This is a genomic window from Streptomyces sp. NP-1717, from assembly GCF_022695985.1.
In the GTDB taxonomy this organism is placed as follows: Bacteria; Actinomycetota; Actinomycetes; order Streptomycetales; family Streptomycetaceae; genus Streptomyces.
Genome location: NZ_JAAPBF010000015.1, coordinates 1 through 57,671 on the forward strand (window position 1 = coordinate 1; position 57,671 = coordinate 57,671).

The following is a 57,671-nucleotide window of genomic DNA, read 5'->3' on the forward strand; positions in this document are numbered from 1 at the left end:
CCACACCGTCGCCCCCGCCCCCCGTCCAGGCCCGGGCCCACGAGCCGTCCGCCGACGCCGCGCCGCCCGTGACCGACCCGTACCAGCAGCCGTCGCCGTACCAGCAGGAGTACCAGCGGCAGGAGACCTACCGGCGAGCTGAGACAAACCAGCGGTCCGACACGTACCTACAGTCGGCCCCCTACGCACAGACCGACGCCGCCCCAGGGCCCGGCCCCTACCAACAAGCCGATCCGTACCGGCGGTCGGACGACACGTTCCAGCAGCCTCCCGCCGACGGCGGGGGAACCCCGAGTGCCGGTGAACCCTGGTACCCACCCGCAGGAGACCGACAGTGAACGCCCCTCTCCCCGATGTCCCCGAAGTCCGTGTCGTCGGCCTTCCCCAGCTGACACAGGGATTCGACCTCGTCGAGCGGCTCGACCTCTCCATGCACCTGAAGGTGCACGGCCCGCTGGAGCCGCTGACCGGAGAACTGCTCGCACAGCTCGCCGAGAACATCACCCTGCGCGGACGCGGGGGCGCCGGCTTCCCCTTCGGCAAGAAGCTCCGCGCCGTCGCCAAGTCGTCGATCCGGCGCGGGGTGCGGCCCGTCGTCGTGATCAACGGCAGTGAGGGCGAACCCGCCTGCCGCAAGGACACGGTGCTGCTCAACCGCGCGCCCCATCTCATCCTCGACGGCGCCCTGCTGGCGGCCGAGGCGCTGGGCGCGCGCACCCTGGTCGTCGCCGTCACCCGCAACTCCACCGAGATATCGATGCGGGCGGCGCTCGCCGAACGCGGCCTGTCCGACCGGCGCGGGCAGCAACTGCGGGCGCGGGTGATCCGTACGCCCGAACGCATGGTCTCCGGCGAGGCCTCGTCCGTCATCCGCGCGGCGAACGGCGGGCCGTCCCTGCCGCCCGGCCGCCGCGTGCGCGCCGCCGAGTCGGGCGTCGGGGGCGCCCCGACCCTGCTGTCCAACGCCGAGACGTACGCGCAACTGGCCATCGGCGCCCGGATCGGCGCGCGCCGCTACGGGCACACGGGGCTCGACGCGGAGCCCGGCACCGTCATGCTCACCATCTCGGGCGCCGTCGCCCGCCCCATGGTCGTGGAGGTGCCCACGGGGGTGCCGCTGCGGTACGTGCTCCAGCTCGCCGGGGCGCCGCCGCTCCCCCAGGGCGTGCTGACCGGTGGCTACCACGGCAACTGGATCGACTCCGTGGCCGCGCACGACGCGGTCGTCTCGCGCGAGTCCCTCGCGGCGGTGGGCGGCTCGCTCGGCGCGGGCGCGATCCTGCCGATCGGCCCGGAGACCTGCCCGCTGGGTGAGGCGCTGCGCGTGGCCAACTGGCTCGCCGCCGAGACGTCCGGTCAGTGCGGGCCCTGCCGGCTCGGTCTGCCGGCCGCCGCGGGCGGTCTGAGCGACGTACTGAACGGGGGCGGCCCCGCGGCCCTGGAGGCCCTGCGCGAGGTCACCCAGGCGGTCCGGGGGCGGGGAGCGTGCAAGCACCCCGACGGGTCCGCGCGGTTCTTCATGTCCACGCTCTCCGCCTTCACCGACGACCTCGCCGCGCATGTGCTGGACGGCGGCTGCGGTCGCGACACCACGGGTGTGCTGCCGCTGCCGGGCCCCGGCTACCAGACGGCGGAGGAGTCGATCCCGAGCGGCGAGAAGCTGGCCGTGGACTGGACGCTCTGCCAGGGCCACGGGCTCTGCGCGGACATCGTGCCCGAGCTGATCAGGCTCGGCCCCGACGGCTACCCCGCGCTCGCCGACGCCTCCGTACCGATGCATCTGCGGGGCCGTGCCCAGCGTGCCGTACGGCGCTGCCCGGCGCTGGCGCTCCGTATCGAGCAGCCGGCGCCGCAGCGCCCCGCACGGCAGGGAGGTCCGGCGGCCCTGCCGCCGGGCGGTGGCAGGAAGGCCCTCGGCATGGGGCGCTGACGCCTCCTCCGCGGGAAGGCCGGTCCGCGCCTCCCGGACACAGGTGTCAGCGCGGCCGGTAGACCGAGACGAGGAAGGAGACGGTCACCGGGAGCGGTGTGCCGAGCGACGCGACGCTCCGGTGCACTTCCTCTGCACCGAGGTGGTGGGCGCTCGGTCCCATCAGGATCAGATGGCGTACGTCGTCGTCGGTCATGGTGACCTCGCGCTCCACGACGTCCGTGCGCTCCTGCCGGAAGTGGCCGGACAGCGTGCGGTGCAGCCGGTCCTCCTTCGCGGCGTCGACGGACAACATGCCGAGGCTCGCGGGCAGTTCCGCGAGGTGGCGCGCGGTCGGGGTGACGACGACGAGGGCACCGTCCGGCCGCAGGACGCGCCGGAACTCCGGGCCGTTGCGGGGTGCGAAGACGTTGGTCACGACATCGGCGGCGCCGCTCACGACGGGCAGCGGCTTCCAGATGTCGCCGGTCGCCGCACCGGCCCGCGGATGGGCGCCGGCGGCCCGGCGCAGCGCGAACTTGGACGCGTCGAGGCCGAGTCCCACGGCGTCGGGCAGGGCGTCGAGGACGGCCGCCAGGTAGTAGCCGGTGCCCGCCCCGGCGTCCACGACGGTGCCGTCCGGCGGGCACAGCTCCGCGACGGTGTCGGCCAGCGCGCGGGCGAGCGGCTCGTAGTGGCCGGCGTCGAGGAACAGCGTCCGGGCGCTCACCATGGCCGCGTTGTCGGCGTTGGCCGTGTTCGTGTTGCCGGTCAGCAGGCTGAGGTAGCCCTGGCGGGCGACGTCGAAGGAGTGGCCCGCAGCGCAGCCGAGGGACTTGACGCCCCGGAGGGTCCCGACGGGTGCCGGGACGCCGTACGGGGTTGCGAGCGGTCCTTCGCACAGCGGGCACCTCAGCACATCGAGCAGCCGGTGCCAGAGGCCGGGCGCGGCGGGCGAGTTGGACACGGCGTTCCTCCGCGACGGGCTGTCAACGAGAAGAACCCGCCCGGACGTGGCGTCCGGACGGGAACTTCGAGATGTGGAGCTAAGGAGAATTGAACTCCTGACCTCCTGCATGCCATGCAGGCGCTCTACCAACTGAGCTATAGCCCCTTGCGATGTGCCGCACTCCGGGCATCCCCTCGGCGGCGGTGCCAACATTACACGGTCCCTCGGGCCCTCCGCCAAATCGTTTCCGGTATGCACCGATAGGACTGCTACTGTCACCCTTCGTGACCGTATCCACTCCCGTGCTCACGCGAGTGACCGCCGTCCGGCGGTCCGTCCTCGCAGGCGCCGGTGTCTGTCTCTTGTCCTTCGCGGGGTTCTGGATCGCGCAGCGTCTCGCCGCGGTCTCGATGATCGACCTGATGGTCTACCGGGCCGAGGGCCGTACGGTGCTCGACGGGCTCGACCTCTACGCGATGCGCGCGACCCGGGCGGGTCTCCCCACGACGTATCCGCCGTTCGCCGCGCTGCTGTTCACGCCGCTGACGCTGCTGCCGGTCCCGGAGATGCGCACGCTCGCGACGGTGGGCAATCTCCTGCTCCTCGTGGCGTTCGTCCACCTCTCACTGAGGCTGACGTTCCGGGACGCGGTCCGGCCCGGCGCCGCCCTGTGGGTGGCCGCGGTCGCCGTCTGGTGCGAGCCGGTGTGGACGACCCTGCGCTACGGGCAGATCAACCTGCTGATCGGCGTGGCCGTCCTGTGGGACCTCACCCGGCGCGGCGGCCACCGCTGGGCGGGCGTCGGCATCGGTCTCGCGGCGGCGATCAAACTGACGCCGGCGCTGTTCGCCGTCATGCTGCTGATCACCGGTCTGCTGCGGTTCCGCGAGGCCGGCTGGAACCCCTGGCTGCGGCAGGCGGCCGTGGCGGTGGGCGCGTTCCTCGCCGCGACAGCCGCTTCGGCGGTCGTCCTGCCGTCCGACTCCCTCCGCTTCTGGACCGAGATCGTCTTCCGGGCGGACCGGGTGGGGCGGGTGGAGGGCGCCGCGAACCAGTCGCTGCGCGGTGTGTTCGCGCGGGTTCTGCACACCGTCGATCCCTCGCACTGGTGGCTCCCCGTGGCCACGGTGGTCGCCGTGGCGGGGCTGGCCGTCGCGGTGACCGCGGCCCGTCGCGGGCGGACGGCGGAGGCCACCGTCGCCTGCGCGGCGACGGCACTGCTGATCAGCCCCATCTCCTGGTCGCACCACTGGGTGTGGTGCGTGCCGATGGTGCTGCTCCTGATGGCGCACGGCAGGACGGAGTGGGCGGTGGCGGTGGGGGTGGGCTTCTGGTCGTACGCGCTGTGGCGGGTACCGCACGGTGCGGTCGAACGGCTCGAACTGGCCCAGAACCGCTCGCAGATGGTGCTCACGGCGATCTATCCGACGATGGCGCTGGGGATGCTGGTGTATCTGGCGGTCGCCGACCGCAAGGAGCGGGCGCCCGCGGATTACGCGGTGGCGAAGGAGTAGAAGCGCTTGAGCGTGCAGTGCTCGTCCAGGAGGCGGCCGTAGATGGGCTCGCCCTCCAGCTCCCGGTAGGTCTCGATGGGGTCGCCTTTTATGATGAGCGCGCGGGCGCACTCCTCGCACCAGTACTGGAACGAGGCGTTGAGCGGGTCCATGTCCCGGACGATGGGCGTACCGCTGCCGCACCAGTCGCATTTTCTCCTGTGCGCACCCATCACTCAGCTCCAGCTGTGGCCGCAGGCCGTGCACACGTAGGAAACTCCGCCGTTGTCGCCGAGTACTTGGGCCACATGGAACGAACCGCACGACGGACAGCTCAGGCCGGTGGCCGACTCCGTCGCCGCGAGCAGATCACCGACCTCGTCGATGCTGCTGGCGGGCATCGCGCTCTCTCCTCCCCGTCCGGGCCGTCGTCCCCCTCCGGCGGTCCGATTCTGTCATGGCATCGCGAGGAGGGCAGCACGATCAGGCGGGCCGTTACCTTCCGGGGGAGGAGCGGGCGGCGGACGGCCGCGCCGCGGGAGCCGCGCCCGTAACGAGAAATCCCGCCCTCTTGAGGAGGACGGGATTCGCGGTGTGGGGATGTGTGGAGCTAAGGAGAATTGAACTCCTGACCTCCTGCATGCCATGCAGGCGCTCTACCAACTGAGCTATAGCCCCTCATGTTCTTCGCGCTCCGCGCTGTGAACAGGATGAACTTTAGCCTGCGATCTGCCGGAAAGTGAAATCCCCTCCGCCGAGGTCCGACGGCTCCCGGCCGCCGTCGCCCCGCCGCCGTTCGACGGCCGCCCGGACCTCGCTCAGTCGTCGTCGCCGAGCACCGGCTCGGGGAGCGTCCCCGCGTTGTGCTCCTGAAGACGCCAGCCCCGCGCGCCCTCGCCCAGGACGGACCAGCAGCAGTTGGAGAGCCCGCCGAGACCTTCCCAGTGGTGCGCTTCGAGACCGAGCAGCCGGCCGATCGTCGTGCGGATCGTGCCGCCGTGGCTGACCACGACGAGCGTGCCTCCGTCGGGAAGCTTGTCCGCGTGGCGGAGCACGACGGGCGCGGCCCGGTCGGCCACCTCGGTCTCCAGCTCGCCGCCTCCGCGCCGTACGGGCTCACCGCGCTTCCACGCCTGATACTGCTCGCCGAACCGCTCCACGATCTCTTCGTGGGTCAGACCCTGCCAGGCGCCCGCGTAGGTCTCGCGGAGCGCGGAGTCGTAGCTGACGGTGAGCCCGGTCAGCGAGGCCAGCTCGCCGGCCGTGGCCACGACCCGCTGAAGGTCCGAGGCGACGATCGCGTCCGGCCGCAGTGAGGCGAGCAGCCGGGCGGAGCGACGGGCCTGCGCGACGCCGTCCGCCGTCAGCTCGATGTCCGTGGTGCCCTGGAAGCGGCGCTCCAGGTTCCAGGACGTCTGGCCGTGCCTCCACAGGATGACGCGGCGGCCTCTGCCGCCCTTGCTGCCGTTCAGCTCAGCTCACCGTCCATGGAACCGTTCACCTCGGCGTGCTCCGCGCCCTTGCCACGGGTCTTGACGGCGTCCTCCGGCAGCGGCAGCTCCGGGCAGTCCTTCCAGAGGCGTTCGAGCGCGTAGAAGACCCGCTCCTCGCTGTGCTGGACGTGGACCACGATGTCGACGTAGTCCAGCAGGATCCAGCGGGCGTCACGGTCGCCCTCGCGGCGCACCGGCTTGGCGCCGAGTTCCTTGTTGAGACGCTCCTCGATCTCGTCCACGATCGACTTGACCTGACGGTCGTTGGGAGCGGAGGCGAGCAGGAACGCGTCGGTGATCGACAGCACGTCACTGACGTCGTACGCGATGATGTCGTGCGCGAGCCGGTCTGCTGCCGCCTGCGCGGCGGTATTGATGAGCTCGATGGCGCGGTCCGTGGCGGTCACAGGCGATGCTTTCGTCGGCGGTCTGGAGACCCCCAGGGTCTCACGGACCGCCGACAAGCAGGCGCAGCCTTTTGATCAGCCGCTTTCGTAGTCCCCACCGAGGGTGACCGAAACGTCGGCGTTGGGCGCGGCCTTGCCCTTCTTGACCACGCTCACCGGCAGTCCGAGGGTCTTGGCGACCTCTTCCGCCTGCGCCTTGTTCTTCGCGTCACCGTAGGTGACCTGCGACGACGCGGCGAGATCGGCCGTACCGGCGTCGACGAAGGTGTAGCCGCCGTTGATGATCGAGACCCGGGCGGCGTCCCTGTCCGCCTTGTCGCCCGTGGCGTTCTTCACACCGACCCGCAGGGCGGCGCCCTGCTCGGGAGCGCTGACGGTGCCGCCGAGGATGTCCTTGACGACGGTCTCGGTCGCCTCTTCACCGAGGCTGCCGTCCTCGGCGACCGGCAGGACCGTCGTCTTGTAGTCGCCGACCTTGGCGTGCGCCGCGAGGCTGGCCAGGGCCGCGCCCAGGTCCTGCTCGGTCATCGGCGGTTCGAGGATCTGCGCCAGGGTCTCGACGGTGATCGTCGCGCCCTTCGGGTCCTCCGAGATCTTCCGCAGGACGCCCTGCATGACCGCGCCGAAGCGCTCCAGCTGCTTCACCTCGGACTCACCGGTGCCGAGGTGGGTGGCGTACGCGACGGCGGCGGGCCCGTTGAGCGACTGTTCCTCGCCCTTGGTGACCAGCGGGTCCTCGCCCTTCTTGGCGGCGGGGACCTCGGCGTTCGTGGTGATGTCGATGTTGCCGACCAGCTCGACGAGGTTCTCCAGATACGGGGTGTCGAGCCGCCAGGTCCCGGAGATCTTGGTGCCGAGCAGGGTGTCGACGGACTCGCGGGTGCTCTGGGAGCCGCTGTCGGAGATGGACTTGGCGAGGGTGCCGGTGGTGCCGGTCTCCCCGTCGGCCACGGCGAGGGAGTTGGGCAGCAGGACGGTGGTGCCCTGCTTGGTCGTCGAGTTGTTGACGAGCAGCGCCGTGGAGGTGTCCTTGTTCTTGGTGTTGTGCAGATTCACCATGATCACGTCGCGCTTCTGCGGCCCGGTCGCGGTGTTCTCCTTCTTCTCGTCCGCCGGGAAGCCGGGCAGCTTGCCCGCGTACCAGAGGTAGCCGACGCCCCCGGCGACCACCAGCGCCATGACGACCACCAGGGCGACGACGCGGCTGCGGCCTCGGCGACGGGCCTCCTCGCGGCGCTCGGAACGGCTTTCGGTGAACTTGAGCCAGTCGATGACGTCTTCGGAGTCGGCGTCCGGCTCTTCTATGAAGGAGAACTGCTCGGTCTTGTACTCACCGTCGGGCGCGGACCGCCGCTGCCCGGGCACGGCACGCTCGGGAGCGGGGGCGGAGGGGGCCGGGGGTGCGGGCGCGGGCTCTTCGACCGGCGCGGACTGCTGTTGCTGCTGATGTTGTTGTTGCTGCTGCTGCTGCTGCGGGATGTTCCACTGCGTGGTGTCGACGGCCGCCTGCTGCTGGCCGGTGTCGTAGCCGTAACCCTGTTGCTGTTGCTGTTGGGCGTACGGGTCGTACGGAGCCTGCTGGCCGCCGTACGGGTCGTAGCCGTAACCCTGTTGCTGCGTGTACGGGTCGTACTGCTGTGCCTGGGGCTGCTGTTGGTGCTGTGGCTCCTGCTGCTGTTGCTGTTGTTGCTGCTGGTACACCGGTTGCCCGTACTCGTCGTAGCCCACGATCTGCGGCTGCTGGTAATACGGGTCGTACGGGTCGTACGGCTGCTGGTCGTTCACCGGTGCCCCTCTCCGCGGCTCATTCGCCGCGGTACAACTGGCGCTTGTCGATGTAGCGCACCACACCGTCCGGCACCAGATACCAGACCGGATCGCCCTGCGCGACCCTTCCCCGGCAGTCGGTCGACGAGATCGCGAGCGCGGGCACCTCCACCAACGAGACGCCGCCCTTGGGCAGTCCGTCGTCCGTCAGATCGTGTCCGGGCCGGGTGACACCGATGAAGTGGGCCAGCGCGAACAGCTCTTCGGCGTCCCGCCAGCTGAGGATCTGGGACAGCGCGTCCGCCCCGGTGATGAAGAAGAGATCCGCGTCGCCGTGCAGGGAGTGCAGATCCCGCAGCGTATCGGTGGTGTAGGTCTTGCCGCCACGGTCGATGTCGATACGGCTGACCGAGAACTGCGGGTTGGAGGCCGTCGCGATGACCGTCATCAGATAGCGGTCCTCCGCCGGAGAGACCGCCGTCTGGCTCTTCTGCCACGGCTGTCCCGTCGGTACGAACACCACCTCGTCGAGATCGAACAGCGCGGCCACCTCGCTGGCCGCCACCAGGTGTCCGTGGTGGATCGGATCGAACGTCCCGCCCATCACGCCGAGACGGCGTCTGGCGCCGCCTTTCGCGCCGGCGGCCGGCACTTCCTGCTCTCCCATGGCTGCGGAGCCTACCGGCACGGCGTTACGGCTCCGTCTCAGCGATCGCGGTTGAAGCGGGTGGTGATCCACAGCATGAGAAGCAGCGCGAACAGGGCGCCGCCGCCCGTGAGGTAGGCATTGAGGCTCTCGTGGCCGCCGCCGTGCTCGCCGCCCTCGGCGGCGACGGTGACCAGGTTGGCTGCGGTGCTGTAGAGGCTCATCTTCGGCAGGACCCATTCGAATCGGGGGCGGAGACTTCGCGCACATCGTATGCGGGCCGTTCGGGCACCCTCACGCCGACTCGGACGTTGTTGTCGACGACGGCGCACCGCGGCCCGGCCATAACCGTATCCGCAGCACATACGGTGGGGCCTGTCAGGGGGACGAGCCGACGACTCGTACGAACAGGGGATTTCCATGACCGAAGACAGCCACGAGGCAGCCAGTCACGAGAATGTGCCGAGCCGGCAGCGCAAGCGCTTCCCCGGTATCTCCTCCCGGGCGTACGAACATCCCGCGGACCGCTCGGCCCTGGTCGCGCTGCGCAAGCTGAGCGGTTTCGACACGGTCTTCAAGGCGATGAGCGCCCTGCTGCCGGAGCGCAGCCTGCGCCTTCTCTTCCTCTCCGACTCGGTGCGGGTCAGCGACGTGCAGTTCGCGCATCTGCACACGATGCTGCTGGACGCCTGTTACATCCTGGACCTGGAGAAGGTCCCCACGATGTACGTCGCGCAGAACCCGATGCCCAACGCGATGTGCATCGGTCTCGACGAGCCGATCATCGTGGTCAACACGGGTCTCGTCGAGCTGCTGGACGAGGAGGAGATGCGGGCGGTCGTCGGTCACGAGGTGGGCCACGCGCTGTCCGGGCACTCCGTCTACCGCACGATCCTGCTCTTCCTCACGAATCTCGCGCTCAAGGTCGCCTGGATCCCGCTCGGCAATGTCGCGATCATGGCGATCGTGTCGGCGCTGCGCGAGTGGTTCCGCAAGTCGGAGCTGTCGGCGGACCGGGCGGGCCTGCTGGTCGGCCAGGACCCCCAGGCGTCGATGCGCGGTCTGATGAAGATCGCGGGCGGCAACCATCTGCACGAGATGAACGTGGACGCGTTCCTGGAGCAGGCGGCGGAGTACGAGGCGGGGGGCGACCTGCGCGACTCCGTGCTCAAGATCCTCAACGTCCTGCCGCGTACGCACCCGTTCACCACCGTGCGCGCCGCCGAGCTGAAGAAGTGGGGCGAGAGCCGCGACTTCCAGCGGATCATGGACGGGCACTACCCGCGTCGTTCGGAGGACAAGGACACCTCGGTCAGCGACTCGATCCGGGACTCCGCCTCGCACTACGCGGACACGGTCCGCACCAGCAAGGACCCGCTGATGAAGCTGGTCGGCGACATCGCGGGCGGCGCGGGCGATCTGGGCGGCAAGCTCCGGGACAGGTTCACGGGCAACGGCGGTGGCGGCGGAAACACCGGCGGGGGCAACCGCGGGAGCAACGGCGCGGGCTCCGAGGGCAGCGGCGGCAGGCCGGCGGACGACGACGGCAAGTAGCCGCCGCGGGGCCACCGGCCGTACGTATCCGCCGGAGAGGGCCTGGGGCCGTGCCTGACACATGGCGCCGTCCGCCCGCAGGGCCGGGGCCGGCGGCGGCTGGTGCGGTGCAGCCCGAGGCGGAGGGCCGGCGTTGTGGATGGACCTGCCGCACTCGGCCGTCCCGACAGCGCGGCGAGGTGCCGTGCCAGGCGCCGCCGGCCAGGCGGGATGTGCCGGACACGGCCTAACCGCCGGGCTGCGCGCCGCTGTCCAGCACGCCGCACAGCCCGGCGGTGGGTGGTCCCGTCGCGTACGGATCGGTGCCGGCCGGGCCCGCGGGCTTCGCCCTGGCGCCCGCCAGCAGCGGTGTCAGGGTGCTCGACGCCTCCGTCGAGCACGCCTGTGGTCCCGCCTGGACGTGGCTGGTCAGCAGTTCGGCCCGGTGTCCGGGCAGATCGTCGCGGTCGAAGCGGAAGTGCAGTGTCCGGCGGACGGTGAACAGCGAGGCGTCCCGCTTCGCCTTCTCCCCTTCGCCCTCCCCCGCCGACCGCCCGGCGGGACGCAGCGCGTAGACGAAGGTGTGGTCCGACATCACGTCGATCGTGCCGGGCGTCGACTCCGCGAACCGGAGTGTGCCCCGGACGTGGACCGCCGAGTCGGCGAGCGCCACCTTCTCCGGGTCGAAGCGCACCAGCCAGCCCTCCGGCGCGTGTCTGCCGTCGTCGGCCGGATCGGCGAAGCTCGCGTCGAACTGGGCGAGCTGCTGGGGGTCGAGCAGCGACCGTACCGGGAGCCGCTCGGCACCGGTGAGGACGTCCGGGTCGACGGACGAGGCGACGAGGTAGTCCTTCGCGGTGGTCAGCGCGGTCATCACCTCGTTCTCCGTGAAGTGCGGTGTCCGGCGGGCCAGCGGCAGGGGGATGCCCGAGGCTCCGGTGGGGAATTTCGCCGCCGGGCTCTGCCGCAGCAGTCTCTCGGGGTCGTCGCCCGGCACCACGCCGGCCGGCGCGAGCGGAATGACCGTCATACGCAGCGGTTCCGCCGATCGGGTGACGGCCGGCCGGTACGGGGGCCGGACACCGACGTAGACGGCGGTGCCGAAGGCCACGGCGATCACCAGCACCAGCAGCAGGACCTGGAGCGATCCGCGCCGGGGGGTCAGCGAGCCAGCGGCGGGCTTCTCGGCGGGGTCCCGGCGGCGTACCGCGTGGGAGTGGTCGCCCATGCGCTCCTTGGCGGAGAACTCCTGGAGACGCGCAGCACGGACGAACGATTCGTCGAAGACGACGGACCGGTACTCGTCATCGCCACCGCCGGGTGTTCCCTCAGGCGTGCCCTCGGGTGGGTCTCCGCGCGCTGCCATACCTTCAGGTTAGGTCGGCGGGGCCGAACATAAACGCGGGCGGCGTCCTCAGGAGCGACCCCCGCCACGGAGCGTCACAGCGCTCGACGGCGGGGGCACGGGGCTCATGGAGTGCTGCGTGGCACGGCCGAGACCGCGGGGACCGAGTACTCCGTCGAGGACGCGGATCCGTCCGCGCCCCGCGAGGAGTCCAGGCCGGTCGTGGCGGGCGGTGGCACCCGGTCCTGGCGGTTGCCCGAGGCGCCGCGGTAGACGGCGGTGAACGCGAGGGCGACCATGCCGATGCCCATCACCACGGCGAGGATCCAGGCGACGGGCCGGTGCCAGCGGGCGCTGCCCCGGTAGGGGCGCAGAGCGCCGCCGTGGCGTCCGTACGGGCCGAAGTCGCCGTCCGGGTCGTCCGGGTCGTACGCGGCGCCGTAGGGCCGTTGGTCGCCGTACTCGCCCGCCGGGCCGAAACCGTCCTCGTAGCGGTCGTCGTCGGACCGGCCGCCGTAGGAGCGCGCGCGGGCCGCCTCGGCGTCGGCGCGCGCCTGTGCGGCGGCCAGCAGCCGCTCGACGGCGGTCGGTTCATGAATGGGAGCGGACCGGATGAAGTCCTCGTCGAACACCACGGAGGCGAAGTCCTCGTCCGCGCCTCCGCGGTCGTCGTCGGGCTCCCAGCCGTCCGGGAACGGCTTGCCCCCCACGTCGTCCGGCACCTTCTCAGAGTAGACCGGGGAGGCCGTTTTCGGCAGGGACAGCGGAGATTCCGCCGGATTCCGCCCTCGGCTACCGTGTGTGACCGTCGCCTGTCACGATGTACTTGGTCGACGTCAGTTCCGGCAGTCCCATCGGTCCGCGCGCGTGCAGTTTCTGCGTGGAGATACCGATCTCGGCGCCGAAGCCGAACTGCCCGCCGTCCGTGAACCGCGTCGACGCGTTGACCGCGACGGTCGTGGAGTCGACCAACTGGGTGAAGCGGCGGGCCGCCGCCTGCGAAGTGGTGACGATGGCCTCGGTGTGACCGGAGGACCAGAGCCGGATGTGGGCGACGGCCGCGTCGAGCGAGTCGACCACGGCGGCGGCGATGTCGTACGACAGGTACTCGGTCTCCCAGTCCTCGGCGGTGGCCGCCACGACGGTGGCCTTCGTGCCGCCGGCCGTCTCCGCCAACTCCAGCACCCGCTCGTCGGCGTGCACGGTGACCCCGGCCCCGGCGAGCGCGTCGAGCGCGCGCGGCAGGAAGGCGGCGGCGACGTCCTGGTGGACGAGGAGCGTCTCGGCGGCGTTGCAGACGCTGGGGCGCTGCGCCTTGGAGTTGAGGAGGATGTCGACGGCCATGTCGAGGTCGGTCTCGGCGTCCACGTAGACGTGGCAGTTGCCGGTGCCGGTCTCGATGACGGGGACGGTGGACTCCTCCACGACGGTGCGGATCAGCGAGGCGCCGCCGCGCGGGATCAGCACGTCGACCAGTCCGCGGGCGCGCATCAGTTCGCGTACGGAGTCGCGGTTCTCGCCCGGCACGAGCTGGACGGCGTCGGCCGGCAGCCCGGCCCCGCCGACGGCGTCGCGCAGCACGCGCACGAGCGCGGTGTTGGAGGAGTACGCGGAGGACGAGCCGCGCAGCAGTACGGCGTTGCCGGACTTCAGGCAGAGCGCCGCCGCGTCCACGGTGACGTTGGGGCGGGCCTCGTAGATGATCCCGACCACGCCCAGCGGGACGCGCACCTGGCGCAGGTCGATGCCGTTGGGGAGCGTCGATCCGCGGACGACCTCACCGACCGGATCGGGCAGCGCGGCCACGTCGCGTACGTCGGCGGCGATCGCCCGCACCCGCTCGGGTGTGAGGGTCAGCCGGTCGATGATCGCCTCGCTGGTGCCCGCTTCCCTGGCCCGCTCGACGTCCTCGCCGTTCGCCTTGATGATCTCCTGCGTACGGACTTCCAGGGCGTCGGCGATCGCCAGCAGCGCGTCGTCCTTGACCGAGCGCGGCAGTGGGGCGAGGTCCGCGGCTGCGGAGCGGGCGCGGTAGGCGGTCCTGGTGACCGGTGTCAGGTTGTCGTACGGCGAGAGGGAGGTCATGCCCGCAGGGTAATGCGCGCGCCGCGGGCACTTCCCCCGTATCCCGTACTCCGAGACGGCCGCGACCTCTCCGGTGCGGGCCGCGGCCCCTTCGGTCAGAACGGATGGACGCCCACCGGCGCGGCAGGCGGCGGGCCGTAGCCCTCCGCGATGCGCAGGTGGTAGGTCTCCCGGTCGATGACTTCGAGACCGACGATCTCCCAGGGAGGCAGCCTGGCGCTCGACCGGTGCTCGCCCCAGAGCCGCAGCGCGACCGCCGCCGCGTCGTGCAGATCCCTGGCCTCTTCCCAGTACCGGATCTCCGCGTGATCGTTCGCGTATCTGCTGGTGAGCAGGAAGGGATGGTCGTGGGCGAGCTGTTCTAGGCCCCGTCTGACCTCGGTGATCGGCGCCTCGGGACCGGAAACGCTGAGCGTGATGTGCCAGAGCTTCGACACCGCGCGGTCCTCCCCGCGCGCCTGTGCCCGCCGGGACGTGCCCGGATCCTGCACGTCGTCGAAGTCGTCGAAGTCCGGTCCCGCTTCGACGCTGGTCAGCGTCCGCTCTTCCCCCGCGGCCCTCCGGGCGTGCAAAGTGCCTCCTCCTGACCCGAGGGACCCCGCCCCCGGGCGCGTTCGTCTCACCGGCGGCCTCCTGTTGCTGCGTCGTCCTACTGCTACCCCGCCTCGTACCCCTGAGACAAAGTTGACCAGCCCGGGAGGGGGCATGGGGTGCTTTCGGTAAAGGTCCCTTCCAAAAAACCGGACTTTCAGCCGTTTCAGGGGAGGGTCATGGATGCAGGATGACCAGATCGTCCCTGTGTACGACCTCCCGCTCGTAGGCGGGCCCCAGATCCCGCGCCAGATCCCGGGTGGAGCGGCCGAGTAGCTGGGGAATCTCCTTGGCGTCGAAGTTGACCAGTCCACGGGCCACGGCACGGCCTGCCGTGTCGCGCAGTTCGACCGGGTCCCCCGCGCTGAACTCGCCCTCCACCGAGGCGATCCCGGCCGGCAGCAGTGAGGTGCGGCGCTCCACGACGGCCCGTACGGCGCCTTCGTCGAGGGTCAGCGCGCCCTGCGGCGTGGACGCGTGGGCGAGCCAGAGCAGCCGGTCGGCCGACCGGCGCCCGGTTCGGCCGAAGTACGTACCCGTGTCGCGGCCGGCGAGGGCGTCGCCCGCGCGGCCGGCCGAGGTCAGTACGACGGGGATGCCCGCGGCGGCGGCGATCCTGGCCGCCTCGACCTTGGTGACCATGCCGCCGGTGCCGAGTCCGGCCTTGCCCGCGCTTCCCATGGAGACGCCGATCAGATCGGCGGGACCGTCGACGCGTGCGATCCGGGAGGTGCCGGGTTTGGCGGGATCACCGTCGTACAGGCCGTCGACGTCCGAGAGCAGGACGAGGAGGTCGGCGCGGACGAGATGGGCGACGAGCGCGGCCAGCCGGTCGTTGTCGCCGAAGCGGATCTCCTCGGTGGCGACGGTGTCGTTCTCGTTGACGACCGGGACGGTGCCCATGGTGAGCAACTGGTCGAGCGTGCGGTAGGCGTTGCGGTAGTGGGAGCGGCGGCTGGTGTCGTCGGTGGTGAGCAGGACCTGGCCGACGCGCAGCCCGTAGCGCGAGAAGGACGAGGCGTAGCGGGCGACGAGCAGTCCCTGTCCGACGCTGGCCGCCGCCTGCTGGCGGGCGAGGTCGCGGGGGCGGCGGGCGAGGCCGAGCGGGGCGAGGCCGGCGGCGATGGCGCCGCTGGAGACGAGGACGATCTCCTTCTCGCCGCCGCCGCGGGCCTTGGCGAGTACGTCGACGAGGGCGTCGACGCGGTCCGCGTCGAGCCCGCCGGAGGCGGTGGTGAGCGAGGAGGAGCCGACCTTGACGACGATCCTGCGGGCTTGCGTTACGTACTGCCTTGCCACTGTCACGGGCCGAATCTATGCCAGCGGGCCTCGTCGGCGCGCGGTCGTTTCACGCGCTGGACAGCGCCCGGGCCGGTGTCCGGGGCCGCGACCTCGCACGGGCGGGGCGCCCCCGCGCGGGACTCCGCAGGCACCACGCGCACGGGCCCCCGCGGCCCCGGGGACGGGTGTGGCACCGCGCCGCGGTGCGCACCCGGGGCAATGCCCCGGCACGGCACGCTCGTACGCGTACGGCCCGGGCCGCCCCCCACACGGGGTCGTCCGGGCCGTGGGCGTGGTGTCCGTCAGCGCGCGACCGGGGCCTGCGCGCCGTTCGGCTCCGTGGCGTCGGCCGCGACCGACGCCGCCTCGGGGTCGGCGGCGGGCTCGCGCTCCGGCTCCGTGCCGGGCTGCTCCTGGGCGCTCAGCCGCTGCTGGACGCCGACGTTACGGGCCTCGGCCTTGGCGCCCAGGGCGGTGACGGCGGCGTTGAACTGCTGGATCGACGTCGGCTCGTCGGGCCCGAGCAGATACGTCTTCAGCTCGCGCCTGGCGGCGGCCAGCCGGTCGGCCGCCGGATCGGCGACCGCCTTCAGCAGCTCGTCCAGCTCCACCGCGCTGTTGGACAGGACGACGGCGGCCCGCACGGCGGTGTTCTGGCGCTTGAACTCCTCCACGCCGAGCTGGGCGGAGTCGGTCACGGCGTACGGCTTGCCGCTCGCGATGAAGTCCGACACCACGCTGGAGATGTCCGAAACCATGCCGTCGGACTGGTTGAAGCAGTCGTACAGCTTGGGCTCGGCGCCCGTGACGACCTTGTGCTCCCACCAGCCGAAGGTGCGCCAGTACGCGTCGTTCCATTCGGCCCGCAGCGCCTTCGCGCGGTCCAGGCGCTCCGGGTCGGCGAGCGAGACGCGCGACTCCTCCGACTCGTCGCCGCCGGAGCGGCCGGGGGCGGTGAGCGCGGCCAGTTGGCCCTCGATACGGGTCAACTCGGCGCGGGCGGCGGCCTGTCCGGCCTGCGCGTCGGCGGATTCCTTGGTCCAGCGCGGCTCGGCGGCGCGTGCCACGTTCGCGGCGTTCACCATCGCGGTGATCCGGTCGTGGACCGCCTTGGCCTTCTTGTCACGGATGCCGGTGAAGGGGTGGGGCTTGTAGATGACCCGGACGGGCTTCTCGGCCTTCAGCAGCCGCTTGACGATGTTCTCGCCGGCCAGCAGCAGCGAGGTGTTGCCGGGGTTGTCGTCCCAGCCCTCCCAGGTGGGGGCGTACAGGATCGTCGGTACGGGCTGTCCGGGCGTGCCCGAGCCGGTTTTGATCGGCGCGAGCTGCGGGCGGCCCACCTCGACGATGTCCTCGTCACGGACGCCGACGTCGGCTAGCGCGTACCGGTCGCGGCCGGCCCGCCCGGCGGTCCACACCTCGTCGTACACCTTGCTGAACGGGTTGACGCTGGCGATCTTGTCGCTGTCGCCGTGGCCGATGAAAACGTGCTTCATGGTCGGCACGCGCAGCAGGTGGATGTTCTTGCCGACGTTGGCGGCGTAGAGCGCGACCCGGACGGACGACAGGTCGAGGTTCATCAGGTGCGTGCCGCCGGGGACGCAGAGCACCGGCAGCCAGGTCGGGGCGAGTTGGGTCATGATGGCCCGCTCGCGCAGCACGACCAGCGGCCGGCCCTCGGACTGCTCCAGGGTCTCCAGCCACATGTTGACCTGGTAGGCGGACTCCTTGGAGCCGGAGAAGTACAGGACCACCGAAGGCTGGTACTCCCGCAGCCAGTTGTCGACTGCGCCGAGGACGGCGGGGGCCGTGGGCACGCGGCGGCTGCGGCGCAGGTACGGCACGAGCAGCAGGATGTAGACCAGGCCGAGGACGAGGGTGATGCCGAGTCCCGCGTAGCCGTAGGCGTCCGTGCCGGTCTCGGCGGCGGCGAGCAGTCCGGCGATCGCGAACACGTCGAGGTGGAGCATCTTCTCGGCGGAGCGGTTCACCAGATAGTTGGGCGGGGCGTCCGGGATGCGCAGGGCGTGGAGGTCGACGTTGCGCGCGACGACCGGCATGCCGCGGCGCAGCCGGATGAGGGTCGCCAGCGCGCCCTGGGGTGCCTGGAGACCGTAGAAGAGCAGGAAGCCGGCGACCGCCGCGTAGAACAGGGGCTGTTCGGCCAGGTCCATCCGCGCCAGGAGCAGCACGAGGAGCAACTGGCGCACCAGGAAGCGGATCGACAGCCCGGCCCGGACCTTGTTGAGCCGGTTGATGAGATAGCTGTTGCGCTGATGCAGGAATCGGTCCGCGCCGTAGGTCACGGCACAGGCAGCCGCGAAGAACCAGAGGTTCGGGATCAGCGCTGCGAGCATGACGCACGGGTATCCGAGCCCCAGCAGGGCGGCGGCGGCCAGCTCGGCTCGGCTGCCCACACGGGCCAGGCGGATGGCGGTCGAAATCACGAAGAACCTGCTCCAGGAGAGGGTGCCGGTTATTTCACAGTTGGCGGGAATTGTGAAGCCGGGGCTTCACGCACACGGGCCTCTGCAATTCACCGAATAGGTGAACGCAAAGGCCCGTGAATGCAAACTTGTGGAGAATTATTACACATCTTCCTGACGGTCAAGGACCGAGGCCAGTGCCTGCTCGAATCCCGAGCCGGCGGCGGAGGCCTCGCGGGTCGGGTCCTGCTGGCGTACATCGATCACATGGCCGGTGAGTTCGGACAGCAGCACGTCGAGCGACGTACGGGCCACGGCCTCGGAGGAGAGCAGCGAGCCCGCGGGCTCGGTGCCGAACGCCTTGGTGCGCATGGGGGTCGCGGTGCGTTCCGGATTGACGCAATTCACCCGGATGCCGTCGGCGGCCCATTCGTCCGAGAGGGCCTGGGTGAGATTCACCATGGCCGCCTTGGTCGACGAATAGAGGCTGTATTCCGCGCGGCCGCGCGTGTAGCTGCTGGATGTGTAGAGCAGGAGCTGGCCCTTGGTCTCGGCCAGATACTTGTACGAGGCGCGGGCGATCTGGACGGGCGCCAGGTAATTGACGTTCAAGGCTTCCTGAATCGTCGTGTTGTCCGTCTCGGCCAGCTTGCCGATACGCAGCACGCCCGCGGTGTTGATCACGTAGTCGATGCGGCCGGTCGCCGAGTACGCCTTCGACAGCGCGTCGTCGACGTGCTCCGGGTTCTCGACGTGGGTGCCGGTGGTGGAGCGGCCCAGCGCGTACACCTTCGCGCCGTACTGCTCGGCGAGGGCGGCGATGTCGGCGCCGATGCCGTACGAGCCGCCGAAGACCACCAGCGTCTTGCCGGAGAGCAGTTCGCGGTAGGCCGCCTCGTCCGCCTGCACGGGGGCGGCGGTGGAGGCGAGCTGGAACAGCTTGTCGGCGATGAAGACGTCGACCGGCTGCGTGACCTTCATGTTGTACTCGTCGCCCGCGACCACGTAGATCGGCACGTCGGGCAGATAGCGCAGAACCACGGAACAGTCGTCGGTGGCCTGGAAGTTGGGGTCGCCCGCGGCGATCTCGTACGCCTTGCGGATCGTGGAGAGCTTGAACGCCTGGGGCGTCTGGCCGCGCCGCAGCCGTGAGCGGTCGGGGACCTCGGTGATGAACTCGCCGTCACCGCCGTGGGTGCGGGTCACGATGATGGTGTCGGCGGAGGGGATCGCGACGTCGACGGCCTCGTAGCGGTCGAGCGCGTCCACGCAGTCCTTGATGACACGCTGTGACAGAAGCGGACGGACCGCGTCATGGAACAGGACGTTGCGGTCCTCACCCTCGGCGAGGCCCTCGCCGAGGGCGGAGATCGCACGCTCGGTGGTCTCGTTCCGGGTCTGGCCGCCCTCGATCACCTTCGTGACCTTGGTGAGACCGGCCTTGGCGACGATCTTCTCCACGTCGGGCACGAAACCCGGTGCCATCAGCACGATCACGTCGTCGATGGAGTCGGACTGCTCGAAGATCGACAGAGTGTGCTCGATGACAGCCTTCCCCGCGATCTTCAGCAGCTGCTTGGGGATCGACAGGCCCACGCGCTGACCGGTACCACCGGCGAGCACGACTGCCGTGGTGCGGGGATGGGCTGCATGCGGCACAGACACAGAACGACCTACCTTGAGATGAGTGGGGGACGCTGTGATGGTCGCACTCTCCGTGACCGTCTCGCAAGGCGGACGCCGGATGCCCCTCACCCACAGGAAACCATCCGTTCACCCTCTGGCCAGCCACATTGGGTCGTCATCCGGCCAAGTACGGCGTGACCGACACCACATCGGCACGCCGGACCGGTATGTACCTCCACGGGACCTCTACTTCGCGTCCGCTATTTCGCGATCGCGGTGTAAGTACTACGTAAGGGAAATCCCCTGCTCGTCAGCCCACTACGCGGTTTCCGCGCTATTTCCGCGGTGCGTCCGCGACGTTGACGATGAGGTCGTTGGTCCCCATGTACATGATCCGCACCCGCACCCACTGCGCCGGCCGGCTCCTCAGTTTACGGACCACTCTGCGCAACGGTCCCCAGGGCCTGCTCTTGCGCACCTCCGTAACCGGGTACTCGTAGATCGGGCGCTTCTCCACGACGTCGTCGAGGACCCGCGCGACCTTCACCGGGGCCGCGTCCGGGGCGTACTTGAGCAGCAGGTCCCACGACTCCGACCTGGCGATCTGCCGCCCGGCGGGTCCCGACACGGGGAAGGTGAAACGGAATCCCCGCTCCCCCTGGCGGCTGCCCGCGTACGTCAACTCCTCGGCGGGCTTGCCCCGTCGGCGTACCACCAGTGACGGGTCCTGGGCCATCACGCCGGCGCCGAACAGCTCGCCCGCGACCGTGATGCGCTTGCCGTCGACCCGGATGTCACCGGCCTCCGCGTGGATCGGCCGGACCCATGAGCGGAGCGCGAGCTGCTTCTGGGGCCGGGTCGCGTAGGGGACGAGATTGTGGACGGGCTCGCCGTCGCGCGCGCGTTCGCAGGCGCTCATCGCGCCGCGCTGGTCGACGGAGCGGGCGGCGATCCGTACCCGCCGTCCGGATTCCGGGAGTTCGGCGAAACACTCCCAGACACCCTCGGTGAACGCGGCGTCCGCCGGAATCGTGACCGTGCCGTTGCCGGACATCGGGAAGACACGCTCCTGGGTACGGATGTCGGAGCGCACACAGACCAGCTTCAGGCCGTCGTGGACGACGGCCGCGGCCTGCGGGGCGACGAGCGAGAAGGCCACCGCGCCGCCGGACTCCACCACGCAGTCGGCGACCGGCGCGAAGTCGCCGACGGCCGCGCGCTGGGCCGAGACGGTCCGCAGCTCGCCGAAGAGTTCCTCGTACTTCTTGGCGACCTGGCCGGGGTCGAACCGTGAGGCGTTCTTCACGGCCGCCGCGCTCATCCGGCGGCGCAGCGGCTCGTCGTCGATGAGGGTGAGCAGCGCCCGCGCGACGGCGTCGGGGTCCGAGACGGGCACCAGCAGGCCGTCCACACCGGGCTGGAGGATCTCCCGGGGGCCGTAGTCGCAGTCGCTGCTGACGACGGGCAGGCCGCAGCGCATGGCCTCCACGAGGGTCATGCCGAACGACTCGTGGCGCGAGGTGGACGCGGCGATGGCGCCCTTCGCCCACTCGGGCTCGATGGGCGAGACTGAGCCCATGAGCCGCACGCTGTTGTAGAGGCCGAGCTTGTCGATCTGCTGACGGAGGTTCTCCTTCTCCGGGCCCCCGCCGTAGATCCTCAGGTCCCACTCCGGGCGCTCGGCGACGACCTTGGCGAAGGCGTCGACGAGCACGCTGTACTGCTTCTCGGCGGACAGCCGGCCGGCGGCGACGATCGTGGTGCCGGAGCCCGTGGAGGGCTCGATCGACGGCTCGGGCACGCTGTTGGAGATGGCGAGCACCCGGGTCGCGGGCAGCGGCATCTGCGCGCGGTAGACGGCGGCGTCGCCCTCGGAGACGGTGACGTAGGCGTCGAGCGCGTCGATGTGCTGGTACATCTCGTTGCGCAGCGCGGGCTTGTGGTGGTTGTACGTCATGTGTTCCTGGCCGATGAGCACCGCGCTCGCCGGGGCGAACTGGGCGACGTACGCGGCGAGTCCGGGTCTGGTCCCGATGACGACGTCGGCGTCCGAGTCCGCGTAGTGGTCCCTGACCCGCTGGTCGGTCAGCTTGCTGTACTCGCGGTAGCGCGCCTCGTTGCGCGGGAAGTACTCGGCGGGCTGGAGATGGAGCGGATGGTCCTTCTCGTACGCCGGGGACTCCTTCCAGGTGTGGATGAGCGGCACGAGGGTGATGCGGGGGTCGACGTCGAAGAGCGGGACGGGCCGGTGCCGGAAGACCGAGACGATCTCCACCTCATGCTGCCCGGCGAACTCCTCCGCGAGGTTCAGCGTGGTGCGGATGGTGCCGCCGATGCCATAGATGGTGTGGATGAGGAAGGAGATCTTCATCAACGCTCCGTTCGGTGTTCGGAATCCCGGGCGGTCATTCCCAAGTTCCCCTTCAGGTCCGGACGGGTTCACGCGGCCCCTGGCCGCCCCCACATGCAAGACGGGCGAAGCCGACCGACGGTTGTGCGAGCACTTGAAAAGAAACCGCATGACTCATTATTCCGCCCATATCGCTCAATACCCGTAGATGGCTTTCGGTCAACCGGCGCGTCGCGCGGTGCGCGCACGAGAAAGCCGCGGCCCGCTCCCGGTGGAGCGGACCGCGGCCCTGTCGCGTGCGGTGCGTGACGCTTCGATCACTGATCGAAATCGACCCTTACGGAGGCGGGTCCGAGCGGGACGGAAGCCGCCCGGAACCGCTAGAACGGCTTGAAGTCGTCGTACTCCTTGTCCGCTTCGTCCCGCTCCGCGTCCCGGTCCCTGCGCCGTACGGCAGCCGGCCGCGGCGCGTCGAGCCGGTGGTCCTCGCCCCGCCGCCCGAGCATCTCGGCACCGGCCATCACGGTCGGCTCCCAGTCGAAGACGACCGCGTCGTCCTCGGGGCCGATCGCCACGCCGTCGCCGGAGCGGGCCCCGGCCTTCATCAGCTCGCCCTCGACGCCGAGCCGACTGAGCCGGTCCGCGAGGTAGCCGACCGCCTCGTCGTTGTTGAAGTCGGTCTGCCTGACCCAGCGTTCGGGCTTCTCGCCACGTACGCGGTACAGGCCGTCCTCCTCCAGCGAGACGGTGAAGCCCGAGTCGTCGACCGCCTTCGGCCGGATGACGACCCTGGTCGCCTCCTCCACGGGCTTCGCGGCGCGCTGGGCGGCGATGATCTCGGCGAGCGCGAAGGAGAGCTCCTTGAGGCCGGTACGGGCCACGGCGGACACCTCGTACACCCGCAGGCCGCGCGCCTCCAGCTCGGGACGGATCATCTCGGCCAGATCCAGGCCGTCCGGGATGTCGATCTTGTTGAGGACCGCGATGCGCGGGCGGTCGCCGAGGCCGCCGTACTGCTTCAGCTCCTCCTCGATCGTGTCGAGGTCGGAGATCGGGTCGCGGTCCGACTCCAGCGTGGCGGTGTCCAGGATGTGCACGAGGACCGAGCAGCGCTCCACGTGGCGCAGGAACTCCAGTCCGAGGCCGCGGCCCTGGCTGGCGCCCGGGATCAGGCCGGGGACGTCCGCGATGGTGTAGACGGTCGAGCCCGCGGTGACGACGCCCAGGTTGGGGACGAGCGTCGTGAACGGGTAGTCGGCGATCTTGGGCTTGGCGGCGGAGAGCACGGAGATCAGCGACGACTTGCCGGCGCTCGGGTAGCCGACGAGCGCGACGTCGGCGACGGTCTTGAGCTCCAGGACGATGTCACCGGAGCGGCCGGGCTCGCCGAGGAGCGCGAAGCCGGGGGCCTTGCGGCGGGCGGAGGCGAGCGCGGCGTTGCCGAGACCGCCGCGGCCGCCCTCGGCGGCGACGTAGGTGGTGCCCTGGCCGACGAGGTCGGCGAGCACGTTGCCCTTCTTGTCGAGGATGACCGTGCCGTCCGGGACGGGCAGGACGAGGTCCTGGCCGTCCTTGCCGGAACGGTTGCCGCCCTCGCCGGGCCTGCCGTTGGTCGCCTTGCGGTGCGGCGAGTGGTGGTATTCGAGCAGCGTGGTCACCGACTGGTCGACGACCAGGATGACGTCGCCGCCCCGGCCGCCGGTACCGCCGTCGGGACCGCCGAGGGGCTTGAACTTCTCACGGTGGACGGAGGCGCAGCCGTGGCCTCCGTTACCCGCGGCGACATGCAGCTCGACGCGGTCCACGAAGGTGGTCATGGTGGTGCCTCCAGTAAGTACGGAAAGTCTTGCGTCTGCTTCACCGGTTGCAACAAGCGAAGGGCGGACCCGCTTCCCCTACGGGAAGTGAGGTCCGCCCTCGCGAGAAACCGATCGAATTCGCTCTACGGGTACCGAGTTACTCGGCGACCGGAACGATGTTCACGACCTTGCGGCCACGGCTCTTGCCGAACTCGACCGCGCCGGGGGCGAGGGCGAACAGCGTGTCGTCGCCACCACGGCCCACACCCGAACCGGGGTGGAAGTGGGTGCCACGCTGACGGACGAGGATCTCACCGGCGAGCACGATCTGACCGCCGAAGCGCTTCACACCGAGCCGCTGAGCGTTCGAGTCGCGCCCGTTACGGGTGGACGATGCGCCCTTCTTGTGTGCCATGTCTCCTCAGTCCCTTACTTCTTCGCGGCCGCGGGAATAGCGGTGACCTTGATCGCCGTGTACTGCTGGCGGTGGCCCTGACGACGGCGGTAGCCGGTCTTGTTCTTGTAGCGAAGGATGTCGATCTTCGCGCCCTTGTGGTGGTCCACGACCTCGGCGGTGACCTTGATGCCGTCCAGGACCCACGGGTCGCTGGTCACGGCGTCGCCGTCGACCACGAGCAGGGTCGAGAGCTCGACCGTGTCGCCAACCTTGGCAGTGGGAATCTTGTCAACCTCAACGATGTCGTCAACAGCAACCTTGTGCTGACGACCACCGCTGCGCACGATGGCGTACACGCGGATCTCACTCTCGCTCGGAACGGAACTCCTGAAGCCAGCCGCCGCAACCGGATGGTGACGAGCGGCCTCCGCCGACGGCGTCGAGGACAGCCACCGGCAGGTGAGGTGCTCAGGAGAGTTGACGCGCACAGAAACACGCCGACGGTCAAGAGTACGGGGCGGCCGGGTGGGGGGTCAAACCAGGTGGGGGCGGGGCCGGAAGCCCGGCAACCCGTTCCCTCTCTTCAGTGTCCGCGGCGGTGGGACGCCCGCGGGTGCGAGACCGTCGTGGGTCTAGGGTGTCGTGATGGTCTCACCCCTGTCGCCGGCCCGGACCGGGACCCCGTCGTCCGACACCGCTCCCATCGGTGCCCGCGGCGTGGAGCGGGATCCGTTCTTCGACAACGCGAAGTACCTGGCCATCGTCCTGGTCGCCGTCGGGCACTCGTGGGAGCCGCTGCCGGGCAGTGGGCGGGTGGTCGAGGCCCTCTACACCTTCGTGTACGCGTTCCACATGCCCGTCTTCATCGTGATCGCGGGCTACTTCTCGCGCGGCTTCGACATGAGCCCGAAGCGGGTGTGGCGGCTGGTCACCGGGGTCCTGGTGCCGTACGCCGTCTTCGAGGTGGCGTACACGCTCTTCCACCGCGCGGTGGACGACCCGGGCTTCCCGCTCACGCCCGCCGACCCGTACTGGATCCTGTGGTTCCTGCCCGCCCTGTTCCTGTGGCGGATCACCACGCCGTTCTGGCAGCTGGTCCGGTGGCCGGTGCCCCTGTCCCTGGCCGTGGCCGCGCTGGCGTCGATGTCGACCGGGATCGGCGACGACCTGCAGCTCATGCGCGTCCTTCAGTTCCTGCCGTTCTTCGTCCTGGGTCTGTGCCTGCGCCCCGAACACTTCGCGTATCTGCGCCGCACCGGGGTGCGGATCGCGGCGCTGCCCGTCGCTCTGGTCGCCCTGCTGGTGGCGTACTGGTCGGTCCCGCGCGTCACCACTTCGTGGCTCTTCAGGAGCTACAGCGCCCGCGAGCTCGACGAGCCGGTCTGGACGGGCGCGGCGATGACCCTGCTGATGTTCGCCGCGGCGCTCGTGCTGGGCGCGTGCTTCCTGGCCTGGGTCCCGCGCCGCCGCCTGTGGATGACCGCGCTGGGCGCCGGGACGCTCTACGGCTACCTGCTGCACGGCTTCTTCGTCCGCGGGGCGCGGTATCTCGGCGGCTACGACCACCCCTTCCTGGAGACCCAGGCGGGCCGCGTCGCGGTGACGCTGACCGCGGCGCTGCTGGTGACTGCGCTGTGCACGCCGCCCGTGCGGCAGGTGTTCCGTTTCGTCGTGGAGCCGAGGATGCGGTGGGCGCTGCGCCGGGGCGAAACCAAGGCGTAGGCCCACATCGACGGGCTCGGCCCGCGCACCGTCGCACGGCCCGTGCTCGCCGTCGGGGGCCGCGCGCCGCGACGTATGCTCAACCGTCGGAAACGTGCACGGAAATCCGAAAGGCAGCAGCGTGAACTACAGGGTCCAGCCAACCGCCCAGGTCGACGAGACCGCGGTGGTCGGTGACGGCAGCAGCGTCTGGGAGCTCGCGCAGATCCGGGAGAACGCGCGCCTGGGGGAGAACTGCGTGGTCGGGCGTGGTGCCTACGTCGGGACCGGGGTGCGGATCGGTGACAACGTCAAGATCCAGAACTACGCGCTGGTGTACGAGCCCGCCGAGCTGGCCGACGGTGTCTTCATCGGACCCGCCGTCGTCCTCACCAATGATCTGAACCCCCGCTCCGTCGACCCGGACGGCAAGCTCAAGCGCGGCTCCGACTGGGAGGCGGTGGGGGTGAAGATCGCGGAGGGCGCCTCGCTGGGCGCCCGGTCGGTCTGCGTCGCGCCCGTGCGTATCGGCCGCTGGGCGATGATCGCCGCCGGGGCCGTCGTCACCCAGGACGTGCCGGACTTCGGGCTGGTCGTGGGTGTCCCGGCCCGCCGGATCGGCTGGGTCGGGCGGGCCGGTGTGAAGCTCGTGGAGCGTGCCGGGGAGCCCGGGGTGTGGGAGTGCCCCCGGACCGGCGCACTGCACGACGAGAAGGACGGCGTGCTCACGGAGCGGCTCACGCGCACCGTCTGAACCGCACGCACACGAAGAACCCGTCACACATCAGACCGCCACCACCGTGGCCTTGCAGAAGAGTGTTCGATGAAAGTCATCAGCATCGTCGGTGCCCGTCCACAGCTGGTCAAGCTCGCGGCCGTCGCGGCGGCGTTCGCGCGCACCGAGCACCAGCACGTCATCGTCCACACCGGACAGCACTACGACGCCGACCTCTCGGACGTCTTCTTCTCCGGCCTCGGGATACCCGACCCCGACGTCCACCTGGGCGTCGGATCCGGCAGCCACGGTGTCCAGACCGGGGCGGTCCTCTCCGCCCTCGACCCGGTCCTCGAAGCGGAGCGGCCCGACTGGGTGCTGGTCTACGGGGACACCAACTCCACCGTCGCCGGCGCGCTCTCCGCGGTGAAGCAGCATCTGCCGGTCGCCCATCTGGAGGCGGGCCTGCGGTCGTTCAACCGCCGGATGCCCGAGGAGCACAACCGCGTCCTCACCGACCACTGCGCCGATCTGCTGCTGGCCCCGACCGCCGAGGCCATGCGCCACCTCGCCAACGAGGGCCTCGCCAAGCGCTCGGAGCTGGCCGGCGACGTGATGGTCGACATCTGCCTGCGCATCCGCGACGCGGTGCTCGCCGGTGAGTTCCCGGCCCCGGCGCTGCCCGAGGGCATCGATCCCTCCGAGCCGTTCCTGCTCGCCACCCTGCACCGTCCGGACAACACGGACGACCCGGCCAGGCTCGCCGCGATCCTCAAGTCGCTGGCCGAACTGCCGGTCCCGGTGGCGCTGTTGGCACACCCGCGCCTGGTGGCCAAGGCGCAGCTCCACGGTATCGAGCTGAACCAGGGCGCGGTGCGCGTGGGCCGGCCGCTTCCGTACGCGGGGCTCGTCGCCGGCGTCCTGGCGTCCACCGGTGTGGTCACCGACTCGGGCGGCCTCCAGAAGGAGGCGTACCTTCTGGACCGCGTCTGCACCACGATCCGCCCGGAGACCGAGTGGGTCGAGACCCTTGAGGACGGCTGGAACCACCTGGTCCCGGACCCCCACGAGCTGGCCCCCGAGAAGTGGGCGGCGCTGGCCGTACGGCCGGCCCCGACGGCCCCGCACGGCGCCCCGTACGGCGACGGCACGGCCGCGCGGCGCGTCGTCGAGCTGATGGAGCAGGCCACGGAACGGATGCGGGTGCCCGCCCAGGCCGTCCACGCCTGACGGGCAGTCGTACGAGGAGGGCCCACCCGCGCCGTGCGGGTGGGCCCTCCTTCGTCAACGGCGTCGACGGCGGCCGTCAGCCGAGGTGCTTCAACAGCCGCTCGTACAGTGCCACATACTTCTCCGTCTGCGCTTCCCAGCTCCACTCGTCGAGCATCCCCGGCCGGTCGTACGGCGCGGTGTACCGGTCGCGGTCGCTGAGCACGGCGCCCACCGCCCGCGCCAGGTCCTTGCCGTTCTCGGACCGGAAGACCTCGCCGTTGCCGACCCGGTTGACCTCGTCCGACATGGCCTTCACATCGCTGACCACGACGGGCAGCCGGGCCTGCATGAACTCGAAGAACTTGGTGCTGAGGGCGACTTCGTGGTTCACCGGCCCCTTGCGCAGCGGGTGGATGCCCACGTCCGCCGTCGACAGGAACCGCACCAGCACGTCGTACGGCACGTACGGCATGAAGTGGACGCGGTCCGCGGCGCCGATGCTCTCGGCCAGCTCCCGCAGCGAACCGACGTAGTCGCCGTCCAGGTTGTTGATCATGAAGGCGGCGTGCAGGTCGTCCGAGAACGCCAGCGACTCCACGATCGTGTGCAGGCAGCGCTGCGGCGCCGCCCCGCCGCAGTACACGGCGAGCGGGGTGTCCGGTCCGAGTCCGCACGCCTCGCGTACGTCCCTGGCACCGTCCTCCGTGGTCCAGTCCGAGGCCCCCTCCTCGCCGGGTACCAGCCTCGGCGGCGCGTTGAGGGTGACGACCGGCAGCTCCGTCAGACCGTGCGACGTCTGGAGCATCTCCGCCAGCGCCGGCGAGACGGTGACCACCGCGTCGACGTAGGGGATGTGCTCGCGCTCGTACGCGATCTGCGAGGCGAGCCACTTCTTCGAGGTGACGGCCTGCGCGAGTCCCGGCACGAACTCGTGCGCGTCGTAGACGACCCGCACATCACGGCCCGCCGCGCGGGCGCGCACGCCCGCGCGCGCCGCGACACCGATCATGCGGTAGTCGTGCGCGTGGATGAGATCGGGCTGGAGCTCCTCGATCTTGTCGCGGTAGCTGAGCTCGTAGCGCAGGGGCAGCGGATCCAGCCGCCGCCACGCCCTGTCCCCCATCGTGGCGCCCCAGAAGGCCGTCTCCAGGCCCTCAAGCGCACCGTTCTTGTCGCCCCAGGCGGCTGCCGCCGCCTTCGTCTGACGGGTCCTGGCCTGGATGGCGCTGCGCCGGACCTTGCCCGCCAACCGGGCCGCGATGAGCGGCAGTTGCTTGGTGTTGGGACCCTTCGCGATACCGGTACGGGCGGCCGCGCGCCCGGCGCGCACCTCCAGTTCGGCCCAGTCGACCTTGATACGGCGGCTCTTGAGCAGCGCCATGTCCTGGTTCTCGTACGCCAGCGGGTAACGGATGCCCGTCACCCGGCGGCGCAGCGACTTGCGCGGGGGCAGCCGCCGGAGCATCAGCCGGTGGATCCGGGCGCCACCGAGTTCGTAGCTGTCCGCGCCGGTCGCCGGCGCGCGGCCTATGAGGTGGACCTCCCACCCCTCGTCCGCCATGGCCCGTGCGTGCTTCTGGACACGTGAGTCGCCGTCGATGGTGTTGTCGACGAGCATCACGACTCGTCCGGGGCGACGCTCTGGCATCTGACTCGTTCCTCTGCTCACCGCTCAGCCGCCGATGACGACACGGCGGACGCCACGCCAGGCGTCCGGGTCGGTGGTACGCCGGCCGTCGACGAGCACGGTGACGTCCGGCAGGTCGGCCGGCTTCAGGTCGCGGTACTCGGCGTGGTCCGCCTGGAGCACCGCCGCCGTGACCTTCTCGCCCTCGTGCGGCGGCAGGCCGTGCGCGGTCAGCTCCTCGGAGGTGTACATCGGGTCGGAGACGTACGGCACGGCGCCGCGCGCCCGCAGGGCTTCGACGGTCGGGAAGACACCGGAGAACGCCGTCTCCTTCACGCCGCCGCGGTAGGCCGCGCCGAGCACGAGCACGTTCACGCCGGTGAGGTCGCCGTACGCCGCCGCCAGGAGGTCCACCGCGTACTCGGGCATCGCCGCGTTCGCCTCGCGCGCCGAGCGCACGACGGTCGCCGCCGGGTCGTTCCACAGGTACATCCGCGGGTAGATCGGGATGCAGTGGCCGCCGACGGCGATGCCGGGCTGGTGGATGTGGCTGTACGGCTGGCTGTTGCAGGCCTCGATGACCTTCTTGACGTCGATGTCGTTCTGGTCGGCGAAGCGCGCGAACTGGTTGGCCAGGCCGATGTTGACGTCGCGGTACGTGGTCTCGGCGAGCTTCGCCAGCTCGGAGGCCTCGGCGGTGCCGAGGTCCCACACGCCGTTGTCGCGCGGCAGGTCCTCGCGTACGTCGAAGTCGAGCACGGCCTCGTAGAAGTCGACGCCGTGCCTGGCCGACGCCTCGTCGATGCCGCCGACGAGCTTGGGGTAGCGGCGCAGGTCGGCGAAGACCCGGCCGGTCAGGACGCGTTCGGGCGAGAAGACGAGGTGGAAGTCCTCGCCGGGGGTGAGCCCGGAGCCCTCCTGGAGCATCGGCGCCCAGCGGGTGCGGGTGGTGCCGACGGGCAGGGTGGTCTCGTAGCTGACGAGGGTGCCGGGCTTGAGGCCCTTGGCGATCGCCTTCGTCGCCGCGTCCATCCAGCCGAAGTCGGGCACGCCCTCGGCGTCCACGAAGAGCGGGACGACGACCACCACGGCGTCGGACTGCGCGACGGCGGCGGCGGTGTCGGTCGTGGCCGTCAGCAGTCCGGCGTCGACGGTTTGCTTGAGCTTGACGTCGAGGTCGTGCTCGCCGGGGAAGGGCTCTGTGCCGGCGTTGACCAGCTCGACGACCTTCTCGTTGACGTCGGCGCCGAAGACGCGGTGGCCCTTGGCGGCGAACTGCACGGCGAGCGGCAGACCGATCTTGCCGAGCGCGACTACACAGATATTCATCGGATTACTTTCCTCTTGAACCGGGGCAGCAGGCTTCGTACCCGCGCCCGGAAGGATGGTGTCGGCTCCCACAGCGGAGCCGTGGTGATCACCAGTCGTCCCTTGGGATTCACATTGGCCGACGCGCGGTACGGGACGGCGTCGCCCCACCGGCGGGCCAGCGGCATCGGCAGACCCCGGGTACGGATCGGGATCTCGTAGGTGGATCCGGCGACGTCGACGTAGACGCGGGCACCGGCCTTGATCCGGGCCGCCGTGAGCGGGATCCGGGCGGTCAGGACGGTGCCGCCACCGCCGTCGGGCTCCGGCACGCGGGTGAACTCGCCGACCGGGTCGGCGAGTTGGTGCCCGGCGGGCAGCCGGCGGGCAGCCGCCTTGTCCGCGCTGTTCGGCATCGCGGTGCGGGCCAGCCGGATCACGGCGGAGTCGGTCTGTCCGGTGACGCCGATCCGTACGGTGAACACGGCGAAGAGCGTGTCGCCGGTCCGCTCCCACCCCGCGGAGATCAGCCGGGTGCCGTTGGCGAGCCGGCCGGGGACGGCTTCTCCCACCAACTCGTAGCCCCGGTCGGGGAGTCGGAGGATCGGGTCGCGCAGACCGGGGTAGGCGGCGTACGCCCGCCCGTCTTCGAGCAGGAACGGCGGCGCGCCGTGCTCGGTCTCGTCGGCGATGGCCTTGGTGAGTTCGGCCACAGCGCCACGCTGGGCCAGCATTATCCGTACCCGCCGTTTGACGTCGAGCGAGTCACGCAGCGCGTCCGTCAGATAGTCGTCGGCGAGTTCGGCGACCCCGGCGCACAGCTCGCGCTGCGTCGCGGGGGCGAGGGTCGGGAAGTCGTCCTGGACGAGCTTGGCCAGCTCCCAGGTGAAGTGCCGCTTGAGGACGGCGTCGCGCTGGGGTCCCGCCTCGATCAGACCGGCCGTGTGCCGCATGATGCGGGCGGTGCAGTGCAGCCTGGACAGGTGGTCGGCCCGGTAGGTGATGTTGCTCGCGTCGCCGCGCTTCACCGCGTAGTAGTACGTGTAGTCACCGAGGACGGAGATCCGGCCGGCCCGGACGCACGCCTCGATGGTGAACGGCTGGTCGCTGCCGACCGGCAGGTCCTCGGGGAAGCGGAGCTTGTGCCGCTCCACCAGCTCACGCCGGAAGAGCTTGGTGTTGGCGAGGGTGAACGGCAGGTCGGAGCCGTACAGACTCACATCGGGATCGTTCTTCTTGTACATCGCCTGGCGCACGTAGCGGCCGTTGGTGCCGACCATCTTGCCGATCACCACGTCCGACCCGTGCTCGTCGGCGCAGGCCACCATGCGCTCCAGGGCCTCTTCGCCGAGGTAGTCGTCGGAGCCGACGAAGTAGACGAAACGGCCGGTGGCGATCTCCAGGGCGCGGTTGCTCGGCGCCGCCGGGCCGCCGCTGTTCTCCTGGTGGATCACCTTGACGGTGTCCGGGTACTCCTTGGCGAACCGGTCGAGCTCGGCGCCGCTTTCGTCGGTCGAGCCGTCGTCGACGGCCACGACCTGGAGTCGCTCCAGGCCGATGGACTGGCCGACGAGCGAGTTCAGGCACTGGGTCAGGTAGGGCATCGTGTTGTACACGGCCACCACGACCGTGACATCGGGAGTGGTCGTCGTCATGGTCTGGGCTCCGACTTCTTCCGCTCCGTGACCAGCTTCGAGTACAGCTCGTCCAGCACTTCGGCCTGCGCTTCCCACGTCCACGCGTCCAGCAGCCCCGGCTTGTCGTAGACGGCCCGGTACGGTTCCGGGTCGGCGAGGACCTGCTTGATCGCGCGGGCCAGGTCGTCCGTGTCCTCGGCGGTGAAGACCTCGCCCTGGCCGGTGGACCGGGTGACCTCCGACATCGTTCTCACGTCGCTGACCACCAGCGGCAGCCGCGCGTGCGAGTACTCGAAGAACTTGGTGATCAGCGCGATCTCGTGGTTCGGCCAGTGGTGGATCGGGATGCAGCCCGCGTCCGCGGCCGACAGGAAGCGCACGACCTGCCAGTGCGGCACGTACGGCACCGTGTGCAGACGGTCGCCCGCCCCCAGCTCCGCGGCGCGCGCCAGCAGGGTCTCCATGTAGGCGGACGTGGGGTTGGGCACCACGAACGCGATGTGGACGCCGTCGAGCTTCGGCAGCGTCTCGACCAGGTCGCCGAGGCCGCGCTGCGGTCCGGGCGAGCCGCTGTAGACGATCAGCGGGACGTCGGGGCCGATGCCGCACAGCTCGCGCAGGTCCGGCGTCGGCTCCGGCTCGCCGTCGGCGGTGACACGGGTGATCGCGTGCGCCTCGGCGTCCGCCGGGCGGTCCGGCGCGTTCAGGACGACCGTCGGCCGCTCCGTCAGCCCGTGCCGCTCGATCAGCAGGTCGGAGAGCCCTTCGGAGACCGTGACCACCGCGTCGGCGTACGGCGCGTACTCGCTCTCGTGCGCCGTGTTGCCCGGGATCCAGTGGGCGTTGTCCTCCCAGGGGCGTACCCCGGGCAGGAACTCGTGCGCGTCCCAGACCAGCTTGACCGAGCGGCCGGCGGCCCTGGCGCGGACCGTGGCCCGCGCCCCGACGCCGAGCATCCGGAAGTCGTTGGCGTGGATGAGGTCGGGCTTGAGCGCGTCGATCTCCGGACCGTACGTCAACTCGTAGTCCCACAGGGCGGGTTCGAGTCTGCGCCAGGCGCGCTTGCCCTTGACGGCCGTCCAGGCCGCGGTGAACAGCCGGTCCAGCGGGCCGCGCAGCCGGCGGCCGGCCTGCTGGGCCGCCGTGCTGTGCCGCGAGCGCAGGCCCACCCAGCGCTGCACGATGTTGGAGACCGGGCCGGCCACCCGGAGACGGACGCCTTCGACCCGGCGGAACAGCGGGGTGCCGACCGCCTTCGGTGCCACCTTGAGCGCGGCCCGGCGCGTCGCGACGTCCGCCCGCCACGCCTTGGCCCACTGCCGCCGGTACGCGGCGACCGGGCCGGGCGGGTAGGCGAGCGGGCGGCGCAGCAGGGAGCGGTGACGTTCGGCGTGGCGCTTGGCGAGCGGGGCCTTCAGCGGCAGCAGCCGTACCTCCGCGTCACCGAGCTTCCAGCTGCGGCCCTTGCCGGTGCGGACCAGCCCGAGCAGGGTGACGTCCCAGCCGGCCGCCGCCGCGGACTCGGCGGCCTTCTGCACCCGTGAGTCGCCGTCGACCTTGTTGTCGACGAGCATGACGACGCGCCCCTTGCCGGTCATCTCACCACCGGCACTCTGCGTATCCATCAACTGCCTTTCTGAACCGGTCACTTGAGGAAGCTGCTGCGGACCTGCGGTCCGGTGCGGTCCCCGGGCTCCCCACCGCCGGTGTCGGCGTCGGAGAAGCGGCGGGGACCGGTCGGGAGAAAACCGTCGGCGCCGGGTCTCAGCCGGGGCTGTACTCCGAGTCGAGCCGTACGGTCGTGCCGTTGGCGGCCGACTCCAGCAGGGACGCTGCCACCTCGACGGTGCGCAGACCTTGCCGCAGTGTGCAGATGTCGTGCGACTCGCCGAGCACGGCGTCGCGGAACAGCTCGTGCTCCACCAGCAGCGGCTCGCGCTTGGGGATGGCGTAGCGGATCATGTCGCCCTCGGCCACACCGCGGAACGCGCGCAGCGCCTCCCACTCGGTGGTCACCGCCGCGTTGGAGTAGAAGGTCAGGTCGGCGGTCAGCGTGTCGGCGATGAAGCAGCCGCGCTCGCCGGTGACGGAGGTGAAGCGCTCCTTGAGCGGGCTCAGCCAGTTCACCAGGTGGTTGACCATGGTGCCGTCGGAGAGCCGGCCCACGGCGGAGACCATGTCCTCGTGCGGGCGGCCGCTCTTGGACACCGTGTGGGCGGAGATCGAGGTGTACGTCTGGCCGGTCACCCAGCCGGTCAGGTCGATGTCGTGGGTGGCGAGGTCCTTGACCACGCCGACATCGGCGATCCGGTGCGGGAACGGTCCCTGACGGCGCGTCACCACCTGGTACACGTCGCCGAGTTCACCGGCCTCCAGCCGGGCGCGCAGGCTGCGCAGCGCCGGGTTGCAGCGCTCGATGTGGCCGACGCCGGCGACGAGGCCGCGCGATTCGAACGCCTCCACCAGACGGCGCGCGCCGTCGACGGTGTCGGCCAGAGGCTTCTCGATGAGCGCGCCGACGCCGGCCTCGGCGAGCTGGAGGCCGACCTCCTCGTGCAGGGCGGTCGGGCAGGCGACGACGGCGTAGTCGACGCCGATCGCGAGCAGTTCCTCGACGGTGGCGAGGACGGGCGCGCCCTGGGCGAGTCCGTTCTTGTCGCCGAGCGGGTCGACGACACCGACGAGCGTGACGCCGTCGAGCCCGGCGAGTACACGTGCGTGGTGGCGCCCCATCGAGCCCAGGCCGATCAGCCCGGCGCGCAGTCCCCCGGTGGTCACAGGTTCTCTCCCAGCTCGTTCACGGCGGAAACGATTCGCTCCAGGTCCGACTCGGAAAGCGAGGGGTGCACGGGCAGCGAGACGACCTCGGCGGCGGCCCGCTCGGTCTCCGGCAGATCCCAGTTCCGGCCGGCCTTCTGGTCCGGCTCCCAGAACGGCCGCAGCCGGTGGATGGGGGTCGGGTAGTACACGGCGTTGCCGACGCCCGCCTCGGTGAGCCTGGCCATCGCGGCGTCGCGGTCACCGGTGATCCGGACGGTGTACTGGTGGTAGACGTGGTACGCGCCTTCGGCGACCGGCGGCGTCACCACACCGGGCGCGGTGATGTGCTCGCTCAGGTACGCGGCGTTGGCGCGGCGCTGCTCCGTCCAGCCGGCGAGCTTGGTGAGCTGCACCCGGCCGACGGCGGCGGCCACGTCGGTGAGGCGCATGTTGGCGCCGACGATCTCGTTCGCGTACCGCTGCTCCATGCCCTGGTTGCGCAGCAGGCGCAGGGTGCGGGCGACCTCGGCGTCACCGGTGGAGATCATGCCGCCTTCGAGGGAGTGCATGTTCTTCGTCGGGTAGAAGCTGAAGGTGCCGCCGGAGCCGAAGGCGCCGACGGGCGTGCCGTGCAGTGACGCGGCGTGCGCCTGGCAGGCGTCCTCCACGACGGCGAGCTTGTGCTTGTCGGCGATGGGCATCAGCCTGTCCATCGACGCCGGGTTGCCGTAGAGGTGCACCGGCATGATCGCGGCGGTGCGCGGGGTGATCGCGGCCTCGACGGCCGCCGGGTCGAGACCGAAGTTGCCGGGCTCGATGTCGGCGAAGACGACGTCGGCGCCGACGAGGCGAACGGCGTTGGCCGACGCGGCGAACGAGAACGACGGCACGATCACCTCGTCGCCCGGGCCGATGCCGAGGGCGAGCAGCAGGAGATGGAGTGCCGAGGTGCCCGAGTTCACGGCCACGCAGTGGCGGCCGGCGACGAGCTCGGCGAAGCCTTCTTCGAACGCGGCCACCTCGGGGCCCTGGACGACCCGGCCGGTGCGCAGTACGCGTACGGCGGCCTCGATCTCTTCCTCCCCGATGACCGGGCGGGCAGCGGGGATGGGCTGCGCTTCACTGCTCGACATGGACGTCGTCCTCCTTGAACACCGCGAAAGCTCTCTGTGGCAGAGGCCAGGAGTGCAGCGGGCGTCTCACGAGGCCGCGTGCACTCCTGCGGCACGATTGGCCGACGCCCTGCCGAGGAATGTGGGACCGCTGTCCCTGGACGGGCCGGTCTCCGACCGCGGGTTCCGGGCGGAGACTGTCGACGGCGGGGACCGCCAGTCACATTATCAGGGATTTCCGACCGAATTTCGGCGCTGTTAACCGCCAATCGCATCAATTCCGAAACAAAAGAGCCCGTGCCCGTCACTGGATTCCCAGAGACGGGCACGGGTCGTTCAACCGGTTGTCACCAAGTGTTCAGCTCAACGGCTCAGCCATCCGTGGGGACCGACACGGCCGGGGCCGTCGGCTGCTCGGCCGCCGATGTCTTCTTGGTCACGGACTTCGTGGCCGCCTTCTTGGTGGTGGTCTTCTTCGCGGCGGTCTTCTTGGCGGCCGTCTTCTTCGCCGCCGCCTTCTTGGCCGGGGCCTTCTTGGCGGTCTTTCGAGCCGCCTTCTTGGCCGGAGCGGAGGATTCCGCATTGTCGTCGCCGTCGGACCGATCGGCGTGTCCCGCGGAATCGGCCGATTCCGCGGAGACCGTCGCGGGCTCCGGCGCCGAATCCACCACGAGGACCGCCGCCTCCTCGGCACCCGCCGGCGAACCGGCCGGGGCCGACGCCTTACGGGTCGCCCTGCGACGTGCCCGGGGCGGCGCCGCCTCGGGCGTGTCGCCGGCGGGCTCGGCCTGTACGGCCTCCGGCTCCGCCGCGACGGGCGCCGCCGGCTGCTCGACGACGACCTCGGCCGTCTGCTCGGTGGCCTCGTCGGACGCGGCCGCCTTCGGCGAACCGGCCGGAGCCGACGCCTTGCGGGTGGCCCGGCGACGGGTACGGCCCTGCGGGGCCGCCTCCTCCACGATCTCCTCGGGCTCGGCCACCGGCACGGACGAGGCGACCGGGACGGGCACCTCCGCCGGCTCGTCGGCCCGGACCTTCTGCTCCGGCTCGGCCGAACGCGGCGAACCGGCCGGAGCCGACGCCTTGCGTGAGGCCCGGCGGCGCGAACGCCCGCCACGGGCGGCCGTCTCGGCCTCCGCGACGCTGCTGTACAGCTCCTCGTCCGGCACGAACTCCGGCGCGGGCAGCGCGACCGGGGCGGCGGCCTCCGCCGCCACCTCGGCCTCGGACTCGGTCTCCGAGTCCGCCGGCCCCTCGGCCGTCTCGTGGTCGTGGTCGTGGCTGTGGTCGTGGTCCGCGCCGGACCCGCCGCGCCGCTTCTTCGCGCGCTTGCCGCTGCCGCCACCGGCGCCGTTGCCACCGCCACCGGAGCTGGTCGGCTGCTCCATGTGGACGATCACGCCGCGCCCGTTGCAGTGGACACAGGTCTCGGAGAACGACTCCAGCAGACCCTGGCCGACCCGCTTACGGGTCATCTGGACCAGGCCCAGCGACGTCACTTCGGCGACCTGATGCTTCGTACGGTCCCGGCCCAGGCACTCCAGCAGTCGCCGCAGCACCAGGTCCCGGTTCGATTCGAGGACCATGTCGATGAAGTCGATGACGACGATGCCGCCGAGGTCGCGCAGCCGCAGCTGACGCACGATCTCCTCGGCCGCCTCCAGGTTGTTCCTCGTGACGGTCTCTTCGAGGTTGCCGCCCTGACCCGTGAACTTCCCGGTGTTGACGTCGACCACGATCATGGCCTCGGTCTTGTCGATCACCAGCGAGCCACCGCTCGGCAGCCAGACCTTGCGGTCCAGCGCCTTCATCAGCTGCTCGTCGATCCGGTAGGAGGCGAAGACGTCGACCTCGCTCGTCCACCGGTTCAGCCGGTCGGACAGGTCGGGCGCCACGTGCGCCACGTAACCGTGGATGGTCTGCCACGCCTCGTCACCGCTGACGATGACCTTGGTGAAGTCCTCGTTGAAGATGTCGCGCACGACCCGGACGGTCATGTCGGGCTCACCGTAGAGAAGGGTCGGGGCGTTGCCGCTCTTCGCCTTCTTCTGGATGTCCTCCCACTGCGACTGGAGGCGCTCGACGTCGCGGCGCAGCTCGTCCTCGCTCGCGCCCTCGGCGGCCGTACGGACGATGACGCCCGCGTCCTCGGGGACGATCTTCTTCAGGATGGTCTTCAGCCGCGCCCGCTCGGTGTCCGGGAGCTTGCGGCTGATGCCGGTCATCGAGCCCTCGGGGACGTACACGAGGTAACGGCCGGGCAGCGAGACCTGGCTGGTGAGACGCGCGCCCTTGTGGCCGATCGGGTCCTTCGTCACCTGGACGAGGACCGACTGGCCGGACTTGAGCGCGGTCTCGATACGGCGCGGACCGTTGGCCATGCCCAGCGCCTCGAAGTTGACCTCACCGGCGTACAGGACGGCGTTGCGTCCCTTGCCGATGTCCACGAAGGCGGCCTCCATGGACGGCAGTACGTTCTGCACCTTGCCCAGGTAGACGTTGCCGACGTAGCTGGTGGCCTGCTCCTTGTTGACGTAGTGCTCGACGAGCACGTCGTCCTCGAGGACGCCGATCTGGGTGCGCTCGCCGCTCTGCCGGACGACCATCACACGCTCGACGGCCTCGCGGCGCGCCAGGAACTCCGCCTCGGTGATGATCGGCACGCGGCGGCGGCCCTGCTCGCGCCCCTCGCGGCGGCGCTGCTTCTTCGCTTCGAGACGGGTCGAGCCCTTGATGGACTGGACCTCGTCCACGCCGGTGCCGGGCTCGGTGTCCTTCGTACGGCGTTCACGCGGCTCGCGGACCTTGACGACCGTACGCTCCGGGTCGTCCACGCCGTTGTTCTCGGTGTCGGAGCCACCGTCGCCGCTGCGACGGCGCCTGCGGCGACGCCGGCGGCTGCTGCTGCTCCCCCCGCCCGACTGACCGGCGGAGTCGTCGTCGTCCTGCTCGTCCAGGTCACCCTCGACAGCGGTGTCGGCGTCCTCCGGGGAGACCTGCTTCTTGCCACGCTCCCGGTTCCGCTCCTCGGACGCGTCGTCGGACTGCTCGTCCGGCTGCTCGTCGGTCTCGGCGGACTCGCCGCGGCGACGGCGGCGGCCACCCCTGCGGCGGCGGCGCGACGGACGGTCGTAGTCGTCGGACTCGTCCGCGTCGGACTCGTCGCCCTCGGCGGACTGCTCCGTGTCGGGCTCGTCGTCGGCGTCGCGCTCGGCGGCGGCGGGAGCGGGCTCGACCGCTTCGGCGGGCTCACCGCGGCGGCGGCGCCGGCGGCGGCCCGAGGGCTCGGGAGCGGGCGCGGGCTCGGCCGTCGTCTCGTCCTCGATGTCGAGGTCCTCGTCGTCCTCGACGTCACCACCGGCGGCGGCCATCGCGGCGGCCGTCTCGGGGGTCTGGAACATCGGCTCGGCGAAGACGGGCGCCTGGAAGACGGCCACGGCGGGCCGGTTGGCGCGCCGGCGCGACCGCTCGGGCGCGTCGGTCTCGCTGTCCTTCGCGGCGGCGGGGGCGGAGCCGTTGCGCTGCTCGGCCTTCCTGCTCCGGGGCTCGGCCTTCGACTCGGTCTTCGGCTCGGGCGCGGGCTCCGTCCCGGACTCGGCCTTCGGCTCCGCGGTGAGCTCCGGCGAACCGCCGGCCCTGCGGCGCGTACGGCCACGGGTCGCGGCCTTCTCGGCGGCCTCGACCCGCTCCTCGTCGGCGGCGATCTGCGTGACGGTGTTCGCGGGCAGCGTCTCGCCCTGCGTGGTCTCGTCGTCCGCCTCGGCGGAGGCGGGGGCGGTGGCCGGTGCGGTCACCTTCCGGGTCGCCCGGCGGCGGGCGCGCGGCGGCGCGGCCTCGTCGGCGGCGGCCACCGGCTCGGCGACGGGCTCGGGAGCGGTCTCGGCGACCTGCTCCGGCACGCTCTCGGCGGGAGCGGCGACCTTACGGGTCGCGCGACGGCGCGCACGCGGCGGCGCGGCCTCGTCGGCCACGGGCTCGGCGGCGGGCTCCGGGGAGGCGACGGCGGCGGGAGCGGCGGCCTCGACAACGGGCTCGACGACCGGTTCGGCGGCGGTCTCGGCGGGAGCGGCGACCTTACGGGTCGCGCGGCGGCGGGCACGCGGCGGCGCGGCCTCGTCGGCGGCGGCCACCGGCTCGGCGAGCGTCTCGGCAGCGGCGACCTCGGGAGCGGGCTCGGCCACGATCTCCACGGGAGCGGCGGTGGCCTTACGGGTGGCGCGGCGGCGGGCGCGCGGCGGCGCGGCCTCGTCGGCCACGGGCTCGGCCGCGTCCTGTGTCACGTCGGCGGCCTCGGCCGCTGCGGCGGGCGGCCCCGCCGGTCGCGACGCGGCGCGGCGCCTGCGGCGCGGCGGCAGCGTGTCGCTGGGACTGCTCAGTTCTTCTTCGGTCTCCCGGTTCGTACCGGGCTCGTTCTGGGACATGCGGGGGGTTCTCCCGTCACGCTCCCGGGCGCCACGCCGGATCCGGTCCGGCCGCGGCTCGCGCCAGTGCGCGAATGCCGCCGTCCGGGGCGCGGGCGCCGCACAGGAGCTCTTATGTCTGAGTCGCCGGTTCCGTACCTACGCGTTCGCAGGTACGGCCTGGCGAAAGTCTTCGTGGTCAGCGCGCCGCCCGGCCCAGGTGGCTCCCGAGGCGGTTTCGAGGGCAGCGCTACAACAACCGTCCCTACGCGGAACCTGCACCTTCCGGCGCCTTCGCGGCGGCGGGTCCGGCGGCCGTGGACAGGCCTGCCGTGACTGCCTCGCGGTCGGGCGCGAGCGGGTCGGTCACCGTTCCGGACTCCTCGTCGAAGAGCCCCTGCGCCAGCCTGGTCACCGCTGCGGGGACCGGCGGCGCCAGGTCGGCCACAGCTCGGAGACCGGAAAGGACGTCGTCGGGTCGTACGGCGGGTGTCACGTGCCGAACAACCAGCCGCAGTATCGCACAGCGCTCGCCCCGCGGACCATCGGCCTGTGGAGGAAGCGTCCGCAGGTCGACGACGGCTTCCCGGGCGTCGAAGGTGCGCAGGCCGTTCTTCGCGCGCCGCTCGACCTCCACCACCTCGGCGGCGAGGAAGGCGGTCACGGCGCGCTCGGCCTGTTCGTGCTCCACCCCGTCGAGCCGCAGCTCCCACTCCGAGGCGGTCAGCCGGTCGGCGAGGCCCGATGTACGGGCCTCGACGGCGTCGACGATGTCGAGCCCGGTGGGCAGTGACTCGTCGAGCAGCTCGCGCAGTGTGTCCGGGTCGCGGGGCGCCGCGAGGGCGATCTCCAGGTACTCGGCCTCGCTGCCCGTGCCGGTGGGTGCGGCATTGGCGTAACTCACCTTCGGGTGCGGGGTGAATCCGGCCGAGTACGCCATGGGGACGTCGGCGCGGCGCAGTGCCCGCTCGAAGGCGCGCTGGAAATCGCGGTGGCTGGTGAACCGGAGGCGGCCACGCTTGGTGTAACGCAGTCGGATGCGCTGCACCGCCGGCGCGGGCGGTGGGCCTTCGGGCTGTCGCTTGCCCAGTGGTTCTTCTCCTCGGTGCGGGGTGCGCGCGGTGGCGCACACCCTCGAAAACGCGCGGCCGACCGGGCGGTCGGCCCCGGAACCCCGGCTCACACCTGCTTGCGCAGGGAGATCTCGGGTGCGGGTACCGCGCCGGGGACGGTTGTTGTACTACCCAGCGTACGCGCCCCGTCGACCGGCGCCGCCACAGGCTCGGCCGGGCGGGGAGCGCCGACCAGCGCGCGCCACGCGTCGCGGCGGGCCTGCCGGACCGTTTCCCGGGCGGAGCGCAGCGCGCCGCGGACGGCCCGGCCGGTCTCGGCGGCGGCTTTCCTGGCCGGGGCCCAGACACTGTCGCGCAGGATGTGGCCGACCGGGGTGCAGACGGAGCGGTAGAACCAGCTCACGGGCTGCCCGATCAGGATCCGGGCCAGCCATTTCAGCGCACGGCCCACGGCCCGGGAGATCTGTCCGGCGATCCGCCAGGCGACGCCGAAGGCGGCGGCGATCTCCCGGCCGACGGGGGTGAGGACCGCGCGGAAGAACCAGCCGAGCGGGGTGATCAGCAGGGTGACGACGAGCCATACGAGCGCGGTCCGGATACCGACGGCGGTCAGCGCGATGCCCCTGCCGAGCCAGGTGAGCGACCAGAGGGTGCCGTGGCCGATCGGGGTGAGCACGTACCGGTACAGCCATACGACCGGTACGACGAGCCCGTAGTAGACCACCGGCACCAGCACATACCGCCACAGCGCCACCCACGGCCACACGAACAACGCCCGGAACACCCACCCCAGCACCACGCCCAGCACATGTCCGGTCGGCGTGAGCAACGTCTCGTACACCCATGAGCAGACGTGGGCGACGCCGTGGCCGATCGGAGTCAGGACGCTCGCATACAGCCAGACCACCGGCACGACGAGCCCGTAGTACACCACCGGCACCAGCACATACCGCCACAGCGCCACCCACGGCCACACGAACAACGCCCGGAACACCCACCCCAGCACCACGCCCAGCGCACGCCCGAGCGGGGCGAGCAACGTCTCGTACACCCACGAGCAGAGGACGCCGATGCCCCGTCCGAGCGGCCGGAACACCGAGCGGTGCAGCGCCCGCGCCCCGGCGGCGAGCAGATCCCAGACCATCCGCACCGGGACGACGAGAACCAGGACGACGATCCGCACCGGAATCCGGATGGCGGTGGTCAGACAGCCGTCGCCCGGCTCGTACCGCTCGGGTGCCGGCGGCGCCGGCCTCTTGTCCAGATCCATGCCCCCCATGACGCCCCCGGCGCCCGCCCGGATCCCGGATCCGGGCACGGGACGGCGTTCGTGCCCGATTCGAGACCGGGCACGAACGCCGTGCCGCGTTTCGGGGCCCTACTTCACGACCGTCAGCGGCAGCAGCTTCTTGCCCGTCGGGCCGACCTGGATGTCGAGGTCGAGCTGGGGGCACACGCCACAGTCGAAGCACGGCGTCCAGCGGCAGTCCTCGACCTCGGTCTCGTCGAGGGCGTCCTGCCAGTCCTCCCAGAGCCAGTCCTTGTCGAGACCGGAGTCCAGGTGGTCCCAGGGCAGGACCTCCTCGTACGTGCGCTCGCGCGTGGTGTACCAGTCGACGTCCAGGCCGAACTCGGGCAGCGTCTTCTCGGCGCTCGCCATCCAGCGGTCGTAGCTGAAGTGCTCACGCCAGCCGTCGAACCGGCCGCCGTCCTCGTAGACCGCGCGGATGACCGAACCCACCCGGCGGTCGCCGCGCGAGAGCAGGCCCTCGACGATGCCGGGCTTGCCGTCGTGGTAACGGAAGCCGATCGAGCGGCCGTACTTCTTGTCCGCGCGGATCTTGTCGCGGAGCTTCAGCAGGCGCTCGTCGGTCTCCTCGACGCTCAGCTGCGGCGCCCACTGGAACGGGGTGTGCGGCTTGGGCACGAATCCGCCGATGGAGACGGTGCAGCGGATGTCGTTCTGGCCGGAGACCTTGCGGCCCTCGGCGATGACCTTGACGGCCATGTCGCCGATCTGCAGGACGTCCTCGTCGGTCTCCGTCGGCAGCCCGCACATGAAGTAGAGCTTCACCTGGCGCCAGCCGTTGCCGTACGCGGTGGAGACCGTCCGGATCAGGTCCTCCTCCGAGACCATCTTGTTGATGACCTTGCGCAGCCGCTCGGAGCCGCCCTCGGGGGCGAAGGTGAGGCCGGAGCGCCGGCCGTTGCGCGTCAGCTCGTTGGCGAGGTCGACGTTGAAGGCGTCGACGCGGGTGGACGGGAGGGAGAGACCGATCTTCTCCTCCTCGTAGCGGTCGGCGAGGCCCTTGGCGACGTCGGCGATCTCACTGTGGTCGGCGGAGGACAGCGACAGCAGGCCGACCTCCTCGAAGCCGGTCGCCTTGAGCCCCTTGTCGACCATCTCGCCGATGCCGGTGATGCTGCGCTCCCGGACGGGCCGCGTGATCATGCCGGCCTGGCAGAAGCGGCAGCCGCGCGTGCAGCCGCGGAAGATCTCGACGGACATCCGCTCGTGCACGGTCTCGGCCAGCGGTACGAGCGGCTGCTTCGGGTACGGCCACTCGTCCAGGTCCATGACGGTGTGCTTGGAGACCCGCCACGGGACGCCGGAGCGGTTGGGGACGGTGCGGGCGATACGGCCGTCGGCCAGGTACTCGACGTCGTAGAAGCCGGGGACGTACACCCCGCCGGTCTTCGCGAGCCGCAGCAGCAGCTCCTCGCGGCCACCGGTCCGGCCCTCGGCCTTCCAGGCCCGGACGATCTCGGTGATCTTCAGGACGGCCTGCTCGCCGTCGCCGATGACGGCGCAGTCGATGAACTCGGCGATCGGCTCGGGGTTGAACGCCGCGTGGCCGCCCGCGAGCACGATCGGGTGGTCGACGGTGCGGTCGGCCGCGTTGAGCGGGATCCCGGCCAGATCGAGCGCCGTGAGCATGTTGGTGTAGCCGAGTTCGGTGGAGAAGGAGAGCCCGAAGACGTCGAAGGCCGAGACGGGGCGGTGCGCGTCCACCGTGAACTGCGGGACCCGGTGCTCGCGCATCAGCGCTTCGAGGTCCGGCCAGACGCTGTACGTGCGCTCCGCGAGGACGCCCTCGCGCTCGTTGAGCACCTCGTAGAGGATCATGACGCCCTGGTTGGGCAGCCCGACCTCGTACGCGTCGGGGTACATCAGCGCCCAGCGGACGTCGCACGCGTCCCAGTCCTTGACGGTGGAGTTGAGCTCACCGCCGACGTATTGGATCGGCTTCTGCACATGCGGGAGCAGAGCTTCGAGCTGTGGGAAGACCGACTCAACAGCAGACATCACGGCGACTTTCGTGGGCTGACGGGGTGACCATCCAGGCTACCTTGACGGCAGCCCGCCCCCGACCCCGCGAGCGGTGCCGCTCGCGGGGCGCACGCCGGTGCTCAGTCGAAGAGCGCCGTGCGCAGCTTCCGCTTCGCCGACTTCCGCCAGATTCGCGGCAGTTCGCGCTCCCGGTCCGCCGCCCGCGACTCCTCCTCGCCGTACAGCAGCCCCCAGGTGAAGGCGGACTCGCCGGCCGCGTGGGCCTGGACCGCGAGATCGCGCAGGGTGTCGCGGGCCACCACGCTGTCCTGGTGGTCGCCGAGCACGCTCTGCACGGCCTTCATCCGCTTCGAGAAGCGCTTCGCGGGCTTGCCGAGGGCGGGCTCGGCCGCGTCGGCGGCGTAGCGGGCACGCTTGGCGGCCTTGCGGGCGTCGTGCAGCGCCAGGTCGCGCTCCTCCCCCGGCGCGAGTCCCAGCGCGTGATCGACGCGGCCCGCGAGCCGGTCGTAGTCCTTGACGACCGCCCGGGGCAGCACCTTGGCCGGTTTCCGGTGGGCCGCGTCCAGCAGGGGCGGATCGGCGAGCAGTGCCGCCACCGACTCCAGCAGGCGCAGATAGCGCGCGCTGTCGAGGACGGCGAGCGTCCTGGTCCGCGCGTCGGTGCGGCCCGCGGCGTCCCAGATCCGCAGCCGGGCGTGCACGGGGCCGAGCAACAGGGTCGTGTCGTGCGCGTCGACGCCCGCCGTGAGCCGCTCGGCGAGGACCTCCTGGTCCCGGTCGACGCCCAGCTCCCCGGCGAGCCATTTCAGCTCGGCGCCGATGGGCCGGGTGGCGTCGCGGTCGAGCACTTTCTTGTACGTGCGGAACGCGGAACGCATCCTGCGGGTGGCGACCCGCAGTTGGTGCACCGAGTCGGGCAGGTCGCGGCGGACGGCCGGGTCGTAGGAGACGATCGCCTCGGCCTGCTCGCGCACATAGGCCAGCACATGGTCCCCGGCGGTGACGGGCGCGCGCTTCGAGGCGGCAGGGGCCCGCTTGCCCGGCCCGGCCCCCTTCGTGGTGGCCGGCGCCGTCTCGGCGAGGGCCCTGGCGAGCTTGGACCCGGCGGACGCCGGGCGCATTCCCGCCTTGCGGAGGACCTTCTCCACGGCGTCGAGCAGCGCCGGGTCGCCGTCGTCGGCCAGCTCGACCTCGATCTCGGTCCACTCGGCGGTCCCGGTGCCGGTATGAGCCCCCGCGGGCCGCCGTTCGGCGCGGACGGTGTCGACGGCCACCTCGGCGAGCGTCCGGCCCGCCTCGTCGACCAGCAGGCTGGTGTCGCGGGAGGTCCGCAGCCGTACGACGGGGGTCAGTTCGGCGCCGCGGACCCGTGAGCGCACCAGCGCCGCGAGTTCGTCCGGGAGGGTGTCGGAGAGCGGTGCCTGGATCTCGTCACGGACGCCGTCCCCGACGGGGAACTTGAGGTGCCAGCCCTCGTCGGCGCCGCCGGTGCGGCGCCGCAGGGTGAGAGAGCCGGCGGTCAGCCGGAGGTCCGGCGTGTCGTGATAGACGGCGTCCAGTTCGGTGACGCCCCGGGCCGAGACGGCCGAGACGGCGCGGACCTTGGTGAGGTCCGGCAGAGGAGAAGGGCCGTCGGGCCGCGAGCCGCTGTCGCCACCGTCCGGCCGCACCGGGAGTTCGTACTTGCGTTCGATCTCTCGCTTTGTGTCCGCCATCTTCACAAACGTAGTCGCAGGGGCCGCCGAGTGGCAGCCCCCGCGACGCCGAACGGGCGGATCACGCCGACATGGGCCGCTGCACCCTGATCGACTGGAGCAGCCCGACCGCGATCCAGACCGCGAACATCGAGGTGCCTCCGTAGGAGACGAACGGCAGCGGCAGCCCCGCCACGGGCATGATGCCGAGCGTCATCCCCACGTTCTCGAAGGACTGGAAGGCGAACCAGGCGATGATCCCGGCCGCCACGATCGTCCCGTACAGCTCCGTCGTCTCACGGGCGATCCGGCAGGCGCGCCACAGCACCACACCGAGCAGCAGCAGGATCAGCCCGGCGCCGAGGAAGCCCAGTTCCTCGCCCGCGACGGTGAAGACGAAGTCGGTCTGCTGCTCGGGGACGAACTGCCCGGTGGTCTGGGAGCCCTTGAAGAGGCCGGTGCCGGTGAGTCCGCCCGAACCGATCGCGATCCGCGCCTGGTTGGTGTTGTAGCCGACGCCCGCCGGGTCGAGCTCCGGGTTGGCGAAGGCGGCGAAGCGGTTGATCTGGTACTCGTCGAGCACTCCGAGGGCGGCGACCGCGACGGCGCCCGCGACCCCGGCACCGACGAGCCCGAAGATCCACCGGTTGGAGGCCCCGGAGGCGAGCAGGACGCCGAGCACGATCACCGCCATGACCATGACCGAGCCGAGGTCCGGCATCATCATGACGACCAGGATCGGGACGACCGCGAGCCCCAGGGACTTGGCGACCGTCCGATGGTCCGGATGGACCTGATCACCCGCGTCGACTCTGGCCGCGAGCAGCATCGCCATGCCCAGGATGATCGTGATCTTCACGAACTCCGAGGGCTGGAGGGTGAAGCCGCCGCCGAGCACGATCCAGGCGTGCGCGCCGTTGATGGTGGCGCCGAGCGGGGTGAGGACGAGCAGCACGAGCGCGACGGAGACGCCGTAGAGGACCGGCACCGCGCCGCGCAGGGTGCGGTGGCCGAGCCAGATCGTGCCGATCATCAGGGCCAGCCCGATACCGGTGTTCAGTATGTGGCGGAAGAAGAAGTGATACGGATCGCCCTGGTTGAGATCCGTACGGTTGCGGGTCGCCGACCAGACCAGCAGCGACCCGACCGCCGAGAGCGCGACCGCGGAGAACATCAGCGGCCAGTCCAGCCTGCGCGCCATCGAGTCACGCGCGGCGAGCGTCGCCCAGAGCCCGCGCTCGGGACCGTATCCGGAGACGGAGAAACCGCCTGTGCCGGCCATGGGTCAGTCCCTCCGCGCGGGCGGCCCCGCGAGTGGTCCGTTGTCGTCCGGCGCCTGCCCCGGATCGGCCGGGACCTGCCCTGCGTCGTCCGGTGCCCGGCCGGTGCCGGGCGCCTGGCTCGCGTCGCCGGGCGTCTGCGGCACCTGTCCGTTGTTGTCACCGGCCGGTGCGATCTCGTTGCCGTCCAGCGGCGTCTTGTCCGGCACGTACGGCTTGACGGGCGGCGCGTCGATCGAGCCGTCGGGCTGGATCTTGGGCAGCGACTTGCGCGGCTCGGGCAGCAGGGCCTTCTTGAGGTTCTGCCCGCCCTTCGCGTCGAGGCCGTACATCGCCTCGTAGATCTTGCGGACGGCGGGGCCCGATGCTCCGGAGCCCGTACCACCCTGGGAGATCGTCATGACGATCGTGTAGTCCTCGGTGTACGAGGCGAACCACGAGGTCGTCTGCTTGCCGTAGACCTCGGCCGTACCCGTCTTGGCGTGCATCGGGATCTTGTCCTGCGGCCAGCCGCCGAACCGCCAGGCGGCCGAACCGGACGTCGCCACTCCCGCGAGGGCCTTGTCCAGCTGGTCGCGCAGCTTGCGGTCGACCGGCAGCTTGCCGTGCGACTGGGGCTTGATCTCCTCGACGCTCTTGCCGTCGGGGCTGACGATCGCCTTGCCGACGCTCGGGGTGTACATCGTGCCGCCGTTGGCGATCGCCGAGTAGATGGTGGCCATCTGGATCGGGGTGACGAGTGTGTCGCCCTGGCCGATCGAGTAGTTGACCGCGTCACCGGCGCGCATCCGGTTGCCTTCGAGGCAGCCCTCGTAGGCCAGTTGCTCGACGTAGGTGCCGCCCTTCTTGCCCTGCTTGCACCAGCCGTCCTTGTTGGCCTCCCAGAAGTTCTGCTTCCACTGGCGGTCCGGGATGCGGCCCGCGGTCTCGTTGGGGAGGTCGATCCCGGTCTCCTTGGCGAGACCGAACTCCTTGGCGGTCGTGTAGAAGTAGTCGTTGGCGCCCTTCTTGGGCTTGTTGCCGCCGTCCTTCTGCCACTCCTTGTGCGCGAGCCCGTAGAAGACGGTGTCGCAGGAGACCTCCAGGGCGCGGCCGAGGTCGATGTTGCCGTAGCCCTGGGACTCGAAGTTCTTGAAGACCTGGTTGCCGATGGAGTACGAACTGGGGCACGGGTAGCTGCCGTCGAAGTCGTAACCGGCCTTGACCGCCGCGGTCGAGGAGATGACCTTGAAGATCGATCCGGGGGCGGCCTGCGACTGGATCCCGCGGTTCAGCAGCGGGAAGTTGGACTTCTTGCTGGTGAGCTTGGAGTAGTCCTTCGCGGAGATCCCGCCGACCCAGGCGTTGGGGTCGTACGTCGGCTGGGAGGCCATCGAGACGACGCGGCCGGTCTTGGACTCCAGGACGACCACGGCGCCCGCGTCGGCCTTGTAGTTCTCGTTGGTGTTGCGGTCCATCTCCTTGCGCGCCGCCTTCATCGCCTCGTCGAGCTCGTACTCGGCGACGGCCTGCACGCGCGCGTCGATGGAGGTGATGATGTTGGAGCCGGGCTCGGCCTGGTCGCTCCTGGCCTGGCCGATGACCCGGCCGAGGTTGTCGACCTCGTAGCGGGTGACGCCCGCGTCACCGCGCAGGTACTTGTCGTACGTGCGCTCCAGACCGGAGCGGCCGACCTGGTCGGAGCGCAGGAACGGCGAGTCGGTGTCCTGCGCCTTGGTGATCTCCTCGTCGGTGACCGGCGAGAGATAACCCAGCACCTGGGCGGTGTTGGCCTTGGCGGGCGCGGCGTAGCGGCGCACGGCGGTCGGCTCCGCGGTGATGCCGGGGAAGTCCTCTGCGCGCTCACGGATCTGGAGCGCCTGCTGGGTGGTGGCCTCGTCGGTGACGGGGATCGGCTGGTAGGGCGAGCCGTTCCAGCAGGGCTGCGGCGTCTTGTTGTCGCAGAGCCTGACCTTGTCGTGGACGTCCTTGGGCTTCATGCCGAGGACGCCGGCCAGGCGGGTGAGGACCGCTCCCCCGCCGTCCTTCATCTTCATCAGTTCGGTGCGGCTGGCGGAGACGACGAGACGGGTCTCGTTGTCGGCGAGCGGCACGCCCTGCGAGTCGAGGATGGAGCCCCGGACGGCGGGCTGGACGACCTGCTGCACATGGTTGTTCTTGGCCTCGTCCGTGTACTCGGCGCCGTTGCGGACCTGGAGGTACCAGAGCCGTCCGCCGAGCGTCAGCAGGAGTGAGAAGACCAGCACCTGGATGACGACGAGCCGGATCTGGACCCGCGGTGTCCGTCCGGTCTCCGGAATGTTGCTCACAGTCGTTTGACCCCCTTGATCCGTCCGGCCCGCGCCGCGCGGGAGCGGGCCGTCTTCAGCCGCAGTCCGCCGCGCTGGTTCCCGATCTTCAGTCCGGTCCCCGCCGCCAGCCAGCCGGAGGCGACGTCGCTGCCGCCGCTGGACTTCTCGGCGAGCGGATCGTTCTCCGCGCGTCTGGCCAGGGCCATGATCAGCGGCACGGTGAACGGGGCGAGCAGCAGGTCGTAGATGGCCGCCGTGACGACCAGGTTGGTCAGACCGACATGGCGCGCGGCGGTGTCACCGACGAGAGCGCCGACTCCCGCGTACAGCAGGGTGGTGGTGACGGCCGCGCCGACCACGACGACCATCGGGCCGAGCGCGGTGCGCAGTTGGCCGGTGTCGGGCTTGGCGAGTCCGGCGAGGTAACCGATCAGGCAGAGCACCAGCGCGTAGCGTCCGGCGGCGTGGTCGGCGGGCGGTGCGAGGTCGGCGAGGAGCCCGGCGCCGAAGCCGATGACCGCGCCGCTGGTGTGCCCGTACACGAGGGCGAGCGCGACGACGACGAGTAGCAGCAGATCGGGTACGGCTCCGGGGAGTTGGAGACGGGCGAGTACGGAGACCTGGACGACCAGCGCGACCACGACCAGGGTGATGGAGAGCAGCGTCCGGTTGAAGCGCATGGGGATCAGCTCTACTCCTGCTCGTTGACCTGGCCGTCGCCCGGGGCGGCCTGGCCGTTCGGCGACGGGGTCACCGTGACGGTGACGGTCGGTGTGGGCTTGGGCTTGGCGGGCTTCTTCGGCAGGACCATGTCGCGCGGGTCGTCGCGGGGTGCCTGGACGACGACGCCGACGATGTCGAGCTTGCTGAAGCCGACGTACGGGCGGACGTAGATGTCGCGCGTGAGGCCGCCGGCGGCGGGGTCGACGCGTACGACCTGGCCGACGGGCACTCCGGGTACGAACGGCCGGTCCTTGCTGGAGCCGAACGTGACCAGCCGGTCGCCGTTCTTCACCTTGGCCTTGCCGTTGAGGAGTTGGACGTTGAACGGCTGGTCGCCCTGGCCGGTGGCGAAGCCCAGTTCGTCGGACTTCTCCATCCGGGTGCCGACGGTGAAGTCCGGGTCGTTGGCGAGCAGTACGGTCGCGGTGTTCGGCCCGACGGTGGTCACGCGGCCGACGAGCCCGTCGCCGTTCAGTACGGTCATGTCGCGCTTGACGCCGTCGGCGGCGCCCGCGTCGATGGTGACGGTCCAGGAGAAGCCCTGGGCCGCTCCTATGGCGATGACCTCGGCGGCCTTTATGCCGTACTGGCCGGCGCCCGCGGTCTTGAGGAGCTTGTCCAGCTCTCTCACCCGGCTGCGGTTGCGGTCGTCGCTGCCGAGCCTCTGTTTGAGCGCCGCGTTCTCCCGCTCCAGGGCGGTCACACGGTCGTGCCGCCCACCGGAGTCCCGTACGGCGCCGATGGCGTTGCCGACCGGGTCGACGGCTTTGGCGACACCGTTCTGCACGGGTCCGAAGACCGTGGCCGCGGCCTGCCGGGCACTGTCGACGGGTGACGCCTCTCCCCCGCGGATATCCACCGTGATCAGTGCGAACGCGATGGCGATCAGCAGCACCAGGAGCAGCCGGCTCTCTCGTGTGTCCCTCACGTGCGGCGGCCGTGCCTTCCTCGTTGGAATGCCTCGTCGGAAAGTTTCGCGCGAATCGCGGGAATCACCGGGAAGGGATTCGTCGCAATTGGCGCATCGGATTGGTCTTGTCTGTATATCAACGATCCACCGGCGGGGACGTCAGCGTTCCATATGGGGTGTCCCCCGGGCCCGTTGGGGCCCGGGGGATATTCGCCCTTTTCATGATCTGTTTCATGCTCTGCCTCGTGATCCGCGGATCAGGCCGGGCGGCGATCGGTCACCTGCGCGGTGAGGCGTCCAGTACCTGCTGGAGCGCCTCGAACTCCTCGACGCACTTGCCGGAGCCGAGAGCCACCGAATCCAGCGGGTCCTCGGCGATGTGGATGGGCATGCCGGTCTCACGGCGCAGGCGCTCGTCGAGGCCGCGCAGCAGTGCGCCGCCGCCGGTGAGGACGATGCCGCGGTCCATCACGTCGCCGGAGAGCTCCGGCGGACACTTGTCGAGCGTCGTCTTCACCGCGTCGACGATGGCGTTGACCGGCTCCTCGATGGCCTTGCGGACCTCGGCGGCCGAGATGACGACGGTCTTCGGCAGCCCCGACACCAGGTCGCGGCCGCGGATCTCGGTGTGCTCGTCCTTGTCGAGGTCGTAGGCCGAACCGATGGTGATCTTGATCTGTTCGGCGGTCCGCTCACCGAGGAGGAGCGAGTACTCCTTCTTGATGTGCTGGATGATCGCGTTGTCCAGCTCGTCACCGGCGACCCGGATCGACTGGGCGGTGACGATCCCGCCGAGCGAGATCACCGCGACCTCGGTGGTGCCGCCGCCGATGTCCACGACCATGTTGCCGGTGGCCTCGTGGACGGGAAGGCCCGAACCGATGGCGGCGGCCATGGGCTCTTCGATGATGTGCACCTGACGGGCGCCCGCCTGGGTGGACGCCTCGATGACGGCGCGCCGCTCGACTCCCGTGATGCCCGAGGGCACACAGACGACGACCCGCGGACGGGCCAGATAGCGACGCTTGTGGATCTTGAGAATGAAGTAGCGCAACATGCGTTCGGTGATCTCGAAGTCGGCGATCACGCCGTCCTTCAGCGGCCGGACGGCAACGATGTTGCCCGGTGTCCGGCCGATCATCTTCTTCGCTTCGGCGCCGACCGCGAGAATGCCGCCCGTGTTGGTGTTGATGGCGACGACGGACGGCTCGTTGAGCACGATCCCCCGACCCCTGACGTACACCAGCGTGTTGGCGGTCCCGAGGTCGACAGCCATGTCACGGCCGATGAACGACATCTTGTTCCCCATGAGGATGCGTCTGGCCTTCCCAAATAGAGCATTGACGGCTTTTCAGGATGGCGAGGTGGATGCTGTGGCGAGGAGGCTTCCATCGTAGTGCCGCCTGTACCGACGCGGCGCGGTAGATCCACCTCATATAAAGGTGACGATGTGTCGAAGCCATGCGTTCCCGATCTGGCTCCGCATATGCCGGGGGTGGCCGAATTCCGTCGGTCGCCGCAGGCGCGCTCAGCGCTGTATGGCTGACGTGTGGTCAGGAAAGACCAGCGTAAGGGGTGTCTTTCAGTGCTCGGGAAAGAAAAGTTTCAGTTCCCGAATGGCGGACTCCTCGGAGTCCGAAGCGTGGATCAGGTTCTCCCGGACAATGGTTCCGAAGTCCCCCCGAATGGACCCCGGCGCTGCGGCGATCGGGTCAGTGGGGCCCGCCAGGGCCCGTACGCCCTCGATGACGCGCTCGCCCTCGACGACCAGCGCGACGACCGGGCCGGACGCCATGAACTCGATCAGCGGCTCGTAGAAGGGACGGCCCTTGTGCTCGCCGTAGTGCTGCTCCAGCGTGCTGTCGTCGAGCGTACGCAGCTCCAGCGCGGTGATGCTCCAGCCGGCCTTGCGCTCGATACGGCCGATGATCTCTCCCACCAAAGAGCGGCGGACTGCGTCCGGCTTGAGGAGGACGAGAGTGCGCTGGGTCATGGTGTGCGGCTCCTTGCGGGCATTCGCTGCGGGCAAACGGGTGAAGTGGTGTGAGGCTACAGGTGCGCGGGGGCCGTGCCGTACCCGGTACGGGTACAAACCCTCAGGTCGTCCCCGGCTCCGCCGACGGCTGCGCGGCGGCCTGCTCGGCCCATCGCGCCTTCGCCGTGTCGATCTTGCGCCCGAAGTGGACCGAGGCCCACCACAGCCCTCCGAAGAGCACCCCCAGGAAGAACATCGCCGGCACCACGAAACCGCCCGCGATCAGCGCGACCTGGAACGCCCAGCCGAGCTGGACCCCGCCCGGCCTGGTGATCATGCCGCACAGCAGCAGGGACAGCAGCATCGCGGCGCCGCAGACCGTCCACACCGTCGTCATCGAGTGGTCGTCCGACTTCATGGCGACGAGCCCGGCGAAGCCGATCACGAAGAACTCGCCGATCAGCGTCGACGCGCAGAGCGTACGCATGCGGAATCAGCCCTTTCCCAGAAGCAGCCGGGCCTCGCCGACCGTGATCACCGAACCGGTCACCAGCACCCCGGCGCCCGCGTACTCGTCACCCTCCTCGGCGAGGGTGATCGCCGCCTCCAGCGCGTCGTCCAGCCGCGGCTCGACCTGTACGCGCTCGTCGCCGAACAGCTCGACCGCGACGGCCGCCAGTTCGTCCGCGCCCATCGCACGGTCGCTGGAGTTCTCCGTGACGACGATCTCCGCGAAGACCGGTTCCAGGGCTTCGAGAAGCCCGCGGACGTCCTTGCCGGCGCTCGCGCCGACCACCCCGATCAGTCTGCTGAAGCCGAACGCCTCACCGACCGCCGCGGCGGCGGCCCGGGCCCCCGCCGGATTGTGCGCCGCGTCCAGGACGACCGTCGGCGAGCGCCGTACGACCTCCAGACGGCCCGGCGAGACCACGGAGGCGAACGCCGCGCGCACCGTCTCCAGGTCCATCGGGCGGGCGTGTTCGGCGCCGACCCCGAAGAACGCCTCGACGGCCGCCAGCGCCACCACCGCGTTGTGCGCCTGATGGGCGCCGTGCAGGGGGAGGAAGATCTGCTCGTACTCACCGCCGAGGCCGCGCAGCGTCAGCATCTGCCCGCCGACCGCGACCTCGCGGGAGACGATGCCGAACTCCATGCCCTCGCGCGCCACCGTGGCGTCCACGTCGACGGCCTTCTTGAGCATCACCTGCGCCGCGTCCACGGGCTGCTGCGCCAGGACGACCGTCGCGCCCCGCTTGATGATCCCGGCCTTCTCCACGGCGATCTCGCCCGGTGTGGAGCCGAGCCGGTCGGTGTGGTCCAGGTCGATGGGGGTGACGACGGCGACGGTGGCGTCGATCACGTTCGTCGCGTCCCAGGTGCCGCCCATGCCCACCTCGACCACCGCGGCGTCCACCGGCGCGTCCGCGAAGGCCGCGTACGCCATGCCGGTGAGCACCTCGAAGAAGGAGAGCCGGTACTCCTGCGCGCCGTCCACCATGTCGACGTACGGCTTGATGTCTCCGTACGTCTCGATGAACCTCTCCGGGGAGATCGGTTCGCCGTCGAGGCTGATCCGCTCGGTGACCGAGGAGACGTGCGGGCTGGTGTAGCGGCCGGTGCGCAGATCGAAGGCGCCGAGCAGCGCCTCGATCATGCGGGCCGTGGACGTCTTGCCGTTGGTGCCGGTGAGGTGGATCGAGGGATATGCCCGCTGGGGGTCCCCGAGCACGTCCATCAGCGCCTCGATGCGCCTGACCGACGGCTCCAGCTTCGTCTCGCCCCACCGCCCGGCCAGCTCCTGCTCGACGGCGCGCAGCGCCCTGTCGACCTCGGGGTCGGCGGGCCGGGCCGGGACGCCGTCACCCTGCGGGGGGCCCGCCTGGGCGCGCAGCGTGCGGCTCCCGGCCTCGATGACGGCGAGGTCGGGGTCGCGGGATGTCTCGGCGTGGACGATGTCGTCGAAATCGTCGTCGTACTCGCCGGGCTGGTCTGGCTGGTCGGGCTGCTGCTCGCTCACACGACCAGTCTACGGAGCGGGTACGACACGTTCGCCGCCCCGCCCCGCCGACCCGGTACGGGCCCCGGTCTCAGCTCTCCGGGAGCGCCGTGAGCTGCGCCGTGATGCGCTCGATGTCCGCCTCCGCCTTGGACAGCCGGCCACGGATCTTGTCGACCACGTTGTCCGGCGCCTTGGCCAGGAACGCCTCGTTGCCGAGCTTGGCCACGGCCTGCTGCTTCTCCTTCTCGGCGGCGTCCCGGTCCTTCGTCAGCCGCTTGCGCTCCGCCTCGACGTCGATCGTGCCGGACAGGTCGAGTTCGACCGTCGCACCCGCGACCGGCAGGGTCGCGGTGGCGTGGAAGCCCTCGCCCGCCGCCTGGAGACGCAGCACCTGCCGGATGGCCGCCTCGTGCGCGGCCAGCGGCGTCGCGGACAGGTCGAGCCGTCCGGGGACCTTCTGGCCCGACTGGAGGCCCTGGTCGGCGCGGAACCGGCGGACCTCGGTGACGACCTGCTGGAGGTGCTCGATCTCACGCTCGGCGGCCGGGTCCCGGAAGCCGGAGTCGGCCGGCCAGTCGGCGACGACCACCGACTCCTTGCCGGTCAGCGTGGTCCACAGCGTCTCGGTGACGAAGGGGACGATCGGGTGCAGCAGACGCAGGGTGACGTCCAGGACCTCGCCGAGGACCCGTCCGGAGACGCCTGCCTGCTCGCCGCCCGCGAAGAACGTCGTCTTGGACAGCTCGACGTACCAGTCGAAGACCTCGTCCCACGCGAAGTGGAAGAGGGCGTCGCTGAGCTTCGCGAACTGGTAGTCCTCGTAGAGGGCGTCGACCTGGGCGACGGTCTCGTTCAGCCGCGAGAGGATCCAGCGGTCCGTGGCGGACATCCGCTCGGCGTCGGGCAGCGGGCCCTCGACCGTCGCACCGTTCATCATGGCGAAACGGGTCGCGTTCCAGACCTTGTTGGCGAAGTTCCGCGAGCCCTGGACCCAGTCCTCGCCGATGGGCACGTCGACACCGGGGTTCGCGCCTCGGGCGAGGGTGAAGCGGACCGCGTCCGCGCCGTACTTGTCCATCCAGTCCAGCGGGTTGACGACATTGCCGAAGGTCTTCGACATCTTCTTGCCGTGTTCGTCGCGGACCATGCCGTGCAGCGCGATGGTGTGGAAGGGCGGTGTGCCGTCCATCGCGTACAGACCGAACATCATCATCCGGGCGACCCAGAAGAAGAGGATGTCGTAGCCGGTGACCAGGACCGAGTTCGGATAGAACTTCTCCAGGCTCGGGGTCTGTTCGGGCCAGCCGAGGGTGGAGAACGGCCACAGCCCGGACGAGAACCAGGTGTCCAGGACGTCCGTGTCCTGGTGCCAGCCCTCACCGGTCGGCGGCTCGTCGTTCGGGCCGACACAGACGGTCTCGCCGTTCGGGCCGTGCCAGACCGGGATCCGGTGGCCCCACCACAACTGCCGTGAGATGTTCCAGTCGTTGAGGTTGTCGATCCACGCGAAGTAGCGGGACTCCATCTCCTTGGGGTGGATCGTGACGCGGCCGTCACGGACTGCGTCACCGGCCTCCTTGGCGAGCGTTTCGACCTTGACCCACCACTGGAGCGAGAGACGGGGCTCGACGGTCGTCTTGCAGCGCGAGCAGTGGCCCACGGAGTGGACGTACGGCCGCTTCTCGGCGACGATCCGGCCCTCGGCGCGGAGCGCGGCGACGATGGCGGAGCGGGCCTCGTAGCGGTCGAGTCCCTGGAAGGGACCGGGGGTCGTGATCACGGCCCGCTCGTCCATGACCGTGACGTTCGGCAGGTCGTGGCGGCGGCCGATCTCGAAGTCGTTCGGGTCGTGCGCGGGCGTGACC

Annotated in this window: 45 protein-coding genes, 2 tRNA genes and 1 pseudogene (1 of these 48 running past the window's edge); 7 read left to right on the plus strand and 41 right to left on the minus strand. The window is 70.6% G+C overall.

Features of this window, described 5'->3' with window-relative positions; translation table 11 throughout:
- Positions 1–338 (plus strand): annotated as a pseudogene (locus GXP76_RS05170) (hypothetical protein); the annotation flags it as partial.
- Positions 335–1,930 (plus strand): NADH-quinone oxidoreductase subunit NuoF family protein, encoded by a 1,596-nt coding sequence (locus GXP76_RS05175; protein WP_242570219.1) that lies wholly within the window; start codon positions 335–337, stop codon positions 1,928–1,930. The pseudogene GXP76_RS05170 and the gene GXP76_RS05175, both read left to right, overlap by 4 nt.
- A 46-nt stretch (positions 1,931–1,976) precedes the next feature.
- On the opposite strand, the gene GXP76_RS05180 is transcribed toward GXP76_RS05175, so the two are convergent.
- Entirely contained in the window at positions 1,977–2,876 is a 900-nt protein-coding gene (locus GXP76_RS05180; RefSeq protein WP_242570220.1) for a putative RNA methyltransferase, read from the minus strand.
- 74 nt (positions 2,877–2,950) lie between these two features.
- A tRNA-Ala gene (locus GXP76_RS05185) sits at positions 2,951–3,023 on the minus strand.
- A 119-nt stretch (positions 3,024–3,142) separates the two neighbouring features.
- Between GXP76_RS05185 and GXP76_RS05190 the strand changes: the two genes are divergently transcribed.
- Complete coding sequence (locus tag GXP76_RS05190; protein ID WP_242570221.1) at positions 3,143–4,372, plus strand: glycosyltransferase 87 family protein; 1,230 nt, start codon at positions 3,143–3,145, stop codon at positions 4,370–4,372.
- Here GXP76_RS05190 and GXP76_RS05195 read toward each other — a convergent pair.
- The 8 genes from GXP76_RS05195 to GXP76_RS05230 all read right to left on the minus strand — a co-directional run bounded on the left by GXP76_RS05195 (position 4,351) and on the right by GXP76_RS05230 (position 8,888).
- Entirely contained in the window at positions 4,351–4,584 is a 234-nt protein-coding gene (locus GXP76_RS05195) for a hypothetical protein (protein WP_031231688.1), read from the minus strand. The genes GXP76_RS05190 and GXP76_RS05195 overlap by 22 nt on opposite strands.
- Positions 4,585–4,587: 3 nt before the next feature.
- Positions 4,588–4,752 carry a hypothetical protein gene (locus GXP76_RS05200; protein WP_242570222.1) on the minus strand — a complete coding sequence of 55 codons (165 nt, stop codon included), beginning with the start codon at positions 4,750–4,752 and terminating at the stop codon, positions 4,588–4,590.
- A gap of 204 nt (positions 4,753–4,956) precedes the next feature.
- Positions 4,957–5,029: transfer RNA gene (locus tag GXP76_RS05205), tRNA-Ala, on the minus strand.
- Between the two features lie 140 nt (positions 5,030–5,169).
- A complete protein-coding gene (locus tag GXP76_RS05210) occupies positions 5,170–5,823 on the minus strand; it encodes a histidine phosphatase family protein (protein WP_242570267.1) in 654 nt (217 codons plus the stop codon).
- The gene (gene rsfS, locus GXP76_RS05215) at positions 5,820–6,251 is read right to left on the minus strand and encodes a ribosome silencing factor (RefSeq protein ID WP_078077390.1); all 432 of its coding nucleotides are present in this window, start codon (positions 6,249–6,251) and stop codon (positions 5,820–5,822) included. Before rsfS ends, GXP76_RS05210 begins: the two co-directional genes overlap by 4 nt.
- A gap of 75 nt (positions 6,252–6,326) precedes the next feature.
- The gene (locus GXP76_RS05220; protein ID WP_242570223.1) at positions 6,327–8,036 is read right to left on the minus strand and encodes an LCP family protein; all 1,710 of its coding nucleotides are present in this window, start codon (positions 8,034–8,036) and stop codon (positions 6,327–6,329) included.
- A 19-nt stretch (positions 8,037–8,055) separates the two neighbouring features.
- Entirely contained in the window at positions 8,056–8,685 is a 630-nt protein-coding gene (gene nadD, locus GXP76_RS05225; protein WP_242570224.1) for a nicotinate-nucleotide adenylyltransferase, read from the minus strand.
- Between the two features lie 38 nt (positions 8,686–8,723).
- Positions 8,724–8,888, minus strand: a complete 165-nt coding sequence (locus tag GXP76_RS05230) for a hypothetical protein (RefSeq protein WP_242570225.1) — start codon at positions 8,886–8,888, stop codon at positions 8,724–8,726.
- 196 nt (positions 8,889–9,084) lie between these two features.
- Between GXP76_RS05230 and GXP76_RS05235 the strand changes: the two genes are divergently transcribed.
- Complete coding sequence (locus GXP76_RS05235) at positions 9,085–10,218, plus strand: M48 family metallopeptidase (protein WP_242570226.1); 1,134 nt, start codon at positions 9,085–9,087, stop codon at positions 10,216–10,218.
- Between the two features lie 226 nt (positions 10,219–10,444).
- Here GXP76_RS05235 and GXP76_RS05240 read toward each other — a convergent pair whose 3' ends face one another.
- The 11 genes from GXP76_RS05240 to rplU all read right to left on the minus strand — a co-directional run bounded on the left by GXP76_RS05240 (position 10,445) and on the right by rplU (position 24,453).
- Positions 10,445–11,563, minus strand: coding sequence for a hypothetical protein (locus tag GXP76_RS05240; protein ID WP_242570227.1), 1,119 nt, complete (start codon positions 11,561–11,563; stop codon positions 10,445–10,447).
- A gap of 104 nt (positions 11,564–11,667) precedes the next feature.
- Entirely contained in the window at positions 11,668–12,264 is a 597-nt protein-coding gene (locus GXP76_RS05245; RefSeq protein WP_242570228.1) for a hypothetical protein, read from the minus strand.
- Between the two features lie 70 nt (positions 12,265–12,334).
- Positions 12,335–13,627, minus strand: coding sequence for a glutamate-5-semialdehyde dehydrogenase (locus GXP76_RS05250; protein WP_242570229.1), 1,293 nt, complete (start codon positions 13,625–13,627; stop codon positions 12,335–12,337).
- 95 nt (positions 13,628–13,722) lie between these two features.
- A complete protein-coding gene (locus tag GXP76_RS05255; RefSeq protein WP_242570230.1) occupies positions 13,723–14,250 on the minus strand; it encodes a hypothetical protein in 528 nt (175 codons plus the stop codon).
- A gap of 145 nt (positions 14,251–14,395) precedes the next feature.
- Complete coding sequence (gene proB / locus GXP76_RS05260) at positions 14,396–15,523, minus strand: glutamate 5-kinase (RefSeq protein ID WP_242570231.1); 1,128 nt, start codon at positions 15,521–15,523, stop codon at positions 14,396–14,398.
- A gap of 278 nt (positions 15,524–15,801) precedes the next feature.
- Positions 15,802–17,946 carry a hypothetical protein gene (locus GXP76_RS05265; RefSeq protein ID WP_242570232.1) on the minus strand — a complete coding sequence of 715 codons (2,145 nt, stop codon included), beginning with the start codon at positions 17,944–17,946 and terminating at the stop codon, positions 15,802–15,804.
- A 141-nt stretch (positions 17,947–18,087) separates the two neighbouring features.
- Positions 18,088–19,590, minus strand: a complete 1,503-nt coding sequence (locus tag GXP76_RS05270) for a bifunctional cytidylyltransferase/SDR family oxidoreductase (protein WP_242570233.1) — start codon at positions 19,588–19,590, stop codon at positions 18,088–18,090.
- Positions 19,591–19,885: 295 nt separating this feature from the next.
- Positions 19,886–21,922 (minus strand): glycosyltransferase family 4 protein, encoded by a 2,037-nt coding sequence (locus GXP76_RS05275; protein WP_242570234.1) that lies wholly within the window; start codon positions 21,920–21,922, stop codon positions 19,886–19,888.
- 359 nt (positions 21,923–22,281) lie between these two features.
- The gene (gene obgE, locus GXP76_RS05280) at positions 22,282–23,718 is read right to left on the minus strand and encodes a GTPase ObgE (RefSeq protein WP_242570235.1); all 1,437 of its coding nucleotides are present in this window, start codon (positions 23,716–23,718) and stop codon (positions 22,282–22,284) included.
- A 139-nt stretch (positions 23,719–23,857) separates the two neighbouring features.
- Positions 23,858–24,115, minus strand: coding sequence for a 50S ribosomal protein L27 (rpmA, locus tag GXP76_RS05285; protein WP_242570236.1), 258 nt, complete (start codon positions 24,113–24,115; stop codon positions 23,858–23,860).
- A 14-nt stretch (positions 24,116–24,129) separates the two neighbouring features.
- Positions 24,130–24,453: a 50S ribosomal protein L21 gene (gene rplU, locus GXP76_RS05290; protein WP_147873018.1), complete on the minus strand. Its 324-nt coding sequence runs from the start codon at positions 24,451–24,453 to the stop codon at positions 24,130–24,132.
- Between the two features lie 289 nt (positions 24,454–24,742).
- Between rplU and GXP76_RS05295 the strand changes: the two genes are divergently transcribed.
- From GXP76_RS05295 to wecB, 3 genes are all read left to right on the plus strand, one after another.
- Positions 24,743–25,819, plus strand: coding sequence for an acyltransferase family protein (locus tag GXP76_RS05295; protein WP_242570237.1), 1,077 nt, complete (start codon positions 24,743–24,745; stop codon positions 25,817–25,819).
- A gap of 121 nt (positions 25,820–25,940) precedes the next feature.
- Entirely contained in the window at positions 25,941–26,552 is a 612-nt protein-coding gene (locus tag GXP76_RS05300; protein ID WP_242570238.1) for an acyltransferase, read from the plus strand.
- A 69-nt stretch (positions 26,553–26,621) separates the two neighbouring features.
- Entirely contained in the window at positions 26,622–27,743 is a 1,122-nt protein-coding gene (wecB, locus tag GXP76_RS05305; RefSeq protein ID WP_242570239.1) for a non-hydrolyzing UDP-N-acetylglucosamine 2-epimerase, read from the plus strand.
- Positions 27,744–27,819: 76 nt separating this feature from the next.
- Here the strand turns inward: wecB and GXP76_RS05310 are convergent, their stop codons facing one another.
- The 20 genes from GXP76_RS05310 to GXP76_RS05405 all read right to left on the minus strand — a co-directional run.
- On the minus strand, positions 27,820–29,373 hold the full coding sequence (locus GXP76_RS05310) for a glycosyltransferase family 4 protein (RefSeq protein WP_242570240.1): 1,554 nt from the start codon (positions 29,371–29,373) through the stop codon (positions 27,820–27,822).
- Between the two features lie 24 nt (positions 29,374–29,397).
- Positions 29,398–30,681: a nucleotide sugar dehydrogenase gene (locus GXP76_RS05315; protein ID WP_242570241.1), complete on the minus strand. Its 1,284-nt coding sequence runs from the start codon at positions 30,679–30,681 to the stop codon at positions 29,398–29,400.
- Positions 30,678–32,315 (minus strand): glycosyltransferase, encoded by a 1,638-nt coding sequence (locus GXP76_RS05320; protein WP_242570242.1) that lies wholly within the window; start codon positions 32,313–32,315, stop codon positions 30,678–30,680. The genes GXP76_RS05315 and GXP76_RS05320 overlap by 4 nt, the downstream gene beginning before the upstream one ends.
- Positions 32,312–33,922 (minus strand): glycosyltransferase family 4 protein, encoded by a 1,611-nt coding sequence (locus tag GXP76_RS05325; RefSeq protein ID WP_242570243.1) that lies wholly within the window; start codon positions 33,920–33,922, stop codon positions 32,312–32,314. The genes GXP76_RS05320 and GXP76_RS05325 overlap by 4 nt, the downstream gene beginning before the upstream one ends.
- 139 nt (positions 33,923–34,061) lie before the next feature.
- Positions 34,062–35,075, minus strand: a complete 1,014-nt coding sequence (locus GXP76_RS05330; RefSeq protein WP_242570244.1) for a Gfo/Idh/MocA family protein — start codon at positions 35,073–35,075, stop codon at positions 34,062–34,064.
- The gene (locus GXP76_RS05335) at positions 35,072–36,190 is read right to left on the minus strand and encodes a DegT/DnrJ/EryC1/StrS aminotransferase family protein (protein WP_242570245.1); all 1,119 of its coding nucleotides are present in this window, start codon (positions 36,188–36,190) and stop codon (positions 35,072–35,074) included. The genes GXP76_RS05330 and GXP76_RS05335 overlap by 4 nt, the downstream gene beginning before the upstream one ends.
- A gap of 350 nt (positions 36,191–36,540) precedes the next feature.
- Entirely contained in the window at positions 36,541–40,590 is a 4,050-nt protein-coding gene (locus GXP76_RS05340) for an Rne/Rng family ribonuclease (protein WP_242570246.1), read from the minus strand.
- Between the two features lie 244 nt (positions 40,591–40,834).
- Complete coding sequence (locus GXP76_RS05345; RefSeq protein ID WP_242570247.1) at positions 40,835–41,617, minus strand: TIGR03936 family radical SAM-associated protein; 783 nt, start codon at positions 41,615–41,617, stop codon at positions 40,835–40,837.
- A gap of 131 nt (positions 41,618–41,748) precedes the next feature.
- A complete protein-coding gene (locus GXP76_RS05350; protein ID WP_242570248.1) occupies positions 41,749–42,912 on the minus strand; it encodes a hypothetical protein in 1,164 nt (387 codons plus the stop codon).
- 108 nt (positions 42,913–43,020) lie between these two features.
- Positions 43,021–44,949 (minus strand): TIGR03960 family B12-binding radical SAM protein, encoded by a 1,929-nt coding sequence (locus GXP76_RS05355; RefSeq protein ID WP_242570249.1) that lies wholly within the window; start codon positions 44,947–44,949, stop codon positions 43,021–43,023.
- A 104-nt stretch (positions 44,950–45,053) separates the two neighbouring features.
- The gene (locus tag GXP76_RS05360; RefSeq protein WP_242570250.1) at positions 45,054–46,649 is read right to left on the minus strand and encodes a CYTH and CHAD domain-containing protein; all 1,596 of its coding nucleotides are present in this window, start codon (positions 46,647–46,649) and stop codon (positions 45,054–45,056) included.
- Positions 46,650–46,710: 61 nt separating this feature from the next.
- Entirely contained in the window at positions 46,711–47,910 is a 1,200-nt protein-coding gene (gene rodA / locus GXP76_RS05365; RefSeq protein ID WP_242570251.1) for a rod shape-determining protein RodA, read from the minus strand.
- Between the two features lie 3 nt (positions 47,911–47,913).
- Positions 47,914–50,217 (minus strand): penicillin-binding protein 2, encoded by a 2,304-nt coding sequence (gene mrdA / locus GXP76_RS05370; protein WP_242570252.1) that lies wholly within the window; start codon positions 50,215–50,217, stop codon positions 47,914–47,916.
- Positions 50,214–50,879 carry a rod shape-determining protein MreD gene (gene mreD / locus GXP76_RS05375; RefSeq protein ID WP_242570253.1) on the minus strand — a complete coding sequence of 222 codons (666 nt, stop codon included), beginning with the start codon at positions 50,877–50,879 and terminating at the stop codon, positions 50,214–50,216. The genes mrdA and mreD overlap by 4 nt, the downstream gene beginning before the upstream one ends.
- A gap of 11 nt (positions 50,880–50,890) precedes the next feature.
- Complete coding sequence (mreC, locus tag GXP76_RS05380) at positions 50,891–51,850, minus strand: rod shape-determining protein MreC (RefSeq protein ID WP_242570254.1); 960 nt, start codon at positions 51,848–51,850, stop codon at positions 50,891–50,893.
- Between the two features lie 259 nt (positions 51,851–52,109).
- A complete protein-coding gene (locus tag GXP76_RS05385) occupies positions 52,110–53,129 on the minus strand; it encodes a rod shape-determining protein (protein ID WP_031231655.1) in 1,020 nt (339 codons plus the stop codon).
- Positions 53,130–53,414: 285 nt separating this feature from the next.
- Positions 53,415–53,825 (minus strand): nucleoside-diphosphate kinase, encoded by a 411-nt coding sequence (gene ndk / locus GXP76_RS05390; protein ID WP_242570255.1) that lies wholly within the window; start codon positions 53,823–53,825, stop codon positions 53,415–53,417.
- A gap of 103 nt (positions 53,826–53,928) precedes the next feature.
- A complete protein-coding gene (locus GXP76_RS05395) occupies positions 53,929–54,294 on the minus strand; it encodes a DUF4233 domain-containing protein (RefSeq protein WP_242570256.1) in 366 nt (121 codons plus the stop codon).
- Between the two features lie 6 nt (positions 54,295–54,300).
- Positions 54,301–55,824, minus strand: a complete 1,524-nt coding sequence (locus GXP76_RS05400) for a folylpolyglutamate synthase/dihydrofolate synthase family protein (protein ID WP_242570257.1) — start codon at positions 55,822–55,824, stop codon at positions 54,301–54,303.
- 70 nt (positions 55,825–55,894) lie between these two features.
- Positions 55,895–57,671, minus strand: the 3' portion of a protein-coding gene (locus GXP76_RS05405; protein WP_242570258.1) for a valine--tRNA ligase. Its footprint extends 845 nt past the window's final position; 1,777 of the gene's 2,622 nt are visible here — the last part of the coding sequence; its start codon lies beyond the right edge, outside the window — the gene reads right to left on this strand; it ends in the stop codon at positions 55,895–55,897.

Coding starts and splice junctions, on each gene's coding strand:
- GXP76_RS05195 (WP_031231688.1), bottom strand. CDS start 4,584: ATGGGTGCGCACAGGAGAAAATGCGACTGGTGCGGCAGCGGTACGCCC.
- GXP76_RS05200 (WP_242570222.1), bottom strand. CDS start 4,752: ATGCCCGCCAGCAGCATCGACGAGGTCGGTGATCTGCTCGCGGCGACG.
- nadD (WP_242570224.1), bottom strand. CDS start 8,685: ATGGGAGAGCAGGAAGTGCCGGCCGCCGGCGCGAAAGGCGGCGCCAGA.
- GXP76_RS05230 (WP_242570225.1), bottom strand. CDS start 8,888: ATGAGCCTCTACAGCACCGCAGCCAACCTGGTCACCGTCGCCGCCGAG.
- GXP76_RS05235 (WP_242570226.1), top strand. CDS start 9,085: ATGACCGAAGACAGCCACGAGGCAGCCAGTCACGAGAATGTGCCGAGC.
- GXP76_RS05240 (WP_242570227.1), bottom strand. CDS start 11,563: ATGGCAGCGCGCGGAGACCCACCCGAGGGCACGCCTGAGGGAACACCC.
- GXP76_RS05250 (WP_242570229.1), bottom strand. CDS start 13,627: ATGACCTCCCTCTCGCCGTACGACAACCTGACACCGGTCACCAGGACC.
- GXP76_RS05275 (WP_242570234.1), bottom strand. CDS start 21,922: ATGAAGATCTCCTTCCTCATCCACACCATCTATGGCATCGGCGGCACC.
- obgE (WP_242570235.1), bottom strand. CDS start 23,718: ATGACCACCTTCGTGGACCGCGTCGAGCTGCATGTCGCCGCGGGTAAC.
- rpmA (WP_242570236.1), bottom strand. CDS start 24,115: ATGGCACACAAGAAGGGCGCATCGTCCACCCGTAACGGGCGCGACTCG.
- GXP76_RS05295 (WP_242570237.1), top strand. CDS start 24,743: ATGGTCTCACCCCTGTCGCCGGCCCGGACCGGGACCCCGTCGTCCGAC.
- wecB (WP_242570239.1), top strand. CDS start 26,622: ATGAAAGTCATCAGCATCGTCGGTGCCCGTCCACAGCTGGTCAAGCTC.
- GXP76_RS05310 (WP_242570240.1), bottom strand. CDS start 29,373: ATGCCAGAGCGTCGCCCCGGACGAGTCGTGATGCTCGTCGACAACACC.
- GXP76_RS05315 (WP_242570241.1), bottom strand. CDS start 30,681: ATGAATATCTGTGTAGTCGCGCTCGGCAAGATCGGTCTGCCGCTCGCC.
- GXP76_RS05320 (WP_242570242.1), bottom strand. CDS start 32,315: ATGACGACGACCACTCCCGATGTCACGGTCGTGGTGGCCGTGTACAAC.
- GXP76_RS05325 (WP_242570243.1), bottom strand. CDS start 33,922: ATGGATACGCAGAGTGCCGGTGGTGAGATGACCGGCAAGGGGCGCGTC.
- GXP76_RS05335 (WP_242570245.1), bottom strand. CDS start 36,190: ATGTCGAGCAGTGAAGCGCAGCCCATCCCCGCTGCCCGCCCGGTCATC.
- GXP76_RS05340 (WP_242570246.1), bottom strand. CDS start 40,590: ATGTCCCAGAACGAGCCCGGTACGAACCGGGAGACCGAAGAAGAACTG.
- GXP76_RS05350 (WP_242570248.1), bottom strand. CDS start 42,912: ATGGATCTGGACAAGAGGCCGGCGCCGCCGGCACCCGAGCGGTACGAG.
- GXP76_RS05355 (WP_242570249.1), bottom strand. CDS start 44,949: ATGTCTGCTGTTGAGTCGGTCTTCCCACAGCTCGAAGCTCTGCTCCCG.
- GXP76_RS05360 (WP_242570250.1), bottom strand. CDS start 46,649: ATGGCGGACACAAAGCGAGAGATCGAACGCAAGTACGAACTCCCGGTG.
- rodA (WP_242570251.1), bottom strand. CDS start 47,910: ATGGCCGGCACAGGCGGTTTCTCCGTCTCCGGATACGGTCCCGAGCGC.
- mreD (WP_242570253.1), bottom strand. CDS start 50,879: ATGCGCTTCAACCGGACGCTGCTCTCCATCACCCTGGTCGTGGTCGCG.
- GXP76_RS05385 (WP_031231655.1), bottom strand. CDS start 53,129: ATGTCGTTCATCGGCCGTGACATGGCTGTCGACCTCGGGACCGCCAAC.
- ndk (WP_242570255.1), bottom strand. CDS start 53,825: ATGACCCAGCGCACTCTCGTCCTCCTCAAGCCGGACGCAGTCCGCCGC.
- GXP76_RS05395 (WP_242570256.1), bottom strand. CDS start 54,294: ATGCGTACGCTCTGCGCGTCGACGCTGATCGGCGAGTTCTTCGTGATC.